The following is a 57,671-nucleotide window of genomic DNA, read 5'->3' as shown; positions in this document are numbered from 1 at the left end:
GCAGAACCAGCACCAGCAGGAACATTTGATGTCGTCTTGGCCAATGGATGGCCTGGTGTCATGCTTCATGAAGCTGTTGGTCATGGTTTGGAAGGTGACTTCAACCGCAAAAAAACATCAGCTTTTGCTGGACTTTTGGGCAAACAAGTTGCCGCAAGGGGTGTTACAGTCGTTGATGATGGCACGATTCCCCAGTGTCGTGGCTCACTCACTTTCGATGATGAGGGCACCCCATCAGGATATAACATTCTTATTGAAGATGGAAAACTCATTGGTTTTATGCAAGACAGGCTAAATGCCAGGCTTATGGGGGTTAATCCAACCGGAAATGGACGGCGTGAATCCTATGCATATGCGCCAATGCCGCGAATGACGAATACGATCATGCTAGGGGGAGATAAAACGCCTGAAGAAATTTTATCCTCACTAAAAAGTGGTATCTATGCTGTTTCATTTGGCGGAGGACAAGTTGATATCACTTCTGGAAAATTCGTCTTTGAATGTACTGAAGCTTATAGAATAGAAAATGGAAAAATTGTTGCGCCAATTAAAGGTGCGACCTTTATCGGAAACGGACCAGATGCCATGAAACGTATTACGATGATTGGGAATGATAGCAAACTTGATAATGGTGTTGGTATGTGCGGAAAAGCCGGACAAAACGTTCCTGTTGGCGTTGGGCAACCTCATCTGCGAATTAATAATATGACAATTGGTGGAACAGCACTTTCATAAAATATGCCAAATCAACCTGATTAAAAAATTATCAAAGGAATTTAGAAGAACTTTTCAATTTAGGCTAAAGATTCCAGCTTGCCTTTGCTTTGCGCTTGCTCAAAACAGCAACAATTTCAACATGTGGTGACCATAAAAATTGATCAATCGGTATGATTTTTTCCACTGTATAACCACCTGCAACAAGGAGAGATAAATCACGAGCAAATGTAATAGGATTGCACGAAATAGCTACTACGCGTGGTATTGTTGTCTTGGCCAATTCACGTATTTGTTCTTCTGCACCGGTGCGTGGAGGATCAAAAACGACACTATCAAAACACTCAAGTTCCTTTGTAGAAAGTGGATGGCGAAAAAGATCACGTTTTTCACAAGTTACTGTTTTTAAACCGATCGCAAAACGCGCTGCTAAATTCAGATTTTCTAAGGCTGTCTTATCATTTTCAACCGCATGAACATTCATTTTTTTAGCCATACGTAACGTAAAAGTTCCAACTCCTGAAAATAGATCAGCAGCATTCTTTGCTTTTTTTAAATGAGTCAAAATAATATTGCTTATGATATTTTCAGCTGCGTAAGTTGCTTGGAGAAACCCGCCAGCCGGGAATTCAACACAGACATCTCCGAAATAAACCAATGGTTTTTCTTGTTCAACCAAAACTTCATCTTCAACAGACAACCGCGTAATCCCGCATGAAAGAGCTGCACGCACCATTTTTTGACGAATAAGTTCATCTCGCACAAAACAACCACTTAAAGCAACATCTAAACCATTTTGAACAGATGTTATCGTAACATGAAATCGTTTAGCATGATTACTTAGAAAAGAACATAGCATCCTAATATCACTCAACCGAGATATAAGCTCTGGACAGCTCACTGGACATTCTTCAAGAACAACAATATCATGAGAGAGATGACGATTAAAACCGACTCTGTAACCTTGCGGTGTCATGGATGCTGTTAAAGTAATTCGCCGGCGGCTATAGGGCTTACATTCGATTAAAGGCGAAACGACAACATCAATTCCATACCCTTTAAGCGCATCAATAACCAGTTGTCGTTTCCATACGCGATAAGCATCAGAACGCCAGTGCTGAAGTGCACACCCTCCACATTCTCCAAAATGCTGGCAAAGAGCATTAACACGTTCTGGTGATTTTTTCTTTAATGCTATAAGTGTACCATATTTTCCACGAACAGCGATTTCAGCAGACTCTCCTGGTAAAGTAAAAGGAACATAAACCAAGCCATGCAATGTTTTAATTATACCATTACCATTCGCTCCAATATGGTCGATTATGACATTATCACTCACTCTTGTTTTTCTCCGAATAACAAATATTCCAAATTACCATCACTGCCTGCAATAGGTGAAGGAAGTAAACCTTTTGCACTCCACCCTGCTTGAGTGTCCAGCCAATTAAAAAGCCTTTCAGCAGTTTCTTTAGCCATTGACGGATCTTTTAATACCCCACCCTTACCAAGATTCTTACGTCCGACCTCAAATTGAGGCTTGACCAATAAAACGGCTTGGGCTCCCTTCTTGGCTAAAAACAAAACAGGAGGTAATGCAAGCTTAAGAGAAATAAAGCTGACATCTGAAACGATGAGATCAACTTCCCGTCCGCCTAAATGTTCCTGTTTCAAATCTCTAACATTTAAGCCTTCTAATAAAGTTATTGCACTGTTTCCAGATAAACGTTCATCAAACTGATGATGACCAACATCAACAGCAATAACATAGGCCGCCCCACGTTCTAAGAGAACCTGTGTAAAACCACCTGTTGATGCACCAATATCAATAGCCGTTACTTTATCCGTTACAATCGGAAATGCATCAAGCGCACTGATTAATTTTAACGCTGCACGTGAAACATAATTCTGTGCTGGATCGCAAACTACAATCTGTGCGTCATCAGAAATGATTTGCCCAGCTTTTAAAATTATTTCGCCGTCAACTTTAACAGTCTGGCGTATAATAGCATCACGTGCCCGTGAGCGCGTCGTAAAAAAATTTTTTTCAACTAAAAGAATATCAAGCCTTTTCCTAACGGCCATCTTATACTCGAATTTTCTGTACTGTCCGAATCTTGCGTCCCAAAGCAGTAAAAACGGTATTAACAATACCAACAGCATCAAGTCCAACACGCGAAAGAACTTTCTCTGGTGAACCATGGTTTAAATATTCGTCAGGAAGTTTTAATGTACGAACTTTTAAACCATGTTCTAATAGCCCTTCTTGTGCCAAAAATTGTAATAAGTGCGCTCCAAATCCGCCTATTGCGCCCTCTTCAATTGTCACCAATACTTCATGCTCACATGCCAAACGGCGCATTAAATCCTTATCTAAAGGCTTTGCAAATCGTGCATCCGCGACCGTCGTAGACAACCCCTCTGCCACCAATTCATCAGCAGCCACCAACACTTCTGACATCCGCGTTCCAAAACAAACCAGAGCTATCCTGTTTCCTTCACGCAGAACACGTCCTTTTCCAATTTCTAACAACTCACCGCGCTGCGGTAAAGCTATACCAATACCTTCACCACGCGGATAACGAAAAGAAAGGGGCCCCTGATCATAAGCTGCAGCGGTACGCACCATATGCATCAGTTCAACTTCATCAGAAGGCGCCATAACAACAAATTCAGGAAGAGTTGCCAAAAAAACAATATCAAAACTGCCTGCGTGAGTCGGACCATCTGCACCTACAAAACCTGCTCGATCAATTGCAAAACGTACCGGTAATTTTTGAATCGACACATCATGAATAATCTGATCGTAAGCGCGCTGTAAAAAAGTAGAATAAATCGCAACAAAAGGCTTATATCCTTCACAGGCAATACCCGCAGCAAAAGTTACAGCATGCTGCTCAGCAATACCAACATCAAACATCCTTTCAGGAAACTTTTCAGAGAAAGCATCAAGACCTGTCCCCGTTGGCATTGCCGCCGTTATACTAACAATCTTATCATCATGCGTAGCTTCCTCTATTAAAGCCTTAGAAAATACCTTAGTATAAGGAAGAGCATTGCTTAGTGCTTTAACCTGTTTACCTGTTATAATATCAAAACGATCAACACCGTGATATTTATCAGATGATGCTTCCGCAGGTGCATATCCCTTCCCTTTATGCGTGACTACATGTACCAAAACAGGACCATTAGGATATTCACGAACATTTTCTAAAACGGGCAATAAATGTTCTAAATTGTGACCATCTATTGGTCCAACATAGTAAAAGCCAAGTTCCTCAAACAAGGTTCCCCCAACTAAAAAACTACGTGCAAATTCCTCTGAACGACGTGCTTTATCTAAAAAGAACTTGGGCAATTTTTTGCCTAATACCTTTACTCGTTCGCGTAAACTACGGTAAGCGGGACGAGAAACCAATCGTGCAAGATGAGCACTCATAGCACCCGTAGGCGGTGCAATAGACATATCGTTATCATTAAGAATAACAATCAAACGTGCATCCAAAGCACCAGCATTATTCATCGCTTCATAAGCCATACCAGCAGACATAGCACCATCACCAATTACAGCAATGATGTTCCGCCTTTCCTCTTTTTTCAAAGCACTAGCCACCGCCATGCCAAGGCCAGCTGAAATAGAAGTAGAAGAATGACCCGCACCAAATGGATCATACACACTTTCTGAACGCTTCGTAAAACCTGATAATCCACCTTCTTGACGCAATGTGCGAATTCTATCTCTACGCCCCGTTAAAATTTTGTGTGGATAGGCTTGATGACCAACATCCCAAATAATCCTATCCTCAGGTGTATTAAAAACATAATGCAATGCAACAGTAAGCTCAACAACACCAAGCCCTGCACCAAGATGACCACCTGTTGCAGAAACCGCATCAATTGTTTCCAGCCGCAACTCATTAGCTAATCTTACCAAGTCAGACTCAGGCAATGCCCGTAAATCATGTGGTAAACAAATACAATCAAGTAGTGGCGTCAATGTCCGAGACAAAAAAAGCTCCTTAAATATTATCTTATCAAGAGAGTAAAACTGTAAAAATATGTCTTCTCCCCTCTTCCATTTATAATTTCGCCTATTTTTACTGAAAAATGCTCTCTATTGGTAATGATTTATAGCTTTTCTCATTTCTAACTTATTTCATAAAAAAGAAACCGATAAAACTCGTCCCCTTAAACTAAACTCCTGTATCTCCTACATTGCAGTAAATATCCCCAAATTACTTAAATATTATTCAGAATCAAGAAGCTCTATACCTACTGGGGAGCCTTCCTCCGAAAGTTGAATTTTCTCAACTTTAGCTTCAGCCACTTTCAAGAGTTTCTCACAATGTTTTTTAAGAGATTCACCACGCTCATAAATATCAATTGATTGCTCTAAAGGAACATCCCCACGTTCTAAATTCTCGACAATCACCTCAAGTTGCTTAAGCGCTTCTTCAAAACTTAACGCTGCAATATCCCCTTTTTTTATCTCTTGTTTCATACAATCCTCACAAAATATCTGTTCTGAATATACGAATTCCAAAATCTTCTAAACCTGTATAATGGCACCCTTTAAAAGCATAAACAATAACAGAACGAATTCCTAAATTTTTCAAAATCTGTGATCCTAAACCAATTTGGCGCCATTCTTCTTCACGTTCAATTGCTTGCACGTGGTTTTCTGAACCTTTTCTCGCCATCTCCTGAATGCCAATAGCTGATTGCACAGCAACAGATCCTTCACGCAAATAAATAAACACACCACGTTTTTCTTTTTTCATCATACATTGCATGATATCTGTAATATCTGAAGATTGACCGAAAACATCGTTCACAATATTTTCACGATACAAACATACAGGAATATTCTCACCATCACAAATATCACCAAAAACGATTGCAATATGTTGAACTGCTCCCCAAGGCAATTGATAACTTTGAACAACAGCTGGTCCTATTGATGTTTCAATATGCATTTCTCCAACATATCTGATCAATATTTCCTTGCGTTGGCGATAAGCAATCAAATCTGCAACCGTTATTATATGCAATTGATTATCTTGTGCAAATTTTGTAATCTCATCTCCATGTTTAACGCTCCCATCATCATTGACTAACTCACCGATAACACCAACTGGCGGCAAACCAGCTAATTTACATAAATCAACGGCTGCCTCCGTGTGACCTGAACGCATAAGAACCCCCCCTTCATGCGCAATCAAAGGGAAAATATGTCCTGGACGAACAAAATCGTTCGCACCAGCATTTGGATTAGCAAGATTACGAACTGCTAATGTGCGGTCATGTGCAGAAATACCCGTCGTTATCCCATGTTTAAAATCCACAGTAACAGTAAATTGGGTACGGTGCGTGGAATCATTATCTGATACCATAGGAGCAAGATTAAATCGTTGCGCTTCTTCTTTTGGCATAGGTGCACAAACAATGCCCGTTGTATGACGAATGATAAACGCCATCTTTTCTTCTGTACAATGGGCAGCAGCAACAATCAAATCACCTTCATTTTCACGGTCATCATCATCGGTAACCACAACAATCTCACCACGTTCAAAAGCTTGAAGTGCAGAAACAATTTTTTTTTCGTCATATGCCATTATTCACCTTTTAAATCCCCCAACCTGACCGCGATGCCTTAGATAATGGTCAGCAATAGCACAAGCCACCATCGCTTCTCCAACAGGAACAGCGCGAATCCCAACACAGGGATCATGACGTCCTTTCGTTACAACGTTTACATCATTACCATCAACATCAATTGAACGACGAGGTGTGAGAATTGATGAAGTAGGCTTTACAGCAAAACGTGCAACTATCGGCTGCCCACTTGATATTCCACCTAAAATACCGCCTGCGTGATTAGATAAAAAGATTGGTTTTCCATCACTTCCCATCCGCATTTCATCTGTATTTTCTTCTCCTCTCAAGCGAGCTGCTGCAAAACCATCGCCTATTTCAACCCCCTTCACCGCATTAATCGACATGAGTAATGATGCAATATCCTGATCAAGTTTTGCGTAAATAGGTGCCCCTAAACCTGCCGGAACATTTTGAGCAACAATCTCAACAACAGCACCAACAGATGAACCATCTTTACGAACTTTATTTATATAATCACTAAAAACCTGCACCATCTCTGCATCAGGCGTAAAAAAAGGATTTTTATCAACCTCTGACCAATTCCAACGATCACGATCAATCATATGAGGGCCAATTGCTATCACAGCTCCCCGTATTATCAAGCCAGGAACAATTTTACGCGCAATAGCACCTGCCGCAACACGTGCTGCCGTCTCACGCGCTGAAGCACGTCCGCCACCTCGGAAATCACGAATGCCATATTTAATATCATAAGTATAATCCGCATGACCAGGACGATACTGATGGGCAATTGAGCTATAATCTTTCGAACGTTGATCTGTGTTTCGAATTAATAGAGAAATTGGTGTCCCCATTGTCACCAATGTCGTCCCATCATTTTGAATAATAACTCCTGAAAGCACTTCTACTTGATCTAATTCTCGGCGCTGTGTTGTATACTTGGATTGTCCTGGCCTGCGTTTATCAAGATAGGCTTGAACTTCTGCAACAGTAAAAGTAATCCCTGGGGGACAACCATCAATAACACAGCCAAGAGCAGCACCATGACTTTCCCCCCATGTTGTTACACGAAACAAATGTCCAAATGTATTATGCGACATGAAAAATGACTCGTTTCTTTATAAAATATACGCAACTACAGCTTCTGCTGAGTAGTATACAAACAGCCCCCTACTATAAACACTACTGGCTATCTTAGACACGACTAAATCACCGCTGTCAAAGAAAGTTTTGTAAACCAAATTCTATTCTTTAACGACGGAAATGTCTGGTGCATCAACAGCTTTCATACCTATGACATGATAACCTGAATCCACATGATGCACTTCACCCGTAACAGAACGAGACAAATCAGAAAGAAAATAAAGAGCAGAATCACCTACTTCTTCAATTGTCACCGTGCGGTGTAAGGGAGCATTATATTCATTCCATTTTAAAATATAACGGAAATCACCAATACCAGAAGCAGCTAACGTTTTTATTGGCCCAGCAGATATAGCGTTAACACGAATATGCCCAGGACCTAAATCCACTGCTAGATATCTCACGCTCGCCTCAAGAGCCGCTTTCGCAACTCCCATCACATTATAATTTGGAACAACCTTTTCTGCACCATAATAGCTCAGTGTTAAAATTGAACCACCATCTGGCATCAATTTCTCTGCACGCTTAGCTAGGGCTGTTAAGGAATAAACGGAAATATTCATGGTCATCATAAAATTTGATTCGCTAATATCAATATAACGACCACTTAATTCGTCCTTATCAGAAAAACCAATAGCATGAACTAAGAAATCGAGCTTGCCCCATTTCTTCTCTATTAGTTTAAAGACCGCATCAATAGATGCACTATCAGAAACATCACAATGACCGCAAACTAACCCTTCGACTTCCTCAGCCAAAGGCTCAACACGCCTTTTCATTGCCTCACCTTGATAAGTAAAAGCAAGCTCTGCTCCTGCGCTACTCGCTGCTTTAGCTATTCCCCAAGCGATAGAGCGATTATTGGCCAATCCCAAAATTAAACCACGCTTGCCGTACAATAAACCATTACTCTTAGCCATTAGCACTGCCCCATTGTTACTTAAAATTAATATTATTTATCTGCCTATGGCATAGGTCAACTTTTTCTTCAAGCAATTGGTTTAAAATCAAACAAAAACTATGCTTTTATATAATTCAAAAATTAATCTTTTTGCATTTGCAAAAATTGCTCTAACGCTGTATCTCTACCTTCCGGCAACATGATACGAACGTGCACATAAAGATCGTCTCTTGTGCCATTTTTTAAACGAAGCCCTTTTCCTTTCAATCGTAAAACACGATCAGAACTTGACCAAGCGGGAATAGTTAAAACCACACGCCCGTCCAAAGTCTCAACTTCTTCTTTTGCTCCCAGAACAGCATGTTTAAGGGGAACAGGTAAATCAAGATGGAGCGCCCTTCCTTCAACACGAAAACGAGGATGTTTTTGAATCTGGATGGTTATAAACGCATCCCCTGCTTGCCCCAAAGGCACCTCCTCTCCTTGACCTTTTAAACGAATAGTTTGACCATCTTCAACATAAGCTGGAAGTTTAATTTTTAACTTTTTTCCATTAGGAAAAATAGCTTCAACCTTTTCTGCTCCAACCATATGCTCCAATGTTATTGTAAGATTGGCACGAACATGAGCTCCTTGTTGAGGATGAGTATATTGTGCAGAATTTGCAAAGTTACCTCCTCTACCAAACAAATCGCGAAAAATATCGCTCGCATCAAAACCTGCACCGCTTGAAGAACTAAAATCAAAACCTTTTGCCCCTCCTGAAAAAGGATTGTGACTCTTGCTAAAATTTTCACCAGCACCATAGGCTTGATAAAGCGGTTTTCCTTCCATATCAATTTCACCGCGGTCAAATTGTGCTTTTTTGTCTTTATCACCTATAATTTCATAAGCTTGATTAATTTCAGAAAACTTTTCTTTAGCCCTTGCATCATCCATATTGTGATCTGGATGATACTTCTTTGCTAATCTTCTGAATGCCGATTTAATCTCTTGCAGCTTCGCGGTACGTGCCACACCCAGAATTGCGTACGGATCACGCATATTATCCTCTTTTCAATTTTTCTGTTTTCAAAATATCAACTGATATGTTGCTCAATATCCATTACAGCTTCATCAAGCTATCTCTAAAGAATACTTTTTCCTCTCTTTATATGTCTACAAAGAAACAAAAATACCAGATAAAGAAATATTTTATTTTAATATAGCTCATTACAATCATGCTAAAAACAAAAATGATTAAATACTTTATAATAGTACATGACGGCATTGGCTTCTTGAAACAAAAACAGTACTTTTCTTCTTGATAAGCAAGTAAATTAAAAAGATCCTCACTCATACTCGCTGATATTCGGAGATATTATGAACAATAAAGTACAAACAGACGATGGTTTTATGCAAATGCAAAAACCTTTTGCACTTTTTGCAACGTGGCTTGAAGAAGCAACGGTAAGCGAAATAAATGATCCTAATGCTATGGCATTAGCAACAGTTGATGAAACGGGCTTACCCAATGTTCGTATGGTTCTTCTTAAAGATTTCAGTCCTCAAGGCTTCGTCTTCTATACAAACTATGAAAGTTGCAAAGGACAAGAAATTTTAAAATCAATGAAGGCATCTTTATGTTTTCATTGGAAATCGCTCCGCCGTCAGGTCAAAATTCGGGGAATCGTTGAAAAAATTAGTACTCAAGAAGCAGATGCGTATTTCCAATCACGACCACGTGGCAGTCGAATTGGTGCATGGGCCTCCAAACAATCTCAGCCATTAGAAAACCGTTTTGACCTCGAAAAAGCAATTGCTCAATATACTATGCGCTATGCGGTAGGGAATGTCCCGCGCCCACCTTATTGGTCTGGATTTCGTGTTAAGCCGCTTTCTATCGAATTCTGGCGTGATCGCCCATTTCGTTTACATGACCGCCTACTCTTTACACGGGATTCTGTTGAACATGACGATTGGCAAAGACAACAACTTTATCCCTAATCCTTCAAGCTTTAAAGTATGAAGACTTTGCTCTCATAACGATTAAACAACTCTTTACAAAATAACAAGAAATCGATAGAATTTATTTTAAAATAGAAAATTACATCTTCACTACGAAACTTGGTTGATAACAATCTGTTGCTCCTGCATAACTTGAAAACAGGTTATAGTTACACGTCTATCCAATTAAAAACTGCTTCAGAAATCCTTTAATAAAGTAATCAGCAGTGTTAAAAACAGAGCATAGAAAAGGTGAAACGATCTTGCACATTTCAATCTTGGCGACATAAATAAGAAGTTACAATTTGAATTCAAGCAAGAGTGGTTTATTAGGGTATTCTTACCCCTGTTATTAAACAGCATGATGAAATATCATCCATATACCACCGCATGCTAAAGCAGCAAAAATCACAAAACCAATGAATGAATTCGATTTGAAAAGCTTTAAGCATTGTGAATTGTCATCTATATCAAGGACTTTAATTTGAATAAACATATGGACACTTGCAACAAAAATTCCCAAAAAGCTTAGAAGGGGAACTTGTGCCATATAAAACGCTAAGCTGACGAATATCACAAAACCACTATACAAAAATACCAACGCACGTTTGGTGGCTTTACCAAAAAGAAGTGCCGTGGAACGTACGCCGACAGTAACATCATCCTCCTTATCTTGATGCGCATAAATTGTATCATACCCTATCGTCCATAAGATAGATCCTATATAAAGTAAGATTGGTGCCCAACTCAAGCTTCCATACACCACTGCCCATCCCATTAATGCCCCCCAATTAAATGCAACACCTAAGAAAAATTGCGGCCAATAGGTTACACGTTTCATAAAAGGATAAAAGGCAACTGCTATCAGTGATGAAATCCCTAGAAAAAAACTGTATCTATTAAATTGCGATAAAACACCTAAACCAACCAAACATTGCACCAATATAAAAACTTTTGCCTGAAACCGACTCACATGCCCTGTTGGCAATGGGCGAGAACGTGTTCTCTCCACCTGAGAATCAATTTGGTGATCAATAAGATCATTCCAAGTACACCCAGCACCCCGCATCGCTATAGAGCCCAGAAAAAAAAGAAAAAGATACCAAATCCAATGAAAGAACATTGATAAAAGAGGCAATCGATGCATTTCATAAGAGAGAAAGGCCATTGTTGTTGACCAGAAACAGGGCCACATCAACAATTGCCATCCTATAGGTCGATCCCAACGCGCCAATTGAGCATAAAACCACAAAGAAGAAGGAAGAAAATGGTATACCCACTGTTTGGAAGATGCATCCATCACTCGTCCCTGACTCTCACAGGACTGAATATGTGCTATATTTTTACTTTTTTTCATCAAATAATTTTACCTTTGATCTTGCGATAGAGATATTTCATTCTTATGACAAGAAAATCCTTTTAATCTTCTTCTGTGATAGGAGCAAGCAATGAACATTCTTCTTATCGGCTCAGGCGGACGAGAACACGCTTTAGCATGGAAAATAGCAGCATCTCCACTACTAACAAAATTATATTGTGCTCCTGGAAATCCTGCAACAATGGAACTTGGTGAAAATATTGATTTGAACATTGATGACCATCCTACCATCATTGAATTTTGTAAAACACATTTTATTGACCTTGTAGTTGTTGGACCAGAAGCACCACTTGTTGCTGGTATAACAGACTCTCTTAATAACGCTAATATCTGTGTCTTTGGACCTACTCAAAAAGCGGCTCAGTTAGAGGGTTCAAAATCATTTACAAAGGATTTATGCTACAAGAATAACATTCCTACAGGAACTTACCAGTGCTTTAATGATTCTGTAAAAGCCAAAGCCTATATCCGTCAACAAGGTGTTCCCATCGTTATTAAAGCCGATGGCCTAGCTGCTGGTAAAGGTGTTGTTGTTGCAACAACAATAGAAGAAGCATTCAACGCAGTTGATGTCTGCTTCGAAAGTGCCTTTAATGATGCAGAAAAAAAAATTGTTGTAGAATCTTTTCTTGAAGGTGAAGAAGCAAGCTTCTTCTGTCTTTGTGATGGTAAAATCGCCATTCCCTTTGGATCTGCTCAAGATCATAAACGCGTTGGTGATGGTGATACAGGAGTTAATACCGGTGGTATGGGTGCTTATTCACCAGCTCCTATCATGACACAAGAAATGGTTAATCGTACTCTCAAAGAAATTGTTGAACCAACTCTATACAGCATGAACGCAATGGGATCTCCATTTAAAGGTATTCTCTTCGTCGGATTGATGATAACACAAAGGGGACCTGAATTAATCGAATTTAACGTGCGATTCGGTGATCCTGAATGTCAAGTTTTAATGATGCGTCTCAAAGATGATATTCTTCCACTTCTTCTTGCAGCAGCTCAAGGAAATCTTGAAAAAAAATCTCTTCAGTGGTCTGAAAGAACTGCTTTGACTGTTGTTATGGCCTCCAAAGGTTACCCAGACTCTCCTCGAAAAGGCACTGTTATTCGTAATGTTGATAAGGTGAATACTCTTTCTGATGTGAAAGTTTTTCAAGCCGGTACAGCATTACGCAATGGAGAACTCATTGCCAATGGGGGACGTGTTTTAAATATAACAGCAATAGGAAAAACTGTCATGCACGCACAAAAACGTGCCTATGAAGCGGTCGATTGTATTGATTGGCCAGAAGGTTTTGTTCGCCGTGATATCGGATGGCGAGCCGTTGCACGAGAAAGCTAAATTTTTTGAAAAGTCTTTTTTATAATTTTACGTGATAACGTGCTGTATAAATTTGCCAATTATTCTGTATTTCTCGTAATTTTGAAAAAATATTGAATTCTGCTTGAAAAATAACATATTATAGATGGGGTTATCCACGTCCGCCAGATGAAATAAAATTGAACAGATTTCGCAGTGAGAATATAGCATTTGCGATACGTTTATTTACAAATAGTCTTTTGCTTTCCCAAACTTGAAAACAGATACCATGATCTATCATTGCCTTTGCATAGAAAAAACCTAAAATCTCTTCTATTCTAACGTACCAATGCTTTAATGATGAGGCAAAATCAAAGCCTCCATTTTTTAATAAGGTGTTTCCATTATCATCAAAAATCCAATGGCTTAGCTGCCTTAGAAAAAAGGTACTGTTGTGAAAATCACAAAGGAAGAAAGATCTAACGCAAATGCTGACTGCAAACTTATCTTGTCAAATCAAAGTTCTTAAAAATACAAAATAAAACAAAATAAACGCACATAGCAGCACAATGGAAAAAAATGAATGCATATCAAGACTTCTGTAGCACGACCCGATTCGCGATCACCAATCGTAAACCCAACGAACGATCATAACGAATTAAAAAGCACTTTTGCTTAGAATGCAGTGTTGTACAAAAAAATCGACGTAAATCAGAACGATCTTTGACAACCATAATGCGATTATTTTCGTTGATCATAAGCATAGGAAGATCATAAGTATCCGCCCATAATCGCCAATCTAGAAGAACATTATTTAAATCCCTAGAAACTAAAAGCGGGATGCACGCTTCCTCAGCTGCATGAAGCAATTCTAATGCAACGGCTCTCTCACCTGAACGCATTTTTACAGTGCGTGCCACAATTCCCTTAAAATGATAAGACGGCACTAAACGTGACAAGCTTGAAGAAGTACCCGTTTTAAAAAAAACACCGCACTCACTTAACGAACAAATAATTTTATTGCCCGTTTTTGATGAAAAATACGCCGTTGTTTGTGGCAAATGGCACGGATCTAACCGAAATTCAAGCACCGCTTTTGCCTGATTAAAGCATTGATTAGCCATATACAGTGTCCCAATTTATCTTGACAATATACACCATTTAACAGCTTTTTCCCATTGGATTATTAAAAGATTGAATAAAAAACAACAGGTTTCTTTTTTGGTTATTAAAATCTAAACAAAAATACATGACAAAATTCATCTTTCTTGAATTATAATATTTTTCCAGGATTCATAATCCCTAAAGGATCAAGAATTTTCTTAATCCCTTGCATAATATCCAATGCAACGGGTGATTTAAAAGCGCGAAGTTCCTCACGCTTAAGTTGACCGATTCCATGCTCAGCAGAAAATGCGCCTTGATAGTGCATCACTAAACTATGAATGCTATGATTGATTCGTGACCATAGCTGCAAAAATACAGCAGTATCAGCTCCTACGGGCTGTGTAATATTATAATGTAAATTTCCATCACCCATGTGACCAAAACAAACCACCCGTGCACCCGGAACAATATCTTCAACAATATGTGCCGCCTCAACGATAAAATCAGGAATAGACGCAATAGGCACCGCAATATCGTGCTTAATGGATCCTCCCTCTAATTTCTGTGCATAGGATATACTTTCACGCAATTGCCAAAAAAAATCTTGCTGCTTTAACGATTGCGCAATAACCGCATCGTCTATCACAGCATCATTTAAAGCTTCTTCCAAAATAATACTGAGCACTGATAATGCTTCACCATCACCCTGCAATGATGCAATATTAATCAATACATACCATTCATGCTCATGTTCAAAAGGGGATTTCTCGCACATATTATAGCTTAAAGACATTTGCAAACTGAGTTTTGACATAAGCTCAAAACCAGTCAACATTCCCCCTCCCCGAGATTGAGCAAGAGATAAAAGTTCTAGCGCCTTAGCTGGGCTACGCAATCCCACAAAAGCAACAGCCATTTCTTTGGGTTTTGGAAAAAGCTTTAAAACTGCAGCAGTTATAATTCCTAAAGTACCCTCCGCACCAATAAAAACATTTTTCAAATCATAACCGCTATTGTCTTTCTTCACAAAACGCAAATCATCTAAAATACGTCCATCAGGCAAAACAACTTCTAAACCAAGGCAAAGCTCACGCATATTGCCATAAGCTATAACAGCTGTCCCTCCAGCGTTAGATGAAAGGTTTCCCCCTATCTGACAGGAACCTTCAGAACCAAAAGAAAGAGGAAAAAGACGATCTGATTCATCAGCTTTTTTCTGTAAATCCTGCAGAATAACACCAGCTTCCACCACAGCAAAATTACCCTCAAGATTAATACATCTAATCTTGTTCAATCGTTCCATAGATAAAAGAATACTACACCCATTTTCATCTGGTTGTTGACCGCCCACAAGACCTGTATTTCCACCCTGTGGTACAATTGATGTGTGCGTTTGGCTAGCTAATTGCATAATTGATGAGACCTCTGCACAAGAAGATGGCCGTAAAAGCAACGGTGTTTTTCCATGAAACCGTCCACGCTCTTCAACTAAATACGGTGCAATTAATGCCTGATCTGTTATAGCGTGCGCAGAACCAACAATTTTTCTAAAGCACTCAATTAAACCCTGCTCCATCTTTATTCCTCCTTTGGAGCCGCAGCACGTATTAAACGATCATTAATAGCCTCACCCAATCCGTACAATGGAATAGATTCTACAGCGATACATTTCACTTTGAGTGAATCCAATTGTTTCATATATTCAAATAAATGCGCTGCTGCTTCTTCCAACTTCCCTCTCTCGCTAAGATTTAAAACAGTCACAGCATTTTCAACGCCTGTAATACGTTTAGGTCCAAATGCTAAAAGTGCTTCACCACTTTCTACCTTTTGTACATTTAAACGAACCACAGCATTGGGCGCATAATGTGACTTTAACATACCCGGTGCTTCAATTGCTGTCCACTGATCCCGCCGTTTCAGTGGTTTCCCTGCTACTTCTTCAATTTCTTCAGCAGCAACCCCCCCGGGACGTAAAAGATAAATCTTTTCATCACAAACCTTAATAATTGTTGATTCAAGCCCTATCTTAGAGGGTCCCCCATCAAGGATTAAAGGAACAGATACGCCTAACGATGCAAAAACAGCTTCAGCTGAAGTAGGACTAAGACGTCCCGATTGATTTGCACTCGGAGCGGCTAAGGGGCGACCAAAACATCGTACAACTTCCGCAAAACCGTTCGCTGGAAAACGGACAGCTAATGTATCAAGACCTGAAGTCGCTAAAGGATGGATGTTATGATGTGCCTTTAAAGGTAAAACTAATGTTAAAGGCCCTGGCCAAAACACTTCCATTAATTGACGCGAGAGAGAATCGATTTTTACAAAGCGTTCAGCCATAACGATACTACTCACATGAATAATAAGAGGATTAAAGTGTGGTCGCTTCTTTGCAGAAAAAATAGAAGCTACTGCCCTTCCATTGGTTGCATCACCAGCCAATCCGTAGACAGTTTCTGTTGGCAGTGCTACTAATCTGCCCTGTTCCAAAAGTGCAATGGCCTCTTTTATTGAAGCACTGTTGAGAGGCAAAATCGTCATGAGATATCTTTCCTACCCCCTTTGAGTGATATTATACTCTTTTTCATTCATGTATCATATTGATTTTATATATTTTTTAATATTCGTGGTCCGTAAATAAAGGTTAGGGAATAGAATTTTTCAACATGCTTCTACAAAGCACATACTTTTTGCCAACTTTCTCTATCCTCTTGTGAAAAACTATTCAATGATCTCATGAACATGCTAACAATTTCGCGGCTCAATGGACCAGAAGGCTTGATCGTAAAACTTTTGCGAGAAGCATCTGATTCTTTCCTTAAACACGCCGCTGTCTCTTGATCTAAAACGTACAGCTCTATGATTTTTTCTTCCATGCCAACAGGTACAGATTTTTCGCCAATCTCTACAGAAAATAAAAACGCTACAGATATATCTAATATATCTAATTTCTTAGCCATATCTAAAAAACATTCAGAATGATCAATACGAAGTATACGTAAGGTTTTACCAAATGGTGTTAGCATCTAAAGAAATCCTATTAAAAAAAGAAGCTCTCACGTGATTCTAGCAGAAATTTTCAGGTTTTGGTTAGCTACCTTTTAAAAATTGACTTCCTACCCTCCTTAATACACAAGGTTGTGCGGCGTGATGGATAAATCTCTTAAAGTGTGGTGCATTGTGGTATAATTAAACAGGAGATTTAGTAATGGGAAAAATTCAAGCCCGTATACCTGGTGACGTTTAAGAAATTGCAAGTGCAGTTGTTAAGTCTACGGGTTTGACTGTATTTGATGCAGCATGCATGTTTATAACCCGCATTGCTAGAGATCGAGCGTTACCGCTTGATTTGTTCTAACCAAATCTGGAAACATTACAAGCTATCTAGGATGTCGAAATGGGACACGTCAAACGCACGCCATTAGATGGCTTACGAACCATGATTCGCGAAGATAAAACCGAAACGCATAAATCTGAAAAGCAAACCTAATCTTGCTATGCAGGAAATTGTCTATGCGTGTTCATTCCGCCGCGACCTTAAACGTGAAAGCAAAGGTAGATATGCTAATGCACTAGAAGAGTATTTGCTGCTTGTGGTCAAAGCGTTAGCAGAGAATGAACCGCTAAGGGTGCATTGGAGAGATCATGCACTAACAGGTCGGTGGCGCAATTGTCTTGATTGTCGTGATTGTCATATCAAGCCAAATTTAGTTTTGATCTATCAAAAGCCAGATACCAAAACACTAGAGCTCTTACGATTTGGTTCCCATTCTGAACTACGCTTATTGATTGGATCTCCAATTCATAGTAAAAAGAGTTTTTCGAAGTTTTTTCTTTTATGGCAGTTGTTAAGTTCTTTGAAAACCATTGTTTTAAATGAGCGGAGATATTGTCTATCGCATTCATGAGGCATGCAAAATCAAGGATAAGCAAAAAAATAAAAACGCACTCTATTTCATAAAGCAAAACACCCCGTCGTACTGACTATTTAGAACAGAGTCGTGCTTTTATGGATAAATGGGCGGCCTATATCAACGGTCAAACTTAAGAGATATTATACAATACCCCTATAGCTTGACACCAGGTTTTACACAATTTGACACTAGGTTTTGTACCAATTTATTTTTTTCAAAGAGTTTTCAGGAGATTCTCAAAGGGTATTTCAGACCCCTTTCATGAATCTTTTTTTCTTCTTATAAAAATCAAAATTTGAGATGGTCAACCCCTTAGTAAGAATCGCATTATTTGAGAAACAGCATTTTCCGTTATTTGGCTGATAAGACCAAATGTCATCATCAACGAGATAATGCTAAGAACAATCTTGGAAGAGCCAAGCTCATGCAATGTCGCAGCAATATCACCATGATTATTGATGAGAGCTACAGCGCTTTTGTTAATCAGTGCTTGGACACCTGCCTGTATTGCAGCATTCATGTCCGTGCTAGAGCCAACCCCTAAAGCACTGATAAAAGCACCGGAAGCTGTAGAAGCTGCTCAACCTGTGACAGATGTAACAGCTAATGCCACGATAGCCGCACCGGCTTCTGTCAATCTTTGGGCTTTATAATCCCACTGTTTAAATTCAGCCTTAACAGCTTGCCAATCCAATTGCTTGGATAACACGGGATCATCACGCAGTTGCTGAATCCATGCCATTCCTGGGGAGCGAGATAATTACTCTAGAGATTGATCAAAATCACCGGTTGTTTCATATTCAACAACAATGCCATTGCCCGCATCAATCTTAATACGGCCACCAGCATCTGTGGTCACATGCTCGATAATCTCCTTCAAATACCCTTTGTCACTCTCACTCCACCACACAAGTTTTTCGTTACGCAGATAAGTGTCTTTAAAATCTTGATCTTTATTAGTCCAAGACTTGATGTTTCCCTTATCTGATGCCAGATGCGTCTGACTACCACTTGATAGCCCTGCCGCACCAAGTGTGAGGTCCCCATTTTGCGCATGTATTGAAAGGTCTTTGCTAATATCCACCGTGATTTTATTGGTGGTGACTTCAGTTGATTGTTGACGAAATTTATTTTTTTGCGATTTGTCGCCTTCTTTGCCCCTAAGGCCCAAGTCAGAATTGCTAAAATCTTGCACCGAAGTTATAGTGAGAGCACTATCACTGGTGAAATTCCCATTACCTTCTCCTTTAACCTTAGCCACATCCATGGTGAGATCGCCGTTCGTAACAACGGTTAGATCATTCCCACTGTTGACTTCACTCAAACGGTGCTCACTGCTTTGAGCATCATAATGCCCTTTTTCTAATGTCTGCGCATGTTCACTTTCTAGCGTCAATGCAATAAATGTGGCAGAATCACCGATAATCATCATCATTGAACCGCCACTGGTGAATTCCCCATCTTCTGAGCCAAGATCACCAAGGGAGTGAATGTTTAATTCATGATCAGAGAGAATTTGTCCCTTCTGCCCAGCCCGATCAACAAAACCATATTCATTCATGTCACGGATTTTAGCGGTGTTATTGAAAATTATATCACCCGTCATGGTGGCCGTATCACCATGAATAGCACCGGAAGAATTAGCTAAAAGGATCACCACTGGTAAGCTCTACAGCTTCAGTGGCATCCAAAAATCCATCATTATTGAATAAAGAGTTTGTGTGGTCGCCACATGCAGAGTACCCTCACTTACCACAGCACCGCTACTGGTAAGATGGTCCGCACTCAAGGTGACCCCTTTACCTTTCAAACGTGCACTGGCAAAATTTCCTTGCAATCCTTGTGCATTGTTTATCCCTTGTTCTGAAGAGGATGTTGGCGCTAAATAAACGTAATGCACTAAGACCTTTTGTCCATCGACAAAATTGATCTAAAGCCAGATCATATCCTTTTTAATCCCAGCGATCTTCTGGGGCGTTAATGACTTGCCTAGCTCTAATTCCAAAGGGTCTTGCTGCTCCACAGCATTGTCATAGAACCTTTGCATTTGAGCATTGGGACTTCGCCGTCAAGAAGAGTACGATTTCCTGTCAGCTCAAAGATTTTCTCATTTACCAGACGATATTCAAAATAAGCATCCCCCAACCTTTTAAACACGTACTCAGGCTTATAATTGCCAATCTTTTTTAAGTAATAGTCTGATGCTAAAAATTTACTTGGGTTGATAAAGTCCTGTCACGTCTCGATTAAAAACGGCACATCCAGTAATTGACTGGCAACCAACTCTGTCCTGACAGAGCCAAGCCCATCTTGCATTAGCACCTGTATAGATTCTGGTGCAGATGTTTTTGCGCTTGGCGCAAAAAGCTCCTTGTGCCCCGTTAACCCATTGATAATACCGTTCAATAAATCATTGCTGATCAGCGATTTGAAGCCGTCAAAGTCGTTGATTTTAACTCCAGCCAAGCCTTTATTTGCCAGAGCTTAAACCAATTTGATCTGCTCCCTCACACACTATATGATCATCAATATAGCCCATCACCTTGGCATCAAGCGTACCACCCGCTTCAATCATGCCGTAAACTGCATCATAGGTGCGGATTTTATTTTGGTATTGGTAGTACTCCCATAATCTGTTATGCTTCCCAAAGAACAGCCTACGTTGAGTGGTGTGCAGTGTTTTTCCTGCGGTGCGTTTCAGTCACAATCTTGGTTGTTTCGATTAGATCGTGCTCCTCATTGAGCAACGTATCGCCCTACATCTCAATGTTGCCATTAGCAGCAATCAAACTGTAACTATTGCGGATATTACCGGCATGAACCGTGAGATGACGTTCTACCAAAATTTGTGCAGCATTATTGATAAAATGAGAGTGCTGGCGAATGATCATGGTATCAACATCTTCCTTGATCTGATAGTGTCAAACATTAGTGCCTCTCTATTTTCCTCGTACACAACTGTGAGAAAACACTTTATCGGTGACCTCGACCCCACCTTCATGCATATTGGTAAGTGCCAAAACATTGAAGGCTATATCACCGGATACGACTTCTAAAAGCCCCGAAAGCCAGCACGTTCTCCATTAAACCCACGAACAGCTAAATTGTCTTCGGCAATGACATCACCGTGCTAATTGAGGAAAGAGCCATCCAAGGAGAGTGTTGCGGATTTCTGAGCGTAAATCAGTCCGCTATTGCTCACCCCATTATAATGTCTTTCTTCCTATTTTACCAGAATTAACAGAAACACTTAAAACTGATCCCATCAGAGATAAAGCATTTATTTGCGGAAAAAGCGGAAATAAGGTCGTTAAAGAAAATTTTGGAAACTTGTTTCGTGAGGCGTGTAATGCGGTAGGAATTAATAAAGCAGCACATAGATTGAGAAAATTGGTAGCAACACACGCAGCGAATACAGGTGCAACAATCTCACAGCTTAAAGCAATTTTTGGCTGGACAAATGATAATATGGCATCTCTTTATACGACGAGTGCAGACCGCTGAAAATTCGCTCTTGAAACAATAAAAAAGCTCCAAAAAAGTGAGAGATAGACACCAAAAAAACATAATAGAATCAATGATTATAAAACCCTCTACTCTTGTAATAACTTATTGATTTTAATCACCTTTCCTGCCTTCTTTGAGTGGTGCAAAACTATAACGATGTAATCCCGTAACTGGTCCATATTTATCAAGAGCTTCACGATGCGCCAGCGTTGCATACCCTACATGCTTCTCAAAACCATAATCTTTATAAACTTGTCCCGCACATTCCATCATTCGATCCCGCGTTACCTTGGCAATAATAGATGCTGCTGCAATTGAAACCGAACGTTGATCGCCTTTAATCAAAGCAGCTGCTGGACATGGTAGCTCAGAGGGAATATCACGTCCATCAACAAGTGCATAATGGACCGGAATTGCCAGTCTTGTAATACAGCGGTGCATTGCTTCTAAAGTTGCTTTTCTAATATTAGACTGATCGATCGTATGGGCACAAAGACTGGCAATTGAAATCGCTAATGCACTTCCCAAAATTTCATTGTACAACTTCTCACGTTGTGAAATAGAAAGCTTTTTTGAATCATTTAGCCCCTCAGGAATATAGTCTTTATCCAAAATGACTGCCGCTGTCACTACAGGTCCAGCAAGAGGACCACGTCCCACTTCATCAACACCTGCTATATGAAAAAACCCCTGCTTCTGTAAATCCATTTCACACAAGAAATTTGGTTGAAGTGGTAAATTAAACATCTTTTATAAATCACAAATACAATGAAACATGTACCCATTTTTACAGATTACTTCTTTTCTGCAAGCTCTACAGTAAAAATAGCTTTTTAAACACCATAATGAACTCTCGCACAAGCACAAAAATAACAGAACGAAATTATGGATGCTCCTTCACTGTTATTTACTTTCTTTGCTAAAATATTATCCTAGCATGTGCCAATTCGATCTAGAAAATAGAAAAATAATCATTTTACCGCTTAATAGCTCCATTCAACATAATAGAATCATTACCAAATAAAATCTTTTACCTTTATGTTTATCTCTCAAATCTTTCCTAAAGTCATAATAGGTTTCACAAACCAATTTGGATGCATCGATTTGATAAAAACAGCTGCTTTTTTGGCTGCTTGCTGATCTTTAAAAATACCAAAGCAAGTCGCCCCCGTCCCAGACATACGAGAAAAAAGAGAGCCACACTCATCTAATGTGGATAACACTTCGGCTAATTGAGGTGCAATTTTTAATGCAGGAGTAAAAAAATCGTTACGCGTTTCTTGTAAAGCTTCAACCAATGAATAAACATTCTTTAGAACCTTTGGATCAATTATTAAATGAGGATGATCGGACTTCTCCAAAGCATTAAAAATAGCTTGCGTTGGAATTTGTTGACCGTGGTTAACTAATACCACTGCAAGAGAACAAGCTTCTTTGAGCCGTGTTATATCTTGACCAATTCCTTTAACAAAAAGCGGCTGCTGATATTCCAATGCAAACAGACACATTGGCACATCAGCACCAAGCACTAAGCTCATTTCCGCTAATTTTTCACAAGAACAATCAAGATTCCATTGCTGACGCAATACGTTTAGAACACTAGCCGCATCTCCTGAACCGCCACCAATTCCTGAAGCAACCGGCAATGTTTTAACAAGACGAAAAAAGGCAGGCTTAGCGAACTTAGGAAACGTCTTACACATAAAGTCCTGTGCACGAACAACTAAATTGCCTGTATCAGAACCGAGCCCATTTGCAAAAGGACCTGTTAAAATAAAATTATCACTCTTAAAAGGTTTATAGCCTAAACAATCACCACTGAGACTGAAATAAACCAAACTTTCCAATAAATGATAACCATCAGCACACTGACCTACAACATGCAAGGCCAAGTTTAACTTAATGGGAGTAAATACATAAGAATACCCTTTGAACGAAGTTTGTACATCCAAGATCATCTGACGTAATATTCACCCGTACAGGGATCTTTTACCAATGTGTCCCTCTTCCCCATATTTGTCCTAGATTCTGCATGACAAAAACCCCTTACCCCCCTACATAATCGTTTCCTCAACAAACAACAGACATAAGAAGCCATAATACACAATAAACTGAATGCAACCATACGTACCATTTCAATTTTTTTCTTTCTCACAACCGTTTTTAGGTAAAATTATTTACTCTCTTGAGTATCTATCAAATTGTACGTCCAATCACAAACCATAACGTTGCCAAAGCGCACGTTCTTGTGCTGCCATCAATGCATTATCAACTGCTGTATAAACCGTATGAGCAGTGACTCCTGAAGGAATTTTAGGACCTAAAAGGCTTTTTGGAGGTGTAATTAAGCGAAGCTTGGCATCATCCCCAAACCGCTCCTTAATAACAGAACGCACGTCATTTAGTCCGTCAATAAGCCCAAGTTCAAGGCTTTTCTTTCCACTCCAAAACATTCCTGTAAAAATATCTGGATCATTTGATAACTTCGCTGCACGTCGCTCTTTAACCAAATCAATGAAAGTTTTATGAACTTCGAGTTGTAAAGATTTCAGATGCTCAATATCTGCCTTCTTTTCAGGCTGAAATGGATCTAATGTAACCTTATTTTTTCCCGCAGTATAAACACGCCGCTCGACACCAATTTTCTTCAAAAGTTCGGGAAAGCCAAAGGAAGCTGAAACAACTCCAATAGAACCAACAATCGAAGAAGGGTCAGCAAAAATTTCATCTCCAGCACAAGCAATCATATAACCACCCGATGCGGCTATATCTTCAACAAATACAAGAACCTGCTTGTTTTTTTCCTCTGCCAAATCACGAATACGCTTGAAAATAAGACGTGACTGCACAGGCGAGCCCCCAGGAGAATTGACAATAAGTGCAACAGCCGGTGCTTTTTTGTACGCAAAAGCCTTCTCTAAAAGATTCGCATACCTGCCTAATGAAAGCGACCGTGCTATCAATGTAGCTGAATCCATAATTGCTCCATGAAGGCGCACAACAGGAATCTCGAGTTTATTAGGACAAAAACGATATGGAATAATATTTTTGATAACGTTCATCAAAACAACATCTCCTCATAAATTAAAGCAAGGACAGCAGAAATGGGGAACACGATAATAACCAAAAGCAGCAATCAATCCCCACATTACAGCTAAAAATAAAACTTCATCCAAATCAAAAGTCTCCCTAGGAACTAAAGACTCATTCTAAATTTAAGCAATAAACTAGAAAACACAAGATATCATTTTAAAAGTTCCCACAAACTTATACGTCCGTTATTGATTGCATCAATCCGCGGTGAAAAAGCATGACCATCACCCTCATGCATAACCAATGCAGGTAATAAAGATAAAGCCGCCCTACTTCCCCGTTTTGCATAAAATAAAATACGAATTGCCACCGATGTTGCACGTGCATGAACAGGAATTATATAGATACTACCAAAACGTCCTTCTAAAGCATTCAAGATATCAGACAGCGATTGCGGACGTGCAATTAATCCTATGAATCCACCTGGCTTAACGATTGCTGCTGCACTCCGTAACCAATTATCAAACATCGCTTCAGGCATAACATGTGCCTCGGACTTTTGTTGATCAGGAGTCTTGCGATCTACAGGGCTGTTAAAAGGTGGGTTCATGATAGCAAAATCAAAGGAATTATCCGTCAATCCTGCTGTTAAGCGATTCTTTCCTTTCAAAGTAATGTCTGCTTCTAACAAACAAATTCGCTCAGCAAGTTTTTCATTTCGTTTTAGCATAAGTGTCTTTTTTGCATAAGACGCCATAAAAGATGATCGCTCGACTAATGTAACATGAACTTTCAAACAACGCGAAGCAACTGCCAATCCTGCTGCACCAGCACCAGCACCTAAATCAACAACTTTTCCTTCTAAATTGTTGGGAACCAAACTGGCTAATAACATAGCATCCATGCCAGAACGATGACCATATTTACGTGGTTGAACCAAATAAAACTTTCCGCGATGAAAACTATCAATTGTTTCATCACTCTGATTCGTTATTTCATCCATTTAAAAACCTAATGTTCATCTTTAATAAACTGCACTTTTGCCTATCAAATGCTTTTTAAAAAAAGCTTTTTCAAATTTTTTCTATAACTTTGGAATAATAACATTACACAAAATTAAAAAACATTCCTTGCCAGTTATCATTTAAGACTTCTATTTTAAAGCGTTATCAAAAGCTTGTGTCAAAACAAAACCCTCTTTATGATAACAGAGAAAATAAAATTCATATATGTCCATTGCAATACTCTAGGAGTAAACACATTGAGTGTAGCCACAAAACCAGACCAGACAAGAAATCATCAAATGTCTCTCCAATCCCTCATCAATCTTACCCAACATGATATGGAACGCGTAAATCAACTCATCCTCTCTATGGCAAAATCGGAGGTTGAAATGATCCCTGAAATTTCTAACCATCTTATTTCATCAGGTGGAAAGCGGTTACGGCCAATGATCACATTAGCTTCCGCTCTTATGTTTGGTTATCAAGATAGTGGGCATATAAAACTTGCAACAGCCGTTGAATTTATGCATACCGCAACCTTATTACACGACGACGTAATTGATGAAAGTAATTTACGACGTGGAAAACCTACTGCACGAATGATTTGGGGAAATCAAGCAAGCGTACTTGTTGGTGATTTTCTTTTGGGACAAGCTTTTAAAATGATGGTTGATGTTGGTTCTATAGAAGCACTCTCTGTCCTAGCAAATGCTGCTGCAATTATTGCTGAGGGAGAAGTTATGCAACTCTCAGCTGCAAAAAATATAGCAACTAGCACTTCAGACTATCTCAAAATCATTAACGCAAAAACAGCAGCACTTTTTTCAGCTGCCGCTGAAGTAGGGCCAATTATTGCTGGCTATAGAGAAAAAGAGCGCTCTGCATTGCGTGAATATGGATCATTATTAGGATTAACTTTCCAATTGATTGATGATGCACTTGATTATGGTGGCACCGCTCAACATTTGGGAAAAAATATAGGCGATGATTTTAGAGAAGGCAAAATTACAATGCCTGTTATCCTCGCATACACACGAAGTGACGCGGCAGAAAAGGCATTTTGGAAACAAGCTCTTGAAAACGGCAATAACAATGATGAAGCCTTCGCACATGCACAACACTTAATAGAAAAATATGATAGCCTCACAGACACAATAGAACAGGCACGCATCTATGGTAAACGTGCAACAGATGCTCTTGCTTCGATAAACAAAAGCCCTGCTCGCAATGCTCTTATTGAGACTGTTGATTTTTGTATCGCGCGTATAAACTGAGTATTTGTAAGAATCACAATATTTTTCAACAAAGTAATCGGATATGATCTATAAACCATACAATTTGCTGATTATCTTGAAGAGGGTTAGTTCTATGTGCAGTGCAACAATATCCCGCTTTTTTGCTATTTTTGTCGTGGGTATTATGCTGATGCCCGCTGTTACTTACGGTAAAATAAACACTACTACAAATACAGCATCATTTACAGGCGCCTATCTAGCCGGGAGAGTTGCAAATCGTGAAAATAAAACAAATCTTGCCATAAATTATTTTAAACAAGCGCTCGTTTATAAACCTGACAACATAGAAACACAAAAAGAGCTCCTTGAAGCCATGCTCTCCATGGGAGCCTTCAAAGAAGCTATTCAGCAAGCTCAAAAACTAAAAGAGCAAGGCGTTATAACCCCCTTTGTTTCCTTAGCGTTATCAGTAGAAAGTCTTATCAAAAAAGACTACAAAAATGCAAAATTTTTTCTAGAATTAAAAGAATCTCCTGCGCTCAATAACCCAATAGCTGAACTCATCGGTGCATGGGCGACATTCGGATCTGGACAAAAATCTCAGGCAATCACTGATCTTGAAAAAATCAAAGGACCTGATTGGTATGGCCTTTTTATAAGTTATCATCTCGCGCTTATGAGCGACCTTGCAGAACATACAGAAGATGCAAAAAAATATTTCATTCAAGCGCTTAATAACAAACAAGGGAATCTTATAGCCCCTAATACTTATGAACGTATTATCATAGCCTATGCCTCATTCCAATTGCGCCATAATATGCGTAATCAAGCTCTCCAGACTATTAAGAATGGCGAACAAATGTTATCAGGCCGAGAAGTACTCAAGAATATCCGAGAAAAAATTGAAAAAAGTGCTTCCTTAGAAAGATTGGTTAAAACACCTCAACAGGGAGCAGGTGAAGTATTGTACAATTTCGGAACAACCCTCAACCACAAAAACTCAGGACGAATTGCTCGCATTTTCAAGCAATTATCTTTTGCTTTATATCCTCAAAATGATGCAACACTGTTTCAACTGGCACATATTTCTGCTAAATTAGGTGATCCTCACCAAGCAATTAAACTTTACCAAGCTTTACCACCTAAATCCCCTTATTATAGAGATGGACAGCTTCAACTTGCATTTCTGCTTGCAGATCAAAATAATTACAACGAAGCTATCAAATTACTTAACTCATTAAAGAAAAAATTCCCAAAAGATCGTCCTATTTTGATAACGTTAGCCGCTTTTTATATGCAAGATAATAAATTTGTTGAAGCTACCAAAACTTTAGATCATGCTATTACACAAATAAAAAAATTTCAACGAGAGGATTGGAAGCTCTTTTATCAGCGTGGTGTTGCTTTTGAACGTTTAGATCAATGGTCCAAAGCCGAAATCGACCTACGAAAAGCACTTGAATTTTTCCCCAATCAACCCCAAGTCCTTAATTATCTAGGCTATTCACTTGTTGATCGTGGTCAAAAACTTGAAGAATCACTCCATATGCTGCAAAAAGCCTCTACCTTACAAGCGAAGAATAGTTACATCCTAGACTCTCTGGGATGGGCCTATTACAAACTCAAAAAATATAACGAAGCTGTTCAAATATTGGAATCCGCTGTCAAATTACAACCTGAAGATCCAACATTGAATGATCACTTAGGTGATGCCTATTGGCAAGTTGGGCGTAAACGTGAAGCAATATTTCAATGGAATCACGCAATTGATGGAGAAGCAAAAGATTCCAAAAAAATCCAAGAAAAGCTGAAATTTGGCTTGCAATAAATAATGATGCTTGACCACAACCTTATGAAACAATAGACAGTCATGAAGGCTGAAATTCCTTTAGTCGCTATCTGTTGATCGAACATTAAAGAGTATAAAGCGTGAAACTGCCTGAATATCTCAATCCTATGCGTTCTTTTCAGGGACTTATCTTAACTTTACAGAATTATTGGGCCCAGTATGGATGTGCAATTTTGCAACCTTACGATATGGAAGTCGGAGCTGGAACTTTTCATCCAGCAACAACGCTGCACTCATTGGGACCACGCCCTTGGAAAGTGGCTTATGTCCAACCCTCCAGACGCCCAACGGATGGCCGATATGGTAAAAATCCGAATCGCTTACAGCATTATTATCAATTCCAAGTGCTTCTCAAGCCATCTCCCCTCGATTTACAAGAGCTTTATATTAAATCTCTACAAGCTATCGGTCTTGATACAAAGCTACACGATATTCGCTTTGTTGAAGATGATTGGGAAAGCCCAACCCTTGGTGCTTGGGGTCTTGGATGGGAATGTTGGTGCGATGGGATGGAAATCTCTCAATTCACTTATTTTCAACAGGTTTGCGGCATCGAATGCGCCCCAGTTTCAGGAGAACTCACTTATGGATTGGAGCGTTTAGCAATGTATATTCAAGGTGTTGATAATGTCTATGATCTTAATTTTAATGGTTTGGATGGAGAAAATAAAATAAGTTATGGGGATGTTTTTTTACAAACAGAACAAGAATATTCATATTATAACTTCGAATTTGCTGATACAAAAATGCTGCACCAACATTTTATTGATGCAGAGCGTGAATGCATCGCACTCCTTGAAGCTGGAAAACCAAATAAAGAAAATAGTTCACATCGGTGTGTTTTCCCAGCTTATGATCAATGTATTAAAGCCAGCCATATCTTTAATCTTTTGCAAGCACGTGGCGTTATCTCTGTGACCGAACGACAAAGTTATATTCTTCGCGTTCGCGATCTCGCGCGCCGTTGTGGAGAAGCCTTCTTACTCACTGAGGCTGGTCAAATGCATACAAAGGAGAAGTCTAATGTCTGATCTTCTTCTTGAACTTTTCAGTGAAGAGATCCCTGCTCGCATGCAGCGGAAAGCCGCTATTGACCTTAAAAAATGTGTTACAGATCAACTTGTAAATGCAGGATTAACCTATAAAGCTGCTCGCGAATATTGGACACCCCGTCGACTAACATTAGACATACGCGGTCTTTCTATACGCTCAAAGGATATCTATGAAGAACGCAAAGGACCTAGTACAAAATCATCACAACATGTAATTGATGGCTTTCTACGTGTAACGGGACTGAATGATATTTCTGAGGCACACATTGCACGTGATCATAAAAAGGGTGATTTTTATATCGCTAAAATCATCAAAAAAGGACGAAGTGCAGAAGAAATTATTGCTGATATTTTACCAAATATTATTCGCAACTTTCCATGGTCAAAATCTATGCGTTGGGGCAAAGATTCAGCAAAAAGTGGTGCACTGAAGTGGATCCGATCTTTACAAAACATTCTTTGCGTTTTTGGACCGGAAATTGGTGAAACGCATGTTGTTCCATTTACAATTGGTTCTCTCAAAAGCAACAATCTAACCTATGGCCACCGTTTCTTAAGTGATGGGAAACCACTCCAAATCCGTCGTTTTGAGGATTATATCACCAAACTTGAAGCACATAAAGTCATTCTGGACGCAGAAAGGCGAAAGAATATTATTTTGGCTGATGCTCAAAATTTGTGCTTTGCAAATGGCTTGGAACTGGTGCAAGATAGTGCTCTCTTAGAAGAAATTTCAGGACTTGTTGAGTGGCCGGTTACCCTTATCGGCGACTTTGACAAATCTTTCCTTGACATTCCTCCAGAAATTATTCGCTTGACTATTCGGGCCAATCAAAAATGTTTTGTAACACGAAAACAAGGTGAAAAAATAAAACTTTCTCGCCATTTTATTCTTGTTTCTAATATTCTGGCAAGCGATGAAGGAAAAGAAATTTCTAAGGGAAATAGTAAAGTTGTCTGTGCTCGTCTTTCTGATGCACTTTATTTTTGGCAAATAGACCAGCATGATGTGCCCGATATTAAAAATTTGAGACCCTCCAGTCAGAAATTTGATCTTGATTTAAAGAAACCTCTCGATCAAAGAATGGCACGGCTTGATCATTTAAATGTTACTTTTCATGCAAAACTAGGTACACAGGGTGCAAGAGTAGAGCGAATCGCTGCTCTGGCACAAAAAATTGCACCTTTAGTGCAAGTAGAACCTCTCTTAGCTAAACGTGCAGCAATACTTGCAAAAGCTGATTTACAAACAGAAGTTGTCGGAGAATTTCCTGAACTGCAAGGAGTCATGGGACGAAAATATGCCCTCCTTCAAGGAGAAGATCCTCGCGTAGCTGAGGCAATCGAAGACCATTATAAGCCTCAAGGATCAAAAGATCGTATTCCACAAGAACCTCTTGCCATAGCAGTTGCTCTGGCGGATAAAATTGACATGCTCGTCGGATTTTGGCTCATTAATGAAAAACCAACTGGTTCAAAAGATCCCTATGCGTTAAGACGAGCAGCATTGGGAATTATCAGGATTGTACTTTCGCGTGACTGGGAAATTAATCTTATGTCACTGTTTAATCTGGCAATGAATTTTTTCTTACAACAAAAAGCCACATATGAAACATCTCAAATAGAATCTGAACAATCACAAAACCGACTTCTGGAAAAAAAAGAATATATTTTATCAGATTTGTTGTCATTTTTTCATGAACGTTTAAAAATCTATCTAAAAGAGGAAGGTGCTCGTTATGATGCTATTGAAGCAGTCTTAAACAAAGATGCTGAGGATTTGTTATTGATTGCGCGACGTGTCGAGGCGCTTATCGCTTTTATCAATACAAATGATGGAGGCAGCTTTTTAGGCGCTGTAAAACGTACTATAAACATTCTTGAAAATGAATGTCAAAAAGGCTTAACAATAGCAAATGAAATTAACCCTGAGCTCTTTATTGAAACAGAAGAAAAACAGCTGTATCAAGCAGTCATTGAAATAGAAAAAAAGGTTTGTGACCACATCAATGCTCAAAATGTATCAGGTGCACTCAATACGCTGGCGCAGCTGAGAGGATTTATTGATACATTTTTCGAAAACGTATTGGTGAATGATAAAAACCCCAATGTGCGTACTAACCGTTTCGCGCTTCTCAGGCGTATCCATCGTATTACACAAGCGGTTGCAGACTTCTCAAAACTTGTAGTCTGAAATCTATAAATTGAAAAAATATTATGAAAAATTTCAGTATGGAGCTTGAGACAATTTTAAGCTGTTGTAGAATTTGTAGCGTAAATGATATTTTATAATATTGATAAAAAAATTAAGTAAATCATTAAACAACAAGCATTTGATTTATAATGATAGTTTATTATTCTCTATATTAAATTAAAATATCAAACATAGTAAGAGTCTCCCACTTCAAACTCCCTCATTACATTGTGTAATAAAAATCATTTGCTTGCGCATCATAGAAAAAATCAACATATTCACAAAAACTATTTTAGAAAAGAGGCATTCTAATAGAGCATCTTAATTCAAGAGCAGTCGCAACACTTTGAGCTGATAATATACCAGTTTGTGCCTTCATAAGCGTAAAGATAATAGTAGCCTATGAATCCTGCGTTATACCTCCCATGGCAGTAGCGAAAAATAGACTTGGAAGCTGTAAAGATGCCTCTCTAAATTAAGTGCGTAAATTAATAGTGCAAAACAAAGCCGAAAAAGACTAAAGTACTTAATCTTAAATCAGTACTTTGCAACACTTCAAACTGCCGTTAATTAAGATATGTTTTCATTTTAGTAAGAGATTCTTCACAAAGAGAATCCTTAACGAGTTCGTTCGCTTTATGAGAATTTAGTTCTTTTGCAATAAGCGTACGGGCAGCGGAAACCGCCAAATCGATAGCAGATGAAGAAACCATACGTATTGCATTAACTTCTGCTTGAGCAATTTTTTGCTCTGCCAATTTATTGCGATTTTTTACATACTCTTCTGCTTTTGTACGAGCTTCAGAGACAATAGCCTCAACTTCATGCCTAGCTGCTGCAATAATCTCTTGCGCATCCTTTTCTGCTTCCGCATGTTTTCGCTGATATTCAGCTAACACCTCCTGTGCTTCTTCACGAAGACGAAGAGCCTCATCAAGCTCATCTTTAATACGCTTTGCCCGTGCATCAAGGTGGTGCACAGCCAACTGTGGAATTTTGAAATAGACCAAAAGAATCAAAAAAAGAACTAACCCAACAAAAGCCCAAAAAGTATCTGTCATTTTTGTATCCTTTGGTAATCTACAGCTTTAACAGCTGAACTAACAGATTCTTGGCTGACTTCAACATCAATCAATTTCTTTACAATTTCAAGAGCTACTTCTTCAGCAATTGAACCAACATTTTGCATAGCTTTATCCCGAATCTTTGCTATCTGTTTTTCAGCATCTGCTAGCTTTTTCTCTAAACTTGCTTCAATTTCTTTTCTTTCAAACTCAACTTTTTCCTTTATCTCCTCACCAGCTGCCTGCGCTATAACATGGGCTTGTGAACGCGCTTCCATTAATTTTCGCTCGTAAGTTTCAACTACACTGTCTGCTTCTTGCTTCAGACGCATCGCCTGATCCAAATCAGATGCGATTCGATCTCGACGTGTTTCAATAACACCACCAATACGTGGTACAATTACACGAGAGATGAAAAGATAAAAAAGCCCAAAAGAAATCGCTAACCAAAAAAGATGTGACCCAAAATGCACGAAATCAAAAGGTGGAAACACACGATCCGCATGCTCTGCTGCATTTTTAATATGCCCTATCGGTGTTTCAGTGTTCTGTGCATAAGCGCTAGAAACAAGCATTCTATCTCATCCTTCAAACAGCTTACTAAAGCCCTTTAATTGAAAACAAATGACAGCTGATTAATGGTTTTTTCTAATGCAAAATCCAAAGAGCATACCCGCCTTTCATGAAGAAAGCAGGAATACCCCTTTTAAAATGATTAAACCGCAAAAAGAAGCAACAAAGCAATAAGCAATGAAAAAATGCCTAAAGCTTCTGTTACAGCAAAACCAAAAACGAGACGACCAAACTGACTATCTGCTGCCGATGGATTGCGCAATGCACCAGAAAGATAATTACCAAAAATGTTGCCAAGGCCCAAAGCTGTCCCCGCCATACCAAAGCAAGCAAGACCAGCACCAATATATTTTGCTGCAAGCACTAATTCCATATTATTCTCCTTTAAAGCAAAATTGTATAATTCGACGGAAACCCGCCAGTTTTGTTAATGTCCCGGATGGACTGAATCATTAAGATACATACAAGTTAAAACCGTAAACACGTAAGCTTGAAGAAATGCAACCAAAAATTCAAGAGCAGTAATTGCTACGGTCATGATAAGCGGTAAAATTGAACCACCAATGCCCATGATCCCTACTCCAATCATTGAGACAATAAAACCAGAAAATACTTTAAGGGTAATATGACCAGCAAGCATATTAGCAAAAAGACGGAGTGAAAGACTAATAGGGCGAGAAAAAAAAGAAATAACCTCAATCATCGTAACCAGAGGTAAAATCACAACAGGCACACCACTGGGAACGAATAGTCTCAAAAAACCAACCCCATGCTTATAAAAACCATAACCAATAACCGTCAAAATCACCAACATCGCCAGTGAGAATGTGATCATAATCTGAGAGGTAATCGTATAAAAATAGGGAAAAAGCCCAATAAAATTAGCAACTAAAATAAAAGTAAATAAGGAAAAAACTAAAGGGAAAAATTGCATTCCCTGCACCCCAGATGATCCCCGCAAAGTCGATGCTACAAATTCATACGCCATCTCTGAAAGAGATTGCATTCTTGTCGGAACTAACCCACGACTTGATGATGAAATGAAGAGGAAAGCTGAAGTCACAACAACTGTAGCCACTATAAAAAACGATACATTCGTAAACGAAAAATCCATATTTCCTATGGAAATATTAATTAGCCGTGTAATCTCAAACTGATGGATAGGATCTGGAGCGTGCGATGTCACTTCAACCTCATTTATCGGACCTCTTATCGGCCCCTTTATCTTTGCGCAATGCGCCTTTTTTCTCTAATTGGCTGGGAGCAATATACCCCACAGACCGAAGAATACTCAATACACCCGCGGCGAATCCAAGAAAAAGAAAAAACACCAAACCCCATGGCAATGATCCAACTAGCTTATCAAACCCCAATCCCAAAACAACGCCCACAATAACACTTGCCAAAAACTCACTGGAAAGCTTAATTGCACGAGCTACCGTCCTTTGTGGCTCTTCTTCCTCATTCTCACATCTCCGCTTCTTTAATGCTTCTTTGCGCATTAAAGCCAAACCTAAATTCTTACTACGACATTCTAAATCCTCTGAATGAAAACAGTCTTCTTGCCTTTTCTCTTCAGCTTCCTTTTCTGGTACAACGTGTTCGTTGCCCTTCGCCATAATTGGCTCCTTAATAAAAAAGCAAAGTCAAAACGCACCTTGCAAGACCGTCATTAACATATTGTTCTCAAATTTATTCGTCAAGCCACTAAAAGAAATCTATCACAATTTATCGCATAAATAACATATCCTTCAATTTTATGAACTCTAGCCATTCATGTACCTTCAAATAATCACCATCATCTGTGTGATAAAATGTGACTGTCTCACCTTAAAAAGCTATACGCATCCTCATATGACAACTCTAAAAACATATTGAGAAAACATCTCCTGAAATAGATCAATTGTCGTACATGCTTATCCATCGTTCATAAATAAAATAAGCCTTAAGGATTATCCATCCTTTGAATCATGTATTTATTCCTGGTTTGCAATGATAAACTTTGCAAATATTGCCATTTTCTCTTTTCTGTATAAACAGCTATAAATAATGGCATTTTTGTCTACTAATATATCTTACTGACTGATGGTAAGATGGTAAAAAGGTTCTTGTCGCAAAAATAAATTTTATTTTCCTTATTTATCGAAGATAAAGTCGTTATCTTTTGATAATGACCTATTGCTTTTCAATATTAAAACTCTGTACTTCATGAAAAATCTTATTTTTTACTTTCTTTTCAACGCATATTTCATGAACTTTAATAACAGGAAGGGACTATTTCTTTTTGGAGCGTGCTGCAAAAGGATTCTCAGATGCCCGTAATGATATGCGAATTGGTATACCTGGCATCTCAAATGTATCACGTAATCCATTGGAAAGATAACGCAAATAGGATTGGGGCATTACCTTTGGTCGTGAACAAGAAATCACAAACCCAGGCGGACGTGTTTTAACTTGTGTTATATATTTAACCTTAAGTCGGCGCCCCGAAATTGCAGGTGGGGGATGATGTGCGATGGCAGTTTCAAGCCATCGGTTAAGTTTTCCGGTGGAAATACGGTGATTCCACACACGGTGCATCATAGTGATATTTTCCATCATTTTATCAATCCCTTGGCCATATTGACCCGATAAAGGAACAGCTCTCAAACCACGAACTTGAGGAAGAAGGCGGGCGCATTTTTCATGTAAATCGACCAATGTTACCTGGCTATTTTCAACAAGATCCCACTTATTAAAAGCAATAAGTGGAACACGCCCTTCACGAATCACAAGATCAGCAATTTGTAAATCTTGCTTTTCAAAAGGCGTAGTTGCATCAAAAACGATCACAACCACTTCTGCAAAACGGATTGCACGTAAAGTATCCGCAACAGAAAGTTTTTCTAATTTTTCTTGAATCTTCGACTTTCGACGCAATCCTGCCGTATCAAAAAGTTTAATATGTCGACCACGCCATTCCCAATCTACAGAAATAGAATCACGTGTAATCCCCGCTTCAGGTCCCGTTAACAAACGATCTTGTCCCAACATCCTGTTAATGAGGGTAGATTTCCCCGTGTTTGGGCGACCAGCGATTGCAATCCGAAGGGGTTTACTTTCATCATAAACAGAGCCTTCTTCCTCCAAATCATTCACATAATTATCAACAGATGTCAGCTGTGTAGTAATATATTTTTCTTCGTTTTTGCTTTCAAAATCTCTCTCTTTACCAAGAGAATCCACAATTGCATGACGAAGATCTGAAAGACCCAAACCATGTTCAGCGGATATTTGACAGGGCTCACCAAAACCTAATGACCACGCCTCATACTCTCCCTCTGTTGCTGCTTTTGACTCAGATTTATTGGCAACAAGCACAATCGGTTTTCCTGATTTGCGAACCAATGAAGCAAAATTTAAATCACTCAGTGTTATTCCACTTTTTGCATCAAACACGAACAAAATAAGATCAGCTTCCTCAATAGCAGCTTTTGTATGAGAACGCATACGACCTTCAAGTGTATGATCGCCCGCTTCTTCCAACCCAGCTGTATCAATCACATCAAAACGTAGATCTTGAAGTTTCGCCGCATGAATACGCCGATCACGCGTAACGCCTGGCTTATCATCAACCAAAGCCAATTTTTGTCCAACCAAACGATTAAAAAGCGTTGACTTCCCAACATTTGGGCGACCAACTATAGCAATGGTAAGGCTCATAAATTATTCCTTATTTGCCTTGCCCTCAGCTTGTATAAGCTCAAGCATAATTCGAGCCCGACCCGTCACTTTTGATCCTAAAACATCTTCTTCAGAAATTTTTCGAAAATAAGCAACTGCCTCATCCATTTTATCTGCTTTATACGCTGCTAAACCTAGAGCCTCTCTCGCGGACATACGCATAGGATCAATATCATTCGTCATATCTTTAACACGCTTTTTAACATCATCGAAGTTCCCTGTATCAACCAAAATATAAGCTGCCCGAATTTTTGCCACTTTTCGTAAAATTTGTGGTGCCCCTTCATCAGCTGCAACAGAATCAAAGAGCTCCACCGATTTAACAGCATCACCTTGTTCCATAAGTAAAGACGCTTCACGCAAACGAGCAAGAAAAGGATACCCCCCAAAATTAGAAGCTTTAACATTCTCTAAGTGCTTTATCGCCTCATCAAAATGACGTGTGTCTGCAAACTCAAGGCTTTTTACAAATGTATCACCAATATAATCGACTTTCCTTATTTGTTCATGATGATAAATCTGATAGGCAACGATCATCAGTATAAAAAGAATGACTGCCCCAATAATCGAAAAACCGTAGCGTCTCCAAAAAGCAAGAGCCTTTTCCTGACGAAATTCTGCATTAACTTCAGCAATAAAACTATCATACGACATATATCATACCTTGAAAAAAATTCTTTTCTGTGTTTTTACGCATAAATAAACAAAGATGGTAGTCCTAATTAACTAAAAAACTTAAAATTTCTTACTCATTAGTCTCAAATCAATGTGTATCTAAATCGATTGAACTTTTACAGCTGCATCAATAAAAAATGATGTAACCGTTTTTGGTTCATATTATAGTTTTTATGTCTCTTTTATTTTGCAAAAAAGTTATCACTTCCTTCATACCTCTCATTTATGCTTGCCTATAATCTTAAGAGCTATTTGAAGCCCCATCATCCACATGCAGGAAACTACCTTTAAAAGCCTTAAGATCAACAGTTGTATTGCACTTTTTAAAACTCTCAGTTGTAGAATTACAGTGGGGAAAGCAATTTACTAAAAAATCTTTACCAAAAAAGGCATCGTTTAATTCCCATAATTGAAAATATCTACAACAAAATAAACAAACTTTGCCCTTAACATAAAAGGGGTTCTAACGTGCTACAATAGAACACAATTCAAAATCAAAACTTTCAGCAAAACTCTTTGCATAAAATATATTTTTTAAACTTAATCTTTATCTGATTGGCGAACTTTTTATGATTGATACTTACAATTTCTAAAATACTTTATTGTAATGGCCAAATCCACATAAGCATTGGAACCGCAACAATGACTATTAATACCGCCAGCGGAGCACCAAAACGTGGGTAATCACTAAAACGATACCCCCCTGGTGCCATCACGAGCATATTACTTTGATGTCCAATAGGAGTGAGAAACTCACACCCCGCACCAATTGCAACAGCCATCAGAAAAGCTTCCGGTTTATAATGGAGAGAATGGGCAAAACTTGACGCAATTGGTGCTACCATCATCACTGTTGCTGCGTTATTCAAAAATGGCGTTACTAACATAGATGTAATCAACATAAGTGCTAATGCACCAGATGGTGGAAAAAACACTGCTAATTGGCTAAGCCACTGACCGATGAGGTTCGTGCATCCTGTCTTTTCTAGTGCTTCACTCACCGGAATAAGGGCTGCTAATAACACTAATATTTGGCCATCTAATACCTGATACAAGTCACGCGCTGGCAAAACCCGAAAAATAACCATTGCAGCAGCAGCAGAAAAGAAAGAAAATGCAACTGGAACGATCTGAAAAGCCGTAAAAATAACTGCTATAAAAAGAATAGCTAAAGATACGAAACCATGTCGTAAATTGCCAAACACAATATTACGTTTTGCTAAGGGCAAACATTTCAGTTCCCTTAACAAAGTTGGAATAACCATATCCTGTCCCTGCAAAACAATCACATCTCCAAGATGGAAAATAATATCACCAAGCCTGCCCCGTACCCTTTCATGCTGGCGACTTAACGCAAGCAAATTCACATCATAACGATCAAAGAGTGAAAAACTTTTCGCACTGATGCCAATAAGAGGCGAATTATGTGTGATGACTGCTTCAACAATATCAATGTCACTATCCTTATCACCTGTGGAAATAGTGCGATCCGTAGAAAATTCTAAACGAGCAGCACTCATAACACTATCTAGCCCTGTATGAGAACCTTCCAGTAAAACAATATCTCTTTCAGACAAAACAAAATCTGGAAGTGGCGAAATGGATACTTCGTTTCTAATGATTTGAACAACCATAACATCACCACCAGAAGGCTTAACGAGATCAACAATGGTTTTCCCCACAATCGGTGAATTTGTTGGAATATGCACTTCCGAAACATAATTACGAATATCAATAGCATCATCAAACGAAACACCCGAACGTACACGCACAGGTAAACGCCAAGAAAAAAAGATCAAATATAGAATACCAGCCGTAGCAACAGCTGCACCAACCGGCGTAAAATCAAACATGGTAAAAGAAGCCCCCGTTAAACGTTCTTGCATAGCTGAAACAACAACGTTGGGGGAAGTTCCTATCTGTGTCATAAGACCACCTAACAAAGAACCAAATGCCATTGGCATCAAAAAGATAGAAGGTGAAACCTGAGAACGACGAGCAAATTGAAAAGCAATAGGAAGCATGATAGCCAAAGCACCAATGTTTTTAACAAACATTGATAAAAACACTACAGAAATGACCAAAAAAGCTAACTGAAAGCGCACTGATTTCACGTCTGGCCATATTCGTTGGATAATGAATTCCATTATACCAGAACGCGATACAGCCGTACTGACAACAAACACGCTCCCCACAATAATAACAATATCATTGCTAAAACCGCTAAATGCCTCCTTCGGGCTAACAAGACCAACGGCGCAAGCAATCAATAATGTACAAATAGCGACAAGATCATAACGAAATCGATCCCAAATAAAAACAACCATCATGAGGCCAATAATAGAAAAAGCCATTATTTGATTTTCGGTCATGATACCTATCTCTCCCCGTTAGATTACAATGAGCAACATATCTTTTATGTTTTAACTGTTCCTATAAACAGCAGCAAGATAAAAGCAAACATGAAGTTACTTTAGAACGATTTTAAAGTGGTAAAATTATGATTAAGCATATACTTCCCTCTGTCTGTTATACGTGCTTATTATAAGATACTGAAACTAGAGAAAATTGGTGGCAGTTAATAAACGTGTTGCAAATAAGATGAAAATGAATCTACATAGTGTAAAAGAGGGTGAAGGTAGATTGTTGAAACTGATACACACAACATCTGAAGCTTTGTTGTTGCTTTAACGGAATTTCTCTCCATCCTCATAGAGAGTAATAAACGCGAAAGAAGAAATGATGATTAATCTGAATAGTGGGTATCGAGGTAATCTAAAATACTGGCTGACTTTTATTCTTGGATTTGTTGGTGTCTTAGCAATTGTAGTTGTTGGGGGTTTTTATATAGCAAAACCCTACATTGACAGTTTTGTCAGACGAGAAATAGCCCGTCATTCTATAAAAGCGGAGACATCCGAAGTCAGTATCATGGGCAAAGTCAATTTAACAAATGTTACGCTACCAGTTCCTTCTGGCACATCGCTTAAAATTGGTGCTATCTCTGCCCGCCCTCCTATTTCCTTTATTCCTGGCAATTTCACGCTTTATAATATTGATTTAAAGCACGATAATATTCACGTACAAATTCCCCAAATCTCTCTTAAGAGCGTATCCTTAAAAGAAAAGGATACCACGATCACATCACGCCTTTTGCAATCAATTATGCGTATTGAGCTTTCCTCAATTGCTGCTCCGGATATACGGCTTTCTATAAAAAATAAAAATAAACCAATCGAAAAAGTTGAAGTAAAGAATTTTCAGCTTTCTGATTTTAAAAATGGTTATATCCGTTCTGTTGGCATCAAAAACATGAATCTTACAGCGATAGCCGCAAATGGTGCCAAGAAGATGCATCTTATCGCCAAAAGCGATACAATAAAAGCGCATAATATTGATATCAACTACGCCTATTCCATCATTTTGGGAAAAAACAGCGCTTTCAATCAAGGAAAAACCGTTGCTGGTCCCGTTTCTCTGAGTAATATAATGGTCGATGTTTTTGAAGAAACAAAAAAAAGCGCCTCTTTATCTCTCGGACAATTTAAAACATCTGGTCTGAAGATGAAGCTGCTCGAACAAACACCTGAAAAATTGATCAAAGCTTATCTTAACGCAAGAAAAGAAAATAATCAGGCTGTTGAAAAAACAGCACTAAATGCTATTCTCATAAACATCCTCCTCGCTGTTACCTCATTTGATGCCAAAATTGATAAAGTCGCCATTGATGTGCCGCAGCTGAAGGCAGCACTTGAATCATTCGAATTCAAACCAAGCCAATGGGAGCAGCCTATACCAAAAAAACTTCTTATCTCTTTCAATAACCTTTCAATTTTACCTAAAAAAATAAAAGAAAAAGACTTAAAACTCTTTAAAAAAATAGGTATTGAACATTTTTATTTTTCAGAAAAATTGGATATTTCTTACGATGAAAAAAAGCGTATACTTTCTCTTAATACAATGTCTTTTAACGTGAAAAATGTTGGATCTGGAGAAATATCGGCGAAGATTGCTAATGTTGATGAAAAGCTCTTTTCTGCCCAAAAAGACTTAATGGTTGCTGCTTCTCAGGACATTGGTATCATGGATGTTGATATCCGTTATACGGATGCTGGTTTTATTGATAAGCTTTTTTCTTATCTTGCGCTAAATCTTCACGATACAAAACATGATCTCAAAAAAGAACTCTATGATAATTTCTATCTGATGATGACACAAAGTCCAAAAATACTTCTAAAAGATCATGATGAAGCTGAAAATATTTCCAAATCTCTGGGTGACTTCGCTAAAAATCCTCAAACATTGACCATAAAAATTAAAGCGAAAGACAACAAAGGTCTCACAATAACTGATCTTGAAAGAGTACTACAAAATGACTTGTCCACAGCTTTGAACAAAGTACATCTCACTATCAAGAATGAAGCATCACCTTAAAAGACGTGTTCAGCTTTTAATATGATGGTCTTGGCTGTAATTGAGTACTTTATTTCTCTTTTTTCTTTTGTATGATACAAAAGGACATCGTGTAGGGAGTTTATGCAAAAATATATATTAATAAAACCGCCGATGGTTGGAGTTGTTCATGTCTGATTTATCTTCGAATCGCTTGCCTAACCGTGCTTCTCGTGTCACGAATCAAGCGCTTTCTGCTCTTGAGCGTTTTCTCCATATTGAAGCTCTCAGCGGTATAGTTCTTTTATTAGCTGCTGCTGCTGCACTTGTTTTTGCCAATTCTCAATATGCTTCTCTCTATGAATCATTCTGGCATACACCTTTTGGCTTTAACTTTGGCCGTTTCAGCCTCTCATGGGATTTACATTTCTGGGTTAATGATGCTCTTATGACTGTTTTCTTTCTTGTCGCAGGAATGGAGATCCGGCGAGAAATTCATGAAGGTGCTCTCGCTGATTTTAGACAAGCAATTTTGCCAATTGTTGCAGCAATAGGTGGAGTTTGTCTCCCTGCAGTTATTTATCTCAGTTTTAACTTTCACGGGGGGCATGCGAATGGTTGGGCTGTGCCAACAGCAACAGATATTGCCTTTGCGCTAGGAATTTTAGCTCTTCTTGGAAAAAATATTCCCTCTAACCTTCATATCATTCTCTTATCCCTAGCAATTATTGATGATATTATTGCTGTTCTCATTATTGCTTTCTTTTACTCAACGAACATTGATCACAGTGGTTTAATTATTGCCACAGCAGGCATTTCTTTGGTATTATTTTTTCAATGGATTGGTATTGCTTCGGCATGGCTTTACATTTTACCTGGTGCAATCATCTGGTGGGGTTTAATGGTAACAGGTGTTCATCCATCACTTGCCGGTGTGATTTTAGGCATGATGACTCCGGTTTTTCCTACCCGAACCTTAGTAGCGCCACTCACCATGTTAAGCAATGCGATGCAAGTTCTCCAAGAAAAAAATGTAAAAACGGATTTGCACCATATCTCAACTGCATTGAAAAAAATGCGTAAAGGACAACGTGATATGATTGCACCAGTGACGCGTGTTCAGAAAGCATTGCATCCATGGGTCGCATACGGTGTTATGCCAATCTTTGCCTTTGCAAATGCCGGTGTTAGTTTTGCAAATTTCGACCTTTCTTCTCATGAACCATTCTTCATTGTGCTTGGTATTGTTATTGGCCTCTTTGTTGGTAAACCTTTGGGTATTGTTATTGCCAGTTATTTGGCAGTAAAATCAGGATTGTGCCGCCTGCCTCCTCAAATGACTTGGACAGGTGTTTTGCTCATTGGATTTTTAGCGGGAATTGGCTTCACAATGTCCATCTTTGTTTCAATGCTTGCTTTTAAAGATATCATCTTACTTGATTCTGCAAAAATTGGTGTCCTTTGTGGATCTGGTTTATCTGCTCTTTTCGGCCTTGGATATGGGTTTGTTTACATCAAGCATAATAAAAAAAATTCTCATAGCCCTTAGTAAACCAAAGGACAATGTCCTTTATGCTAACCTTTTCAAAAGCGATTTGGTTCATTTATTGAGCTATAGTTTAGCATAATCACAGAAACGAATAAGGAAAAGTGCCCTAACATATTTTGCTTCTTCATAAATGAATAAGTGCATTGCCTTTCTTTAATCTATTCAACTTTATTGTGCAGTTGTATGAAAGAAATCCATTACAATGATGTATGATTTGTAAAATAATGTATCTTCATCTTATTTCATCATTCAGATCCCAACTGGTTCATGTAGATAAACTACATATGTAAGATAACCAACAAGTAAGAGATACGGAACAAATTATCTATCAATGTCTTTTTCTAAGGTTATCGCTGACCAGTTTTCGAATGTCTCAATCTTTATCACTCCTCTAATTATGAAAACTGTGGTTTCCATAACCAAGTGGATTATCATCTTCTTCATTGAGAATTATGGAGCACTTTTTTATTGTGCTTGATATAAATAAGGATATATCCAAAGCCTACAAGAGCAGATCGATTATAACCCCAAAATCCATATGCAGGGAAAAAAGCAAGCTTTTGCGCATTTTGTAAATTGAGAATATCTCTTTATGAACAATTGCTCAATAAATCCTTACTCTCGATGCTTATTTACCCTCGAAAAGGAGAGAATTCTCCCACGCGATACACAGAAAATTTTTAACAATCATTTGAGAAAAGCAAAACATCAATGGAAAATATCTCATCAACTCTATTTTGCATAATTTCATGAATAATCTGATAAAATCAAATCTAAGGATTCTATAATTTCACTGAATATTTACAAAAATTCCTGCCGAACAGACATATTTGAACACGTAGCAACTTCTTCTCTTCCCCCAAACGCTTAAGTAGAAACTCCAAGATTCCCTACATATATGAATGCTTCATATTATTTGAAAATCTTTTTAGGAATAAAAAAATGCTTAACCCTTATCAAGTCCATAAACGGCATGTAATGTTCTGACCGCAAGTTCAGTATAAGCACTATCAATTAAAACAGAAATCTTAATCTCTGAAGTCGTAATTGCTTGAATATTAATGCCTTTTTCCGCCAAAGCCTTAAATGCTGTAGCCGCAACACCTGCATGACTGCGCATTCCAATACCAATAACAGATACCTTGGCAAGATTGCTTTCAAATTGAATAACGTCAAACCCTATCTCTTTACGATTTTTCTTGAGAAGCGCAACGGCTTTATCTACATCTGTTGATGGTACAGTAAAAGTCATATCGGTTTTTGAGCCATCTTCAGAAATATTTTGCACAATCATATCGACATTAATCCGCTCTTCAGCTAAAGGACCAAAAATTGCTGCGGAAATCCCTGGACGATCTGCAAGTCTACGGAGAGAGATTTGTGCTTCATCCTTAGCAAAAGCAATACCAGTAACATTCTGTTGTTCCACGATTTCATCCTCATCGCAAATAAGTGTTCCAGAAGAATTCATTGGATCACCCATACCTAAAGCATCGGGATCCTCAAAACTTGAGCGCACAAAGGTACGAACTTTATGAACCATTGCCAATTCAACAGAACGAACCTGTAAAACTTTTGCTCCAAGAGAAGCCATTTCTAGCATTTCTTCAAAAGCAACTTTTGGTAAACGACGTGCCTTAGGTTCTATACGCGGATCCGTTGTATAAACGCCATCCACATCTGTATAAATATCACAGCGATCAGCTTGTATAGCCGCCGCTATAGCAACAGCACTCGTATCTGATCCGCCACGCCCTAAGGTGGAAATCCGATTATCCGGAGCTATCCCTTGAAAACCAGCAATAACTGCTACCTGACCTTCTTGAAAACACTGTATTAAAAAAGATCCATCAATGTCTGTAATGCGTGCACGACTATGCGCACTATCTGTATGGATAGGAATTTGCCAACCGAGCCATGAACGAGCATTCACTCCCATTGCTTGGAGTGTAAGAGCCAATAAGCCCGCTGTTACCTGCTCACCAGAAGCGACAATCACATCATATTCGTAATCATCTTTATGCATCGGTGAAGCGTCACGTGTCCATTGAACAAGTTCATCGGTTTTTCCAGCCATCGCAGATACCACAACAGCAATCTCATTGCCTGCTTCTACTTCTCTTTTGACATGCCGTGCAACATTACGAATACGTTCAATGTTTGCCACAGACGTCCCACCGAATTTCATGACAATGCGTGCCATCAATAACACTCCCACCTTTACGTTTCTTATCTCAAACGATAATGTGGATAAGATCTTACTGCCGTATCAAAAATTGTTTTTTCACATACCGAATATCTACAATTTGTGCAAGTTTAGTTATGTTTATATTAATTTCTCTTGACTTTATAACAAAATCTACCTGTCTTGATCATAAAAAAGTAAAAGGAATGCGACATGATAAATGAAATGCGTACCACCATCGATCCAAATGAAATTGATCATTTTTCACGTATTGCTGCGGAATGGTGGAATCCACAAGGGAAATTTCGCCCACTTCATCAATTCAATCCAGCACGTCTTGCTTATATCAGAGAAAAAATCTGTTCAGAATTTAATCGCGATCCCGTTTCACTTATGCCATTCGAAAATTTGAGGATTCTTGATATTGGTTGTGGAGGTGGTTTGTTATGCGAACCAATGGCACGCCTTGGTGCTACGGTTGTAGGAGCTGATGCGGCACAAACCAATATTGAAGTAGCAAAAATCCACGCAGCTCAAAATGGCCTTTCCATTGACTACCGTGCCACTACTGCAGAAGCACTAGCCAATGAAGGAGAGCAATTTGATATCATCCTCAATATGGAAGTTGTTGAACATGTAGCCAATGTTAACCTCTTCATAGAAGCCACAGCAAAAATGCTTAAACCACAAGGACTGATGTTTGTTTCAACACTCAACCGCACGTGGAAAGCGTGGGGACTAGCTATTATAGGCGCTGAATATATTCTACGTTGGCTTCCGAAAGGGACCCATAACTACAAAAAATTCTTAAAACCTCAGGAACTTAAAAATTTCTTATCAAAAAATGCTCTCACTGTCATTGACGAAGTCGGTATTACTTATAATCCATTAAACGACAGCTGGAATCGCTCAAGAGATATGGATGTTAACTATCTTCTTTTAACAAAGAATCTTAGATGAACATGTTTTCACAATTTCTGGACATCTTGCAACAAAGAATTGAGCTTCCCCTCATCTTCTAAAGCGTATAGATCATCGCAACCGCCAACATGATAATCACCTACAAAAATTTGTGGAAATGTATTACGCCCATTCGCTCGCTGCACCATTTCTTGGCGAAGAGAAGTTGATGCATCAATGTCTGTATATTTTATCCCTTTTTTATCAAGCAAATCACGCGCTCTCGTGCAATAAGGACAGTCAGGACGTGTATAAAGTATTACTTCTTTCATAGTATTATCCTCCAATGTTTTCAAAATAGTGTCAACCTAAATCTCTTCTTAAGAATCAGGTAATATGGAATCCTCTTTTAGTACACGCGAAAATGTTAGCACATCCACCTGCCGTGCACCTGCACGCTTTAATGTTGTAGCCGCCGCTGTAACAGTCGCACCCGTTGTGTAAACATCATCAATCAATAAAATAGAACGCCCCTTTAAATACTTTTTAACTTTATGTGGCACCTCAAATGCATTCAGCATATTTAATTTTCGTTCCCCGGCAGATAAACTCACCTGTGGACGGGTATGTCGACAACGAACAAGCCAGCCAGGCTTAAAAATTTTGTTCTGCACTGCTGCGATATAACGAGCAAGCTCTGCAGATTGATTGTAACGCCGTTTCAAAAAACGACGAAAATACAAAGGGATAGAAATGATAACATCACAATCATCAATAATCTCGCGCCCAGCAGATACCATCCAATTAGCCATAAAAGATGCTAATTCTATATGATCACTATATTTCAATCGCATCACCAAAGCTTGCGCCACCCCTTTATGAACAATAGCCGAGCGAACACGCGAAAAAGGAAGGGAATTTTTAAGAGCTTCACCACTAAGAAAACCATCCCCCATATCACAAACAAAAGGAATTCCCATAACAGGACAATAAGGTTTTGTGATAAATTGAAGACCTTTCCAACACTCAGAGCAGATCGTACCACAAGCAGAAACTCTTTGCCTACATCCAGGACAAATTGGCGGATATAAAATTGTTAGCAAGCGCTCAATGAACTTATTTAATATATTCCTGCCATTTAAAGCCACTTCTTGAAAACATAGCATCGTTAATTTAGCCTTTTATAGCTCCCCTGTATAAAAAAACCTTTCGTATCTCTTAACTTTAATTCCTTTATAAACTCTTACTCTTTATAATTTTTTTCTTTCACACCATAAACTTGACAGAGCTTGTGTAAAATGAACTTTCTCAAAACATACGCATTACAGATCGAAAGACCTTAACGATATGTCGCATCCTTTAATTTTTGATCACGACCGCATTGAACAATTTCGTAAACGTGCTTTCCAAAAAGCAAAAGAGGGATATGACTTTTTACTGTCTCACATGGCTGAAGATCTCTATAAACGTCTTTGTACTGTTGATCGCCTCTTTGCATTAGCTCTCGATTTACACAGCCATACAGACCTTGCTGCGCAAGCTTTGATAAAATCTGGAAAAGTCCATTCTATAGAACGTGTTGAAACTGATATGCTCTATCAAAGCCATGACAAAAAATTTCATTTACGTTATCGAGAATTGCTTGATTTTCCTCAAAGTTATTGTGACCTTATCGTTTCACTTCTTTCATTACAAATAACCAATGATACCCCTGGCGTTCTCAGCCAAATAAAAAATATTCTGAAACCAGATGGCTTATTTCTGGCCGTTATGGCTGGAGCTGGTACATTAAGAGAATTGCGCGAAAGTTTGTTGCAAGCTGACATTGAAATCTACGGCGGAGCAAGCCCTAGAATCTATCCTTTTGCCGACATTCGTGAGGTAGGGACCCTTTTGCAGCGTGCTGGCTTTGCTATACCTGTCGCAGATATTGAAGATGTCACAATACGCTACGATACAATGTTTGATCTTATGCATGATCTTAAAGCTATGGGAATGCAAAATGCGCTCATCAATCGTTCACGGCGCCCTGTATCCAAGCGCTTTTTTCTCCGTGCGGCTGAAATCTATGCACAACGATTTAGCGATTCTGATGGCCGTATTCGAGCACATTTTTCCTTCATTTGGCTTTCTGGTTGGGCCCCTCACCCAAATCAGCAAAAACCTATAAAGCCCGGCTCAGCGCAAATATCTCTTGCAAATGTTTTAGTAAAACAGCAAAAAAAATCATAAACTCAACATGCAAACTATTTTTCAAAGACGCTTTTGTCCGTTGTTCTTAACATCTGACTGGTTATAGTCCCAGCCAACATTGAATCATTTACATTTAAAGCTGTACGTCCCATATCAATTAAAGGTTCAATAGACATGAGTACAGCAACCAAAGAAACAGGAAGCCCCATAATTGGCAACACAATCAATGCAGCGAAAATAGCACCACCACCAACACCAGCAACACCAATAGAGCTCAATGTTACAACACCAACAAGAGTAGCAATCCAAGTAAGATCAAAGGGGTTAACACCTATAGAGGGTGCAACCATAGTCGCAAGCATTGCTGGATAAAGACCTGCACAACCATTTTGTCCAATTGTTGCTCCAAAAGAGGCTGCAAAACTCGCAACGGATTGCGGAACACCAATCCATCGCGTTTGAGCCTCAATATTTAAAGGAATACTTGCCGCACTTGAACGGCTGCTAAAAGCAAATGTCAAAACTGGCAAAACTTTTTTGAAAAAAAGAAACGGATTAATTCCAGATATACCGAGCAATATGCCATGGATCCCAAACATAAGGATAATACCAACATAGGAAGCAACAATAAAAACCAATAAATTTAAAATATCTGTAATATGCGAGGTTGCTCCTACCTTTGTCATAAGGGCATAAATACCATAAGGAGTCAAAGCAATCACGATACGGACCAACCGCGTAATCCAAGATTGTGACACTTGAATAAATAAAAGCGCTTTGTCTCCTTTTTCTGGATCATCTTTCTTTAAAAGAAGAACTGCAACTCCCAAAAAGGATGCAAAAATAACAACACTGATAATTGATGTGCGCTTGGCTCCACTTAATTCAGCAAATGGGTTTTTAGGAATCAAAGATAAAATCATCTTTGGAACATTCATATCTCCAAGTTGAGAAATACGATCATCAAGAATAGCAGAAACATTTTGCCCTTCATGTACCAAACCATTTGCTGTTAATCCAAAGAAATTAACCACAAAAACGCCAACCAACGCCGAAAGAGCAGTTGTAAAGAGCAATATTGAAATTGTTATTATACTCATTTTGCCAACAGCATAAACAGAATGCAAATGAGCAACCGCTGAGACGATAGAGACAAAAACCAATGGCATAACAACCATTTGTAGTAATAAAATATAGCCATCACCAACAATATTAAACCATTCAACGGATTTCAACAAAGTGGTTTCACCTTCTCCATGAATGATTTGTAAAATACTTCCAAAAATTAATCCAAGGATAAGTCCTAGCATGACACGCAATGAGAGACTCCATTCCATCCTCTTACTTTGAGCAATCCATAACAAAAAAATAACAAATAAAAATAAATTGATGAAAAAGTTAAATGTCATTGTTTATGTCCACTACTGTCATGCTTGATGTTGAATAATATGCATAGCTCAAATCAATGCCTGATATCTGGATGTAAAATATAAAGCTTACGAGGTTTTTAAAAAATCATTATTTTTTAATTTATCGGTGAGAAGAGAATTTTTTCTCTACTAACAACTGTTTAAAGAAGATAAAAAATCAAATAAAATTATTTTACTATTATTTATAATAAATAATTTTAACAAGATGAAATATAAACAGCCCTATGAATCTGCATATTATAAAAGATAATTTAAATACCTATTACTATGTGAATGATATTATCATCCTCTCCGGACACTTAAAGCAATAAGAGCTTTCTTCAAAAAATAAATAAACTGACGAACAATTCTATGCCTTATTTTATACAGTACTCAATCATCCTACCAGTGTAGTAGTGCCATTCTCAGCAGCTTTTATTGCCACTTCGTTTAAAATGTACAGCATTTTTTTGGAATAAAAATTTGATTTATAATGATAATTCATTGTTTTGCATATTGAATAAGAAGTTTAAATATCTTAAAGTTTCTTCATTTTAAGCTCTTCCATATTGAATCAATGGAAATCATCCGTTCGCACGTCACAACCAAGATTAGCGTGTGGGTAGAAACCGTTAAAGAAAAGAACAAAAATGCCTCTTTTATGAATGCTCTCAAATGCAAGAGCAGATACACAACTTTGGATTAAGTAGATATTATAAGAGTACAAGTTTGTCATTTACAGATGACAATGCCGAATAAATCCTGCATTATACCCTTTCATGAACGACACAGAGAAATAGAATTGAAAACAAAATGAGAGATATCTCTAAAGAGAAACCGTGAAGGAGAAACAACAATAATATACCCTTTTTTGAAAGTGCAAAGCAGCTCTTTTTCTTTAAAATTTAATAGGCACATTCTAAAAATATAGGTTCCACAGTACCATCCCAAATAGAGTGATAAAGAGATAAAAATTTATCAGAATCTGTTTGGCCTATTGCAATGACCTCTTCTAAAGGAACGAGAAAACGTGTTTCATCCAAACCATCTACATCATACTGTCTACGATTTTTTAAACCCTTGCGCGAAATAGCAATAACCTGACGTGCCAATTCTAAAATAATGGTCTGGCGAAAAGGTGTTTTTAAACCTTCTTTTGGGACACGTTTTCGCAACTCTAAAACTTCTTCAAAACACCAATCTTTTGTCAACGCCTCTGCCTCATTTAGTGCTTCACTATCATAAAGAAGGCCAACCCAAAAAGCAGACAACGCACAAATACGCTGCAAAGATCCTCCATCAGCACCTCTCATTTCTAAAAATCGTTTTAAGCGTACTTCGGGGAACAAAGTCGATAAATGATTGATCCAATCTCCTATATTTGGAGTTGAATTTACAATCTGCCCTTTTAAAGCCCCATTCATAAATTGGCGAAATGTTACATGTGTACAATCATGATAATGACCATTGCGGACAACGAAATACATTGGCACATCAAGAGCCCATTCAACATAATCCAAAAAGCCAAAATGCTCAGAAAATATAAAGGGGAGAACCCCAGATCTTTGATTATCAGTATCGCACCAAATTTCAGAACGCCAAGATAAAAAGCCATTTGGGCGCCCTTCAGTAAAAGGTGAACTGGCAAATAATGCCGTTGCAATGGACTGCAGCTTCATCGATACCTGCATTTTTCGCCGCATATCAGTTTCAGAGGAAAAATCAAGGTTGACTTGAATAGTTGATGTTCGATACATCATATCAAGGCCACTTGTACCAACTTTCGGCATATAATCGGTCATAATTTGATAACGTGACTTTGGCATCCGCGGAGTTTCAGCTAATGTCCATTTTGGACTAGCACCGATACCGAGAAAACCAATACCCAATGGCTCTGAAACTCTCTTGAGAAGAGTTAAGTGCTTCATCACCTCGCAATAAGTATGACCAATTGTTTCCAGTGGTGCACCGGATAATTCAAATTGCCCTCCAGGTTCCAAAGAAATAGCACCTTGATCAACTGATCCTACGAGCCCAATAATATTTCCTTCATCTAAAATGGGTGTCCATCCTAAAACTTTTTGCATTCCCTCTAGAAGCGCACGGATTCCCCTTGTACCATCATACGGAACAGGACGGAAACCATCTCTATAGAATGGAAATTTTTCATGTTCTGTACCAATACGCCAATCATTTTCTGTTTTACACCCCCCTTGGAAATAGCTAACCAGAGAATCTAAGTTATAAATTTCACTTTCATCAGTTATATCAAGCGCCATAACTTATTATATCCTATCATCAGTTCCATCATTTTAAATGAATCGTTTAGAATGATTTTACAAACTTCTCAATTAATTGACCAATCCCCCACAGTAACATTAAGAAGAGTCAAAGCAGCAACAGCTGCAGTGTCAGCACGTAAAATACGCGGTCCCAAAGATATCGGAATCACAAAAGGGTATTTTTTTAAAAGGTTCCGCTCTCCTTCACTAAATCCGCCTTCTGGTCCAATGAGGACACCAGACGTTGTAATAACTTCGTACTTTTTCAAAAGATGTAATGGATTATGTGATTTGTGCGCTTCGTCGCAAAAGAATAAAAGGCGTGTTTCATCCCAACATGCTAAAAATTCTACTAACGAAACAGGAGAGGCACATTCAGGCAAAGATAAAATACCACACTGTTCAGAAGCTTCAATAACATTAGCCTCCATACGTGCCACATTGACACGCGTAACTTGTGTGTGATGCGTTATAACAGGCTGCAAAACCGATACCCCCATTTCAACAGCTTTCTGCACCATATAATCCAAACGCGCGTTTTTAAGTGGAGCGAAACAATAAATGAGATTCGTATGCGTCGTTTGTAATCTCTCCTGATGGGTAAGCTGAACTACAACAAATTTTTTCCCAATGGTGGTAAGTTTAGCAAGCCACTCACCATCCTGTCCATTAAAAAGTAAAATCTCGGCCCCTTCTTGCATGCGCAAAACATGTACAAGGTAAGAAGCTTGCGACCCCTCTATTTTTATTTCTTTATTCAAAGCAAGTGGCTGTCGAATAAACAATCTTTTAATTTTATAATTTATACGCATAAAAATTGTGCCAGAGCTAACCATACTCATCAAAAAATGAAAGAAAATACATAACAAAAAGAAAAAATTATATCTATAGAACTATAATTTATAAAGGAATATAGAGTTTTTTAGCTTTATGAGACAATGATCGGAACAAATAGGAGGCTAAGTGATTCTTCTCTTATAAAGACTTACAATAACAGATCATTCATCATTATGTTTTGTGATTTATTGCATGATTGGAGGAAAAATATGTCCGCTAAAAAAGCTACAGTTATTACTATCACCACCCTTCTGGCTTTTATTCTGATTACGGTAGGAATTGGCTCCGTTGGAGCAGATGGAAAACACACAATCGCTGAAGATGGCTACGGAATCTCCTCCCAAATTCAATAGGCCTAAACTACATATCATTCAAATTTTTATATCAACACAATATTTTTCAACAATTTTTTAAGATCTTTATCAATATTGGAGAACAACGATCAGTCTGTATTAATATTTTTTTTTATCCAAAAATTGCCGCTTTGCCGCCCTTTAGAACTAAGAGAAAAAGCAATAGGCCATGTAAGACTGTTGGCAAGACACTGGACATCTCCACAGAGAGTTTCTGAGCTGTTGCTTTTTCGTAATTGTGCCTGTAATGTGAATTTTTTCTGCTGCTCCTGAGCATTAGCAGCTGCAATTGCCCCCTGAATTGATAAGCCCCAGTTCGCCGTATGCATCAATGATTCTGCTATCATCATCATGCCGTCTGAAAATCTTATCTGAATATCCCAACGATCAAAGGCTGTGGATAATGAGTCATTAGTCACTAACAGAAATTGTTCCTTTTCTGAAAGCATTGTCTGCAAATCATTCAAATCATATCCTAACAGCCGACCAGAAGACATGTTCAGCGTTAATTTACCCTGCATCTTCGCAAAAATTTCTGACCAAAAACGAGCAAGCGTTTGTATCGTCAGGGTAAAGTTTGCTTTGCTCTGCGCAAATGGAGTAATTCCCAGAGACTCTGAAGCATTTTGTATATCAATGGAAGTACCTGAAGCACGTCCTTTGATGCGTACTTTCTTATCAACTAGTGCAATTTGAATGTTGCTTTGAAGTGATCCACCAAAAACATTCGCATGTCCAAGATCAAAAATGATATGTCCATTTCTTATTTGTACCGCAGCAGCTAAATTAGTCAGTGTAATATTACCTACTTTCGCTTGAGGAGAAGAAAGGCGTGCATCTACTCCAATACGATCAAGAATCTTCATATCAAAGAGTGTCTTCTTTTCTTCAACTAAAGAAAATAGTGATTCCAAGAAATTAAAGTCTAGATTATCAAATGCTAAAGATCCAATTACGATTGGGACATAATCCTGAAAATCAAACTCTAAAGCTCCACGTGCGCTTGTTTTACCCATCGTAAATGTCACATTATTCATTTTGATATGCATTGGTTGCGCTAAAAAATGAGACTCCCATACAATAGGTGTTTTCAATCTATGCCCCCAAAACTTATTGCTTCCAATCCAAACCAATGTCTGATTCCACCCAGGAGAACGCATTGATACCTTTCCATCAAAAATATAATATTCAGATAATCGTGCCTGCCCTATAAAGGTAATACCACCACGCACAGAATTGAGACTTGCCTTAACTTGGCTTTTCCCTCCCGCTAAAAGCAATAATGCTTGATCGGCATCAATTGATAATTTGGTAAACTCTCCACGCCAACGAGCATCTGCGCGAAACTGCACTTTCTGCGTCGATTCGGGCCAATCTAAAGTTGCATGTAACCCCGTGATTTTTTCTGCTTCTCTTGAAGTATTATCATGATACACTAGAACGCCATTCTCGACCACAATACGTCCAAAAGGCTGTTTTAAAAGACGCTCCATATCTGGCTGATCCGGATTATGCTTCAGTATTTCACGAGCATTGCGTATCGCTAATCCTAATGCACCTTGTGACCGCGAGAATCTATCAAAAAAATCCACTACTGTTTTAACAGGCTTTTCTATAATAAATTGAGGGTGTACAATCCGCGTCTCTGAAAAAGAAACACGCCCCCAAAGAAGATCCATCAAAGAAAGATCAACTTCTATTGATTCAGCTTCCATCAACGGTGCAGAATTGTTCATTTTTGATGTTAAGGTAACACCAGAAAGAAATGCTTTAGGGTAAGGAAAAAGCTTCAACCGCGGTGGATCACGTAATTGCACATTATAACCCGTCCACGCACTCAAATCTTGGGCCAAACGAATACGAATCGTATCTGTAGACACAAGATAAGGTAAAATGAGAATACCAACTCCAAACAAAAAAATAATTGTAACAAAAGTTCCGCTCAAAAATTTTATTATTCTGACGCGCACAATCTTCCTCTACACTTTCACTCTTATAACAAGATTAAAAGCAAACTTAAATGAACGTTAAAAAACTTCTTATAGTCCTAAAATTCACTACATCTCATTTAATAACTTAATTATTCTTGTTCTTATCCAAAGTTTATTAGAACAGCAATGTTGCTGCTTCTTTACAAAGCAATTATTTTAGAGGATGTCAAAAATTATAAAATACAAACTATTATTCAAACCATTTTACCGTTCTCATGTGAATATTACTATTAAACGCTATTGTATTGTTAGCAAATGCTCTACAAAAGAATAAACAGCCCTCTACCGAAAGGATCTCTCTCAATGAATAATATTATCGATGGAAAAAAGCTTGCTGAAGAGATTATTATGCAAGTGAAGGCTGAAACAACAAGACTCCGCAATAATTATAATATACAACCTGGTATCGCCGTTATTATTGTCGGAGACGACCCTGCAAGTCAGGTGTATGTTACATCGAAAAGCAAAAAGGCTGAAGAATGTGGTTTTTTTTCAATCAAACATATGGTTTCCAAAGAAACACAAGAACAAGAACTCCTTCAACTCATTGCAGTATTAAATTCTGACCCTAAAATCCATAGCATTTTGGTGCAACTTCCCTTGCCTCCCCATATTAATACAAACCGCATAACACAAGCCATTGCTTTTCAAAAAGATGTTGATGGCTTTCATTATATCAATGTAGGAAAACTTGCTGCTAATGACCTTGAAGATGCTATAATTCCCTGTACACCAGCTGGTGCCATGATGATGATTGAACGACAATGTGGGCGAGATTTATCTGGTCTTGATGCTGTTGTTGTTGGACGCTCTAATATTGTCGGAAAACCTATGGCTGCCCTTTTAACAGCAGCCAATGCCACTGTGACAATCGCCCACAGCCGTACCCGCGACATTGATGATGTATGTCGTAGCGCCGATATTTTAGTTGCAGCTGTAGGCCGCCCAAAAATGGTTAAAAAAGATTGGGTTAAAAATGGCGCTATTGTTATTGATGTTGGCATTAATCGCATTGCAGCACCAGAAAAAGGTGTGGACAAGACGCGTCTTGTCGGTGATGTCGATTTTGAAGAAATAAAAGGAAAAGTTGCCGCAATCACCCCTGTTCCAGGAGGAGTTGGACCTATGACAATTGCCATGCTCATGGTTAATACGCTTAAGGCTGCTGCTCGAGCACACAACCTTCCTATACTAAAATTCTAAGAAGTTTGATACATCTGCATTGCATAAATATCATTTTACTCACATCATAAAGACAGACGCCCCATGATCTGCACGATTAACCGATTGGCGAAAAACACGAAAAAGCTCACACCCAACGCCATATTCCTTCTTGGAAAGGTCAGGAGGTACGATCATTCGTGCATTAAATTTTGATAAATCTCCCCAAATAGACAATTTACCCATATGAGCATCAAGACAAACAATATCACCATCTTGCAAACATGCAATGGGACCATTATCCAAAGATTCTGGCGTCATGTGGATTGCAGCAGGAATTTTTTTTGACGCACCTGACATACGCCCGCCCGTTACCAATGCGACCTTTTGACCTCGATCTTGTAAAATACCCAAAATTGTCATTAATTTATGAAGCTCTGGCATACCA

At 38.6% G+C, this 57,671-nt stretch carries 45 protein-coding genes and 5 pseudogenes (2 of these 50 cut by a window edge); 16 read left to right on the top strand and 34 right to left on the bottom strand.

Annotated elements, in window-relative coordinates; genetic code table 11:
• Nucleotides 1-735, top strand: partial view of a metalloprotease TldD gene (gene tldD / locus V4P57_RS01800; protein ID WP_455466499.1) — the 3' portion only. The gene continues 684 nt to the left of window position 1, outside the view; the window shows 735 of its 1,419 coding nt (coding positions 685-1,419); the start codon falls outside the window, past its left edge; the stop codon is at nt 733-735.
• A gap of 64 nt (nt 736-799) precedes the next feature.
• Here the strand turns inward: tldD and V4P57_RS01795 are convergent, their stop codons facing one another.
• The 8 genes from V4P57_RS01795 to V4P57_RS01760 all read right to left on the bottom strand — a co-directional run bounded on the left by V4P57_RS01795 (nt 800) and on the right by V4P57_RS01760 (nt 9,418).
• Entirely contained in the window at nt 800-2,053 is a 1,254-nt protein-coding gene (locus tag V4P57_RS01795; RefSeq protein ID WP_455466498.1) for a class I SAM-dependent RNA methyltransferase, read from the bottom strand.
• Entirely contained in the window at nt 2,050-2,796 is a 747-nt protein-coding gene (locus tag V4P57_RS01790; protein WP_455466496.1) for a TlyA family RNA methyltransferase, read from the bottom strand. The genes V4P57_RS01795 and V4P57_RS01790 overlap by 4 nt, the downstream gene beginning before the upstream one ends.
• Nucleotide 2,797: 1 nt before the next feature.
• Nucleotides 2,798-4,720: a 1-deoxy-D-xylulose-5-phosphate synthase gene (gene dxs / locus V4P57_RS01785; protein WP_455466495.1), complete on the bottom strand. Its 1,923-nt coding sequence runs from the start codon at nt 4,718-4,720 to the stop codon at nt 2,798-2,800.
• A 237-nt stretch (nt 4,721-4,957) separates the two neighbouring features.
• On the bottom strand, nt 4,958-5,212 hold the full coding sequence (locus tag V4P57_RS01780; protein WP_455466494.1) for an exodeoxyribonuclease VII small subunit: 255 nt from the start codon (nt 5,210-5,212) through the stop codon (nt 4,958-4,960).
• A 7-nt stretch (nt 5,213-5,219) separates the two neighbouring features.
• Nucleotides 5,220-6,326 (bottom strand): 3,4-dihydroxy-2-butanone-4-phosphate synthase, encoded by a 1,107-nt coding sequence (gene ribB / locus V4P57_RS01775; protein WP_455466493.1) that lies wholly within the window; start codon nt 6,324-6,326, stop codon nt 5,220-5,222.
• Between the two features lie 3 nt (nt 6,327-6,329).
• The gene (gene aroC, locus V4P57_RS01770; protein WP_455466492.1) at nt 6,330-7,430 is read right to left on the bottom strand and encodes a chorismate synthase; all 1,101 of its coding nucleotides are present in this window, start codon (nt 7,428-7,430) and stop codon (nt 6,330-6,332) included.
• Nucleotides 7,431-7,574: 144 nt separating this feature from the next.
• Nucleotides 7,575-8,393: an enoyl-ACP reductase FabI gene (fabI, locus tag V4P57_RS01765; RefSeq protein ID WP_455466491.1), complete on the bottom strand. Its 819-nt coding sequence runs from the start codon at nt 8,391-8,393 to the stop codon at nt 7,575-7,577.
• Between the two features lie 122 nt (nt 8,394-8,515).
• Nucleotides 8,516-9,418, bottom strand: a complete 903-nt coding sequence (locus V4P57_RS01760) for a DnaJ C-terminal domain-containing protein (protein ID WP_455466490.1) — start codon at nt 9,416-9,418, stop codon at nt 8,516-8,518.
• Between the two features lie 318 nt (nt 9,419-9,736).
• On the opposite strand from V4P57_RS01760, the gene pdxH reads away from it, so the two are divergent.
• The gene (gene pdxH / locus V4P57_RS01755) at nt 9,737-10,360 is read left to right on the top strand and encodes a pyridoxamine 5'-phosphate oxidase (RefSeq protein WP_455466489.1); all 624 of its coding nucleotides are present in this window, start codon (nt 9,737-9,739) and stop codon (nt 10,358-10,360) included.
• Nucleotides 10,361-10,712: 352 nt separating this feature from the next.
• Here pdxH and ubiA read toward each other — a convergent pair whose 3' ends face one another.
• On the bottom strand, nt 10,713-11,717 hold the full coding sequence (gene ubiA, locus V4P57_RS01750; protein ID WP_455466488.1) for a 4-hydroxybenzoate octaprenyltransferase: 1,005 nt from the start codon (nt 11,715-11,717) through the stop codon (nt 10,713-10,715).
• A 91-nt stretch (nt 11,718-11,808) separates the two neighbouring features.
• On the opposite strand from ubiA, the gene purD reads away from it, so the two are divergent.
• Entirely contained in the window at nt 11,809-13,083 is a 1,275-nt protein-coding gene (gene purD / locus V4P57_RS01745; RefSeq protein WP_455466487.1) for a phosphoribosylamine--glycine ligase, read from the top strand.
• Nucleotides 13,084-13,631: 548 nt separating this feature from the next.
• Here the strand turns inward: purD and V4P57_RS01740 are convergent.
• From V4P57_RS01740 to V4P57_RS01725, 4 genes are all read right to left on the bottom strand, one after another.
• Entirely contained in the window at nt 13,632-14,165 is a 534-nt protein-coding gene (locus tag V4P57_RS01740; RefSeq protein WP_455466486.1) for a DUF6101 family protein, read from the bottom strand.
• 149 nt (nt 14,166-14,314) lie between these two features.
• Nucleotides 14,315-15,724, bottom strand: coding sequence for an FAD-binding oxidoreductase (locus V4P57_RS01735; protein ID WP_455466485.1), 1,410 nt, complete (start codon nt 15,722-15,724; stop codon nt 14,315-14,317).
• Between the two features lie 2 nt (nt 15,725-15,726).
• Nucleotides 15,727-16,689, bottom strand: coding sequence for an L-threonylcarbamoyladenylate synthase (locus V4P57_RS01730; RefSeq protein ID WP_455466484.1), 963 nt, complete (start codon nt 16,687-16,689; stop codon nt 15,727-15,729).
• 131 nt (nt 16,690-16,820) lie between these two features.
• Complete coding sequence (locus V4P57_RS01725; RefSeq protein WP_455466483.1) at nt 16,821-17,174, bottom strand: XRE family transcriptional regulator; 354 nt, start codon at nt 17,172-17,174, stop codon at nt 16,821-16,823.
• Nucleotides 17,175-17,398: 224 nt separating this feature from the next.
• On the opposite strand from V4P57_RS01725, the pseudogene V4P57_RS01720 reads away from it, so the two are divergent.
• Together V4P57_RS01720 and V4P57_RS01715 are read left to right on the top strand one after the other, a co-directional pair.
• Nucleotides 17,399-17,638 (top strand): annotated as a pseudogene (locus V4P57_RS01720) (type II toxin-antitoxin system RelB/DinJ family antitoxin).
• Nucleotides 17,639-17,645: 7 nt separating this feature from the next.
• Nucleotides 17,646-17,933 (top strand): annotated as a pseudogene (locus V4P57_RS01715) (type II toxin-antitoxin system YafQ family toxin); the annotation flags it as partial.
• A gap of 469 nt (nt 17,934-18,402) precedes the next feature.
• On the opposite strand, the pseudogene V4P57_RS01710 reads toward V4P57_RS01715, so the two are convergent.
• Nucleotides 18,403-21,264: pseudogene (locus V4P57_RS01710) on the bottom strand (DUF637 domain-containing protein); the annotation flags it as partial.
• 8 nt (nt 21,265-21,272) lie between these two features.
• On the opposite strand from V4P57_RS01710, the pseudogene V4P57_RS01705 reads away from it, so the two are divergent.
• Nucleotides 21,273-21,566 (top strand): annotated as a pseudogene (locus V4P57_RS01705) (tyrosine-type recombinase/integrase); the annotation flags it as partial.
• Between the two features lie 114 nt (nt 21,567-21,680).
• Here V4P57_RS01705 and V4P57_RS01700 read toward each other — a convergent pair.
• The 4 genes from V4P57_RS01700 to V4P57_RS01685 all read right to left on the bottom strand — a co-directional run bounded on the left by V4P57_RS01700 (nt 21,681) and on the right by V4P57_RS01685 (nt 25,605).
• Nucleotides 21,681-22,316, bottom strand: a complete 636-nt coding sequence (locus V4P57_RS01700) for a ribonuclease HII (protein ID WP_455466482.1) — start codon at nt 22,314-22,316, stop codon at nt 21,681-21,683.
• Between the two features lie 302 nt (nt 22,317-22,618).
• A complete protein-coding gene (locus tag V4P57_RS01695) occupies nt 22,619-23,527 on the bottom strand; it encodes a 4-(cytidine 5'-diphospho)-2-C-methyl-D-erythritol kinase (protein WP_455466480.1) in 909 nt (302 codons plus the stop codon).
• Between the two features lie 255 nt (nt 23,528-23,782).
• On the bottom strand, nt 23,783-24,631 hold the full coding sequence (locus V4P57_RS01690) for a S49 family peptidase (RefSeq protein ID WP_455466478.1): 849 nt from the start codon (nt 24,629-24,631) through the stop codon (nt 23,783-23,785).
• Between the two features lie 182 nt (nt 24,632-24,813).
• A complete protein-coding gene (locus tag V4P57_RS01685) occupies nt 24,814-25,605 on the bottom strand; it encodes a tRNA1(Val) (adenine(37)-N6)-methyltransferase (protein ID WP_455466477.1) in 792 nt (263 codons plus the stop codon).
• 258 nt (nt 25,606-25,863) lie between these two features.
• Between V4P57_RS01685 and V4P57_RS01680 the strand changes: the two genes are divergently transcribed.
• The 4 genes from V4P57_RS01680 (at nt 25,864) to glyS (ending at nt 31,936) form a co-directional block, all read left to right on the top strand.
• On the top strand, nt 25,864-26,880 hold the full coding sequence (locus V4P57_RS01680; protein WP_455466476.1) for a polyprenyl synthetase family protein: 1,017 nt from the start codon (nt 25,864-25,866) through the stop codon (nt 26,878-26,880).
• A 94-nt stretch (nt 26,881-26,974) separates the two neighbouring features.
• On the top strand, nt 26,975-28,669 hold the full coding sequence (locus V4P57_RS01675) for a tetratricopeptide repeat protein (RefSeq protein ID WP_455466475.1): 1,695 nt from the start codon (nt 26,975-26,977) through the stop codon (nt 28,667-28,669).
• A 101-nt stretch (nt 28,670-28,770) separates the two neighbouring features.
• Complete coding sequence (locus V4P57_RS01670; RefSeq protein ID WP_455466474.1) at nt 28,771-29,721, top strand: glycine--tRNA ligase subunit alpha; 951 nt, start codon at nt 28,771-28,773, stop codon at nt 29,719-29,721.
• A complete protein-coding gene (glyS, locus tag V4P57_RS01665; protein WP_455466473.1) occupies nt 29,714-31,936 on the top strand; it encodes a glycine--tRNA ligase subunit beta in 2,223 nt (740 codons plus the stop codon). The genes V4P57_RS01670 and glyS overlap by 8 nt, the downstream gene beginning before the upstream one ends.
• Nucleotides 31,937-32,502: 566 nt before the next feature.
• On the opposite strand, the gene V4P57_RS01660 is transcribed toward glyS, so the two are convergent.
• The 8 genes from V4P57_RS01660 to V4P57_RS01625 form a co-directional block, all read right to left on the bottom strand.
• Nucleotides 32,503-32,997 (bottom strand): F0F1 ATP synthase subunit B, encoded by a 495-nt coding sequence (locus tag V4P57_RS01660; RefSeq protein ID WP_455466472.1) that lies wholly within the window; start codon nt 32,995-32,997, stop codon nt 32,503-32,505.
• Complete coding sequence (locus tag V4P57_RS01655) at nt 32,994-33,575, bottom strand: F0F1 ATP synthase subunit B (protein WP_455466471.1); 582 nt, start codon at nt 33,573-33,575, stop codon at nt 32,994-32,996. The genes V4P57_RS01660 and V4P57_RS01655 overlap by 4 nt, the downstream gene beginning before the upstream one ends.
• Before the next feature lie 140 nt (nt 33,576-33,715).
• Nucleotides 33,716-33,946, bottom strand: a complete 231-nt coding sequence (locus V4P57_RS01650) for a F0F1 ATP synthase subunit C (RefSeq protein WP_455466470.1) — start codon at nt 33,944-33,946, stop codon at nt 33,716-33,718.
• A gap of 54 nt (nt 33,947-34,000) precedes the next feature.
• Nucleotides 34,001-34,759, bottom strand: a complete 759-nt coding sequence (locus V4P57_RS01645; RefSeq protein WP_455466469.1) for a F0F1 ATP synthase subunit A — start codon at nt 34,757-34,759, stop codon at nt 34,001-34,003.
• A gap of 7 nt (nt 34,760-34,766) precedes the next feature.
• Nucleotides 34,767-35,192 (bottom strand): AtpZ/AtpI family protein, encoded by a 426-nt coding sequence (locus tag V4P57_RS01640; protein WP_455466468.1) that lies wholly within the window; start codon nt 35,190-35,192, stop codon nt 34,767-34,769.
• A gap of 655 nt (nt 35,193-35,847) precedes the next feature.
• Nucleotides 35,848-37,275 carry a ribosome biogenesis GTPase Der gene (gene der, locus V4P57_RS01635; RefSeq protein WP_455466467.1) on the bottom strand — a complete coding sequence of 476 codons (1,428 nt, stop codon included), beginning with the start codon at nt 37,273-37,275 and terminating at the stop codon, nt 35,848-35,850.
• Nucleotides 37,276-37,278: 3 nt separating this feature from the next.
• Nucleotides 37,279-37,950: a DUF2659 family protein gene (locus tag V4P57_RS01630; RefSeq protein WP_455466466.1), complete on the bottom strand. Its 672-nt coding sequence runs from the start codon at nt 37,948-37,950 to the stop codon at nt 37,279-37,281.
• Nucleotides 37,951-38,570: 620 nt separating this feature from the next.
• Nucleotides 38,571-40,343, bottom strand: coding sequence for an SLC13 family permease (locus V4P57_RS01625; RefSeq protein WP_455466465.1), 1,773 nt, complete (start codon nt 40,341-40,343; stop codon nt 38,571-38,573).
• A gap of 370 nt (nt 40,344-40,713) precedes the next feature.
• Between V4P57_RS01625 and V4P57_RS01620 the strand changes: the two genes are divergently transcribed.
• Together V4P57_RS01620 and nhaA are read left to right on the top strand one after the other, a co-directional pair.
• Nucleotides 40,714-42,405 carry a hypothetical protein gene (locus V4P57_RS01620; RefSeq protein ID WP_455466942.1) on the top strand — a complete coding sequence of 564 codons (1,692 nt, stop codon included), beginning with the start codon at nt 40,714-40,716 and terminating at the stop codon, nt 42,403-42,405.
• Nucleotides 42,406-42,553: 148 nt separating this feature from the next.
• Nucleotides 42,554-43,912 (top strand): Na+/H+ antiporter NhaA, encoded by a 1,359-nt coding sequence (gene nhaA / locus V4P57_RS01615; protein WP_455466464.1) that lies wholly within the window; start codon nt 42,554-42,556, stop codon nt 43,910-43,912.
• A 946-nt stretch (nt 43,913-44,858) separates the two neighbouring features.
• Here nhaA and V4P57_RS01610 read toward each other — a convergent pair.
• The gene (locus V4P57_RS01610; protein WP_455466463.1) at nt 44,859-46,115 is read right to left on the bottom strand and encodes an aspartate kinase; all 1,257 of its coding nucleotides are present in this window, start codon (nt 46,113-46,115) and stop codon (nt 44,859-44,861) included.
• Between the two features lie 195 nt (nt 46,116-46,310).
• Here V4P57_RS01610 and ubiG point away from each other — a divergent pair, with 195 nt between their 5' ends.
• Entirely contained in the window at nt 46,311-47,057 is a 747-nt protein-coding gene (gene ubiG / locus V4P57_RS01605) for a bifunctional 2-polyprenyl-6-hydroxyphenol methylase/3-demethylubiquinol 3-O-methyltransferase UbiG (protein ID WP_455466462.1), read from the top strand.
• A gap of 8 nt (nt 47,058-47,065) precedes the next feature.
• Here the strand turns inward: ubiG and grxC are convergent, their stop codons facing one another.
• The gene (gene grxC / locus V4P57_RS01600; protein ID WP_455466461.1) at nt 47,066-47,329 is read right to left on the bottom strand and encodes a glutaredoxin 3; all 264 of its coding nucleotides are present in this window, start codon (nt 47,327-47,329) and stop codon (nt 47,066-47,068) included.
• 48 nt (nt 47,330-47,377) lie between these two features.
• Nucleotides 47,378-48,163, bottom strand: coding sequence for a ComF family protein (locus V4P57_RS01595; RefSeq protein WP_455466460.1), 786 nt, complete (start codon nt 48,161-48,163; stop codon nt 47,378-47,380).
• Between the two features lie 181 nt (nt 48,164-48,344).
• Here V4P57_RS01595 and V4P57_RS01590 point away from each other — a divergent pair, with 181 nt between their 5' ends.
• The gene (locus V4P57_RS01590; protein WP_455466459.1) at nt 48,345-49,229 is read left to right on the top strand and encodes a methyltransferase domain-containing protein; all 885 of its coding nucleotides are present in this window, start codon (nt 48,345-48,347) and stop codon (nt 49,227-49,229) included.
• A gap of 14 nt (nt 49,230-49,243) precedes the next feature.
• Here V4P57_RS01590 and V4P57_RS01585 read toward each other — a convergent pair whose 3' ends face one another.
• The 3 genes from V4P57_RS01585 to V4P57_RS01575 all read right to left on the bottom strand — a co-directional run bounded on the left by V4P57_RS01585 (nt 49,244) and on the right by V4P57_RS01575 (nt 53,693).
• A complete protein-coding gene (locus V4P57_RS01585) occupies nt 49,244-50,599 on the bottom strand; it encodes an L-cystine transporter (protein WP_455466458.1) in 1,356 nt (451 codons plus the stop codon).
• 905 nt (nt 50,600-51,504) lie between these two features.
• Nucleotides 51,505-52,878 (bottom strand): glutamate--cysteine ligase, encoded by a 1,374-nt coding sequence (locus V4P57_RS01580; RefSeq protein WP_455466457.1) that lies wholly within the window; start codon nt 52,876-52,878, stop codon nt 51,505-51,507.
• A 68-nt stretch (nt 52,879-52,946) separates the two neighbouring features.
• Entirely contained in the window at nt 52,947-53,693 is a 747-nt protein-coding gene (locus V4P57_RS01575) for a 16S rRNA (uracil(1498)-N(3))-methyltransferase (protein WP_455466456.1), read from the bottom strand.
• A gap of 234 nt (nt 53,694-53,927) precedes the next feature.
• On the opposite strand from V4P57_RS01575, the gene V4P57_RS01570 reads away from it, so the two are divergent.
• Entirely contained in the window at nt 53,928-54,071 is a 144-nt protein-coding gene (locus V4P57_RS01570; protein ID WP_006922970.1) for a hypothetical protein, read from the top strand.
• An 89-nt stretch (nt 54,072-54,160) separates the two neighbouring features.
• On the opposite strand, the gene V4P57_RS01565 is transcribed toward V4P57_RS01570, so the two are convergent.
• Nucleotides 54,161-56,041 carry an AsmA family protein gene (locus V4P57_RS01565; protein WP_455466455.1) on the bottom strand — a complete coding sequence of 627 codons (1,881 nt, stop codon included), beginning with the start codon at nt 56,039-56,041 and terminating at the stop codon, nt 54,161-54,163.
• Between the two features lie 324 nt (nt 56,042-56,365).
• Between V4P57_RS01565 and folD the strand changes: the two genes are divergently transcribed.
• Nucleotides 56,366-57,265: a bifunctional methylenetetrahydrofolate dehydrogenase/methenyltetrahydrofolate cyclohydrolase FolD gene (gene folD, locus V4P57_RS01560; RefSeq protein WP_455466454.1), complete on the top strand. Its 900-nt coding sequence runs from the start codon at nt 56,366-56,368 to the stop codon at nt 57,263-57,265.
• Nucleotides 57,266-57,304: 39 nt separating this feature from the next.
• On the opposite strand, the pseudogene edd reads toward folD, so the two are convergent.
• Nucleotides 57,305-57,671 (bottom strand): annotated as a pseudogene (edd, locus tag V4P57_RS01555) (phosphogluconate dehydratase) (it continues 1,420 nt past the right edge of the window).

This window comes from Bartonella sp. B39 (assembly GCF_053795145.1).
The sequence above is the reverse complement of the archived record's forward strand: the minus strand, read 5'-3'. Positions and strand labels throughout refer to the sequence as shown.

Bases quoted from the DNA above. Each gene is read 5' to 3' on its own strand.
- V4P57_RS01790 (WP_455466496.1), bottom strand. From the start codon at position 2,796: ATGGCCGTTAGGAAAAGGCTTGATATTCTTTTAGTTGAAAAAAATTTT.
- V4P57_RS01780 (WP_455466494.1), bottom strand. From the start codon at position 5,212: ATGAAACAAGAGATAAAAAAAGGGGATATTGCAGCGTTAAGTTTTGAA.
- ribB (WP_455466493.1), bottom strand. From the start codon at position 6,326: ATGGCATATGACGAAAAAAAAATTGTTTCTGCACTTCAAGCTTTTGAA.
- aroC (WP_455466492.1), bottom strand. From the start codon at position 7,430: ATGTCGCATAATACATTTGGACATTTGTTTCGTGTAACAACATGGGGG.
- fabI (WP_455466491.1), bottom strand. From the start codon at position 8,393: ATGGCTAAGAGTAATGGTTTATTGTACGGCAAGCGTGGTTTAATTTTG.
- V4P57_RS01760 (WP_455466490.1), bottom strand. From the start codon at position 9,418: ATGCGTGATCCGTACGCAATTCTGGGTGTGGCACGTACCGCGAAGCTG.
- pdxH (WP_455466489.1), top strand. From the start codon at position 9,737: ATGAACAATAAAGTACAAACAGACGATGGTTTTATGCAAATGCAAAAA.
- ubiA (WP_455466488.1), bottom strand. From the start codon at position 11,717: ATGAAAAAAAGTAAAAATATAGCACATATTCAGTCCTGTGAGAGTCAG.
- purD (WP_455466487.1), top strand. From the start codon at position 11,809: ATGAACATTCTTCTTATCGGCTCAGGCGGACGAGAACACGCTTTAGCA.
- V4P57_RS01740 (WP_455466486.1), bottom strand. From the start codon at position 14,165: ATGGCTAATCAATGCTTTAATCAGGCAAAAGCGGTGCTTGAATTTCGG.
- V4P57_RS01735 (WP_455466485.1), bottom strand. From the start codon at position 15,724: ATGGAGCAGGGTTTAATTGAGTGCTTTAGAAAAATTGTTGGTTCTGCG.
- V4P57_RS01730 (WP_455466484.1), bottom strand. From the start codon at position 16,689: ATGACGATTTTGCCTCTCAACAGTGCTTCAATAAAAGAGGCCATTGCA.
- V4P57_RS01725 (WP_455466483.1), bottom strand. From the start codon at position 17,174: ATGCTAACACCATTTGGTAAAACCTTACGTATACTTCGTATTGATCAT.
- V4P57_RS01700 (WP_455466482.1), bottom strand. From the start codon at position 22,316: ATGTTTAATTTACCACTTCAACCAAATTTCTTGTGTGAAATGGATTTA.
- V4P57_RS01695 (WP_455466480.1), bottom strand. From the start codon at position 23,527: ATGATCTTGGATGTACAAACTTCGTTCAAAGGGTATTCTTATGTATTT.
- V4P57_RS01690 (WP_455466478.1), bottom strand. From the start codon at position 24,631: ATGAACGTTATCAAAAATATTATTCCATATCGTTTTTGTCCTAATAAA.
- V4P57_RS01685 (WP_455466477.1), bottom strand. From the start codon at position 25,605: ATGGATGAAATAACGAATCAGAGTGATGAAACAATTGATAGTTTTCAT.
- V4P57_RS01675 (WP_455466475.1), top strand. From the start codon at position 26,975: ATGTGCAGTGCAACAATATCCCGCTTTTTTGCTATTTTTGTCGTGGGT.
- glyS (WP_455466473.1), top strand. From the start codon at position 29,714: ATGTCTGATCTTCTTCTTGAACTTTTCAGTGAAGAGATCCCTGCTCGC.
- V4P57_RS01660 (WP_455466472.1), bottom strand. From the start codon at position 32,997: ATGACAGATACTTTTTGGGCTTTTGTTGGGTTAGTTCTTTTTTTGATT.
- V4P57_RS01655 (WP_455466471.1), bottom strand. From the start codon at position 33,575: ATGCTTGTTTCTAGCGCTTATGCACAGAACACTGAAACACCGATAGGG.
- V4P57_RS01650 (WP_455466470.1), bottom strand. From the start codon at position 33,946: ATGGAATTAGTGCTTGCAGCAAAATATATTGGTGCTGGTCTTGCTTGC.
- V4P57_RS01640 (WP_455466468.1), bottom strand. From the start codon at position 35,192: ATGGCGAAGGGCAACGAACACGTTGTACCAGAAAAGGAAGCTGAAGAG.
- der (WP_455466467.1), bottom strand. From the start codon at position 37,275: ATGAGCCTTACCATTGCTATAGTTGGTCGCCCAAATGTTGGGAAGTCA.
- V4P57_RS01630 (WP_455466466.1), bottom strand. From the start codon at position 37,950: ATGTCGTATGATAGTTTTATTGCTGAAGTTAATGCAGAATTTCGTCAG.
- V4P57_RS01625 (WP_455466465.1), bottom strand. From the start codon at position 40,343: ATGACCGAAAATCAAATAATGGCTTTTTCTATTATTGGCCTCATGATG.
- V4P57_RS01620 (WP_455466942.1), top strand. From the start codon at position 40,714: ATGATTAATCTGAATAGTGGGTATCGAGGTAATCTAAAATACTGGCTG.
- nhaA (WP_455466464.1), top strand. From the start codon at position 42,554: ATGTCTGATTTATCTTCGAATCGCTTGCCTAACCGTGCTTCTCGTGTC.
- V4P57_RS01610 (WP_455466463.1), bottom strand. From the start codon at position 46,115: ATGGCACGCATTGTCATGAAATTCGGTGGGACGTCTGTGGCAAACATT.
- ubiG (WP_455466462.1), top strand. From the start codon at position 46,311: ATGATAAATGAAATGCGTACCACCATCGATCCAAATGAAATTGATCAT.
- grxC (WP_455466461.1), bottom strand. From the start codon at position 47,329: ATGAAAGAAGTAATACTTTATACACGTCCTGACTGTCCTTATTGCACG.
- V4P57_RS01595 (WP_455466460.1), bottom strand. From the start codon at position 48,163: ATGCTATGTTTTCAAGAAGTGGCTTTAAATGGCAGGAATATATTAAAT.
- V4P57_RS01590 (WP_455466459.1), top strand. From the start codon at position 48,345: ATGTCGCATCCTTTAATTTTTGATCACGACCGCATTGAACAATTTCGT.
- V4P57_RS01585 (WP_455466458.1), bottom strand. From the start codon at position 50,599: ATGACATTTAACTTTTTCATCAATTTATTTTTATTTGTTATTTTTTTG.
- V4P57_RS01580 (WP_455466457.1), bottom strand. From the start codon at position 52,878: ATGGCGCTTGATATAACTGATGAAAGTGAAATTTATAACTTAGATTCT.
- V4P57_RS01575 (WP_455466456.1), bottom strand. From the start codon at position 53,693: ATGCGTATAAATTATAAAATTAAAAGATTGTTTATTCGACAGCCACTT.
- V4P57_RS01570 (WP_006922970.1), top strand. From the start codon at position 53,928: ATGTCCGCTAAAAAAGCTACAGTTATTACTATCACCACCCTTCTGGCT.
- folD (WP_455466454.1), top strand. From the start codon at position 56,366: ATGAATAATATTATCGATGGAAAAAAGCTTGCTGAAGAGATTATTATG.